This is a genomic window from Ochrobactrum sp. C6C9 (genome assembly GCF_022627935.1).
Classification (GTDB): domain Bacteria; phylum Pseudomonadota; class Alphaproteobacteria; order Rhizobiales; family Rhizobiaceae; genus Brucella; species Brucella teleogrylli.
Genome location: NZ_JABXGB010000029.1, coordinates 1 through 53,321, shown reverse-complemented (window position 1 = coordinate 53,321; position 53,321 = coordinate 1). Strand labels below are relative to the sequence as shown.

Genomic DNA, 53,321 nt, shown 5'->3' with positions numbered 1-53,321 from the left:
GGTTAGAGATGGCTTTCAATGTGGTCGTCTTGCCCGCACCGTTGGCGCCGAGAATGGCGAGAATTTCCCCCCGACCTATCGAAAGATCGACCCCATGCAGCGCCGTGATAGAATGATTATAGGTCGCGTGGAGGCCCTCAACGGACAGAAGCCCGTTTTCTCCCGAGTTTGCTTTGAGCCTGTGGGTTTCCAATGTCATGCCAAACTCCTCTGGCGGGCCAACCCCGCATAGCCGTAACTGGGCGGGCGACATCGTTGCCGCCCGCTCCACCCATGGCCTCAGTTGGTCGCAACATCCGCATCGGCAGCAGTGCGAAGCTTGATGCCTTTTTCTTTCGCATAGGCTTCCGAAGACTTCTCGATGATCGGGCGTAGCAAGGCCCAGTCAGGCGCGATCCAATTAGAAACGACATTCCACTTCTTACCGTCCCACTGCTGGAAGGTCACGTAGCCGTTGCCCTCGTGGTTATCCCAAGTGACATTGATGGAGTGGAACAGGTCTTTAGCACCCAAAGCTTCGACGCGCGCTGGATCGAGTTGCAGATGTTCGAAACCCCAGCGTACTTCATCGCCCGTCAAGGTTCTCTTTCCGAATTTCTCCTGCGCAATGCGTATAGCTTCGACGTTCAGGATGCCATTGACAATGCCAAGATTGTGGTAGACGGAACCGATACGGCTCTTGTCTTCCAGATTACCCTTACCCGCATCATAGACGGTCTTGACGATTTCCTTGACCACTGGGTAGTCGGCGCCCGATGCCTGTGTGGTGATGGCGGTATAACCCTTGGCCGCATCGCCTGCAGGAATGACGTCTTCTTCCGAGTTGGACCACACATTGCCGATGATGCGATCGACCGGAAAACCTGTTTTCGCTGCTGTTTTCAGAGCCACGGGATTCATCACACCCCAGCCGCGCAGCACGACATAATCCGGCTTGGCGCGGCGGATCGTAAGCCATTGTGATTGCTGCTCGTTACCCGGATGAGGAACCTCGATCTGCTGCAACTCGAAACCATATTTCTCGGCAAGCAGTTCATAGATCGGGATGGTTTCCTTGCCATAAGGCGAGCCGTGATAAAGTACCACGATCTTTTTACCCTTGAGACTATCAAGACCGCCTTCCTTGGAGGCGATGTAGTTCACGATGCCGGAGGTTTCGGAATAGGGATTGAGCAATAGCGGAAAGACATAAGGGAACACACGTCCATCGGTGGAATCCGTGCGCCCGTGATTAATTGTGATCAATGGCACCTTGTCCTGCGTGATACGGTCGATCATCGCATAGGCGATACCCACGGAAAGCGGGTTCCACGCGGCAATGCCAGGATTGCTTTTCAGACGCTCATAGGCTTCCACACCACGTTCAACCTCATACTGCGTTTCAGCTTCCGACCACGTCAGCTTGACCCCATTAACTCCACCATCGCGCGTGTTGATCAGATTGAGGTAATCGATGAACCCACCAAAGAAGCCAGTACCACCGGCAGCGTAAGGGCCGACGCGATAGCTTTGAAGCGGGAAATACTGCTCGTCTGCCTGCGCCGGAAACGCAAAAGAGGCAAGGCCGATACCAGCGGCGAGAGCCGCCATTTTGATTTTCGTGTATAGGGTCATTTCTGGACGTACTCCATCTATCGGGTGGGATAATCGCCACCCGGTTTCGTTCAGGATTTATGGACTTTGTTGGAAGCCTTCTGAGGCGCTTCCGGATATCACGACCGTCGGATAACTGCCGTAAAGCTCGCTTTCAGCCGATCCCAGAGCGACACAAGCCCGTCGGGCTCAAGGACCAGAAACAGGATGATGAAGACGCCGACGACAATGCGCTGCGTCATATCCAGCACGCCGGAATCGAACACGTCTCCGAGCAACAGTGCCCCAACCCTCGACAAGATCAGCGGGAAAACGACGATCAGTGCTGCGCCAAAGAAGGCGCCCCGTATCGATGCGAGGCCACCAATGATGATGATGAACAATATCTGGAACGAGCGGTCGAGATTGAAACCCGCCGTTTCCACCGTGCGCAGATAGGCAAAGGCCCATAGCACACCCGCCACCCCGATGATGAAAGAGGAAGTCGCAAAGGCGAGCAGCTTGGTCCGCAACACCGGCACACCGATGATCCGCGCTGCCGTTTCATTGTCGCGCACGGCAATGAAATTCCGTCCGGTCTGCGACGACACCAGGCGATAGGCGAGGAACGTGACCGCTACCACAATTGTCAGTGCGAAGAGATAGCGTCCGACTGGCCCCTCAAAGGCAATCCCCCCGATGGACAACGCCGGAGCATCAATGACGCCGGAGGCGGAATTGTTGGAAAACCATTCGAACTTGGTCAGCGCCCATTGTACGAAGAACTGGGCTGCGAGTGTAGAAACGGCAAGGTAGAAACCGCGCAAGCGCAGGCTCGGTAAGCCGAAGACAACGCCAATCGCCGCCGCCGCCAGTCCGGCAAAAACGATAGAAACCAGCAGCGGCAATCCATCCATGCGCAGATTGAAATTATAGGCCGCGAAAGCGCCCACTGCCATGAATGCCGCCGAGCCAAGTGAAACCTGCCCCGCATAGCCGGTCAGGAGGTTGAGCCCAACACCGGCGAGGCTCAAGGCCAGAAACGGCAGGAGAATGGCCTCAAAGAGATAGCTCGTGCCGATAAACGGTATGATGAGATAGGCCACTGCCAGCACCGCAAGCGGAGCGGCGTAACGCGGCAATGCAACTGGACTGGAGGAACTGGCTGCTATAATGGCCATGGTCAGACCCTTTCCACAAGCTTCTGGCCAAACAGACCTGAAGGGCGAATGAGAAGGAAGGCAAGTGCCACCACATAGGCAAACCAGCTCTCAATGCCGCCACCGAAATATTCCCCGATATAAACCTCCGCTAGCTTCTCTGACGCTCCCACCAGCAATCCGCCGACAATCGCACCAAGAATGGAATCGAAGCCGCCGAGTACCAGAACCGGTAAAGCCTTCAGCACGACCAGCGACAGCGAGAATTGCACGCCAAGGCGCGCGCCCCACAACAGGCCTGCGACCAGTGCGACCAGACCGGCAGCGGCCCAGACGCTGGCCCATATCCACGGCAGTTTGAGTCCAATGGCCAAGGCTGCGAACTGGTCGTCGGCAACGGCGCGAAAGCCAAGACCGATGCGCGTATAGCGGAAGAATGCTGATAGTAGCGCCACCATGCCAGCCGCAACAACTGCGGCAAAAATATCGAACTGGCTGATGAAAATGCCTCCAACATCGAAGGGCACATCTTGGATTCCGAGGTCAAGAGCGTGAACCTGTGTGCCCCATAGGAGCTGGGCTGCACCCTCAATGATATAGGACAGGCCGAGTGTAGCCATAAAGAGCGTGATCGGCGGCTTGTTGGTCAATGGCCGCAGTACACTGCGTTCAATGGCGATACCGATGATAACCATGGCGGCAAATGTAACGACAAAGGCTGCCCAGAACGGCACGCCCCGCTCCGTGAGGCTGACGAAAGTCAGCGCCGCGAAAAGCAGCAGCGCCCCTTGCGAGAAATTCAGCACACCGGACGTTTTATAAATCAACACAAACCCGATGGCGACAAGGGAATACATGACGCCGGACAACAGCCCGCCAATCAGCACTTCCGTGAAGAACATCCAATCAAAATCAGCCATCAGATGCCCTCCCCATCTTCATTTTCCGGCGCCACACCAAGATATGCATCAATGACATGCTGATCGGATGCGATCTCCTGCGGCGTGCCATCGGCAATCTTGCGCCCGTAATTGAGTACTGCAATGCGGTCTGAGAGGCCCATCACAACGCCGATGTCATGCTCGATCAGCACGACGGTAATGTCATATTCGTCCCTCGCCAGGCGGATATAATCGGCAAGCTCGTTCTTTTCGGTGGCGGTCATACCGGCCATCGGCTCATCAAGAAGCAGGATACGCGGCGCGGCGGTCAATGCACGGGCAAGTTCAACACGCTTTTGCAGACCATAGGGCAAAGTGCCTGCCAGCCGGTCGGCATAGGACGACAGATGCAGAAATTCGATGACGCGACTTGCCCGTTCGCGGGCATCCGCCTGCGCGCGGCGAGCCTGGGGCAATCCCACGATCTGGCTCAAAAAATTCGAGCGATTGGCAAAGGCGCGTCCGGACGCGACATTGTCGAGAACACTCAGACCCTTGAACAAAGCGAGGTTTTGAAAGGTACGCGCAACGCCAAGATGCGCAAGCTTTTGGGTCGGCACCGGATCATAGATCCTACCACCAATGGCGACCTGACCACGACTGGGCCGGTATACGCCCGAAATGACATTGATGAGCGAACTTTTTCCGGCACCGTTCGGTCCGATGATCGCGCGAATTTCTCCCTGCCGGACACTGAGATCAACATCCTGCAAGGCAACAACGCCCCCGAATGATAGGCCTATGCCGCGCAGTTCCAGCGCAAGTTCGCGCCGCGGCGAGGTGGCCGTAGCTTCAGCCGCCACCCGCGCTTCTGCGCTCGCTTCCGCATCAGTATCTGCAATCAGGAAATGCAATGCCGACATTGTTCGTTCCGTGTTTTACTCGAATTCAATCAGGGCATTTCGGCGGACAAACGGACATAACCGTCCGTCCGCGAACACGATTGCGTCCGCGTTAAGCGGGAGCGACGGCAATAACCGTCGCTCCATAATTCGTTTTGATCTATTCGGCGGCGAGGGCCGCGTTGTCTTCCGCTTCTTCCAGCGCGCGCACCAGCGGAATGACGTGCTTGCCGAAATATTCGACTTCTTCCTGGAAGTGAAGGAAACCGAGCAGGATAAGATCGGCACCGGCGCGTTTCAGCTTGACCACGCGTTCAGCCACCTGCTGCGGCGTGCCGATCAGGTTGGAGCGGAAACCGTCATTATACTGGACAAGATCATCAAAGCTGGACTTTGCCCAATTGCCTTCGCCTTCGGGCGAGGACTTGCCAGCATTCTTGACCTCGTGACCGAAAGCATTGACCGCTTCGGGATTGGCCTTTTCAATGATCTCGGCGAGAACGGCCTTTGCCTCTTCTTCCGTGTCACGAACGATGGCAAAGGCATTGACGCCGACGCGAACCGAATGGTTGTTTTCCGCCGCCTTGGTTTGAATGTCATCGACCTGCTTGGCGATTTCCTCCGGCGTATTGCCATTGGTAAAATACCAGTCGGAAACCCGTGATGCCATATCGCGCGCAGCACGCGACGAGCCGCCCTGAAAGATCTCAGGTTGTGGATCAATGGGCTTTGGCTTCAGCGAATAGTTGTTGAAGCGATAGAAATCACCATGGAATGAATAGCTGTCTTCGGTCCAGATGCCGCGCAGCGCTCGAATGAATTCCTCCGAGCGGCGGTAACGCTCATCGTGGTCATACCATGGCTCGCCAATGGCGTGGAACTCGCCACGGAACCAACCGCTGACGACATTCACCGCAACGCGACCATTGGTGAGGTGGTTGATCGTCGCGATCTGCTTGGCAGCAAGCGCCGGATTCCATGGTCCGGGCAGAATGGCTGCAATCACCTTCAGCGTTTTGGTGGATTCAAGAAGTGCGTGGCTGAATGATACGGATTCATGCTGGAATTCCGCACCATAGCCCGCCGTGAAGCGAATCTGGCTCAACGCATATTCGAAGCCATTTTCCTCGGCGACCTGCGCCAGCTTGCGGTTATAATCAATCGTCCAGCTGGTGCGCTGTTCAATATTCGAAATGACAAGGCCGCCAGAGACATTCGGCACCCAATAGGCAAATTTCACGGGATTTCTGCTGCGTTCTGTCATGGTTTAACTCCTTAGGTGATCATCAATTCGCAATGGCTTCGCCCGGCACGACGCGAAGCGTCCGGTCGCCCGTTTCCGACGACGCAACGGTGCGGGGTATGGCAGGTGAAAGATCGAATAGTTCCGAAACAGCCCGCTCAATGCGCGCTTCAACGGCTGGATTGGAAAGAATATATTCAGTGAAATCCGCTTCGACGGCATAGACCGTTGTTGGAATGGTGACGGCACCGAAAAACCCAAACAACGGGCGAAACTGATGTTCCAACATCAGCCCGTGCAGCGGTGAGCCGCCCGTCGCGGCAAGAACAACGCGCCGTCCCTGCAAGGCACGAAAATCAACAAGATCAAAGAGATGCTTCAGCGCACCGGTATAGGATGCGCGATAGACGGGCGAGCCGACCACAAGCACATCCGCAGCCTCGACAGCGTCGATGATAGCACGGCCAGCAGCATCCAGCTGATCGGCGCGCAATGCACGGAACAGAACCGGCGCGGCGTCGACCAGATCAATTCTGTCTATCTCGACACTCGCGCCGCGGGCGATGCCCGCGAGAATATCGTCAACCAGTCGTGCCGTCCGCGACGGTCGCTTGACGCTGCCATAGATGCCTAAAACCTTCATACAATCACTCCTTGGAGAGCCTATTGTCTATGGATTTAGTAAAGTATCAAAGGCAGCTATTCCAAAGTCACGGGCGTCCGTGGAATGGAATCCCTCTATATGTGAGAAGATGAACAACGGAAATGGCCCGCGGCCAACCTCATCTATACTGATGCGTTCATGATGTTTCGGGCTCTGCGGCTCTAAATGCCACCGCAAATACGCGGTGGCGCACGAACGTCTTCCGCAACAGACCTCGCAACCGGATTAGCTTTCATACGCGTCTTATAACGGCCGAGACCACGGCAAGTAAAAAATCATGGCCAGCGTATGATAGGTGACCACGGAACCGCCTAGGCTCCGGCGGTCTATCGTGGCGAGCCAATCGCCTTTATTAGATCGGCATTGAATCGCTCGGGATCCTGCATCTGCGGGCTGTGACCATAATCAGGATAGGTGATCAGTTGCGAATTGGGAATGCGCGCCTGAGCCTCCTCTGCCAATACCGGATAATTGCCAAGCGTTGCCGCAAGTTCGGGATCCGCACGGTTCTTGCCCATCGCCGTATTGTCTTTCAGGCCGATCATCAGCACTGTCGGCACACGCAGCTTGTCGAATTCATGGACAACAGGCTGGTTGAACACCATGTCAGCAGTTAAAGCCTGATGCCAGGCTACGATATTTCCGCCCGGCCCTTCATACATGGACGCCAGCATATCGACGGGCCGGTCGAATTCGGGTTTCCACGTGCCAGCATAATAAGTCGATTGCTGATAGGCCTTGATGCTTGCCCGCGTCACCTTCAGTTCAGTGGCGTATAGTTGATCGATGGTCGCATTCGGAACGCCCTTGGCACGCCAATCTTCCATCCCCAACGGATTGACCACGACCAGCTTCTGGAGTTCATCCGGATATTGCAGCGCGTAGCGTATGGCCAGCATACCGCCCATCGAATGCCCGACCAGAACTGGCTTTTCGATGTTAAGTGCAGTCAGAAGCTGGTGCGTGTTGTCAGCAAGCGCATGCAGACCATATTGATAACGCGCTGGCTTCGTTGATTTACAGAACCCGATCTGGTCGGGAGCAATCACTCTGTACCCCTCACCGTTGAGGGCTTTGATGGTTGTTTCCCATGTGCCGCCGCAGAAGTTCTTGCCATGCAGAAGAACGGCCGTCTGGCCGTTGGCATTTTCCGGGCGGGCGTCGATATAGGCCATCGTCATGGCCTCGTTCTGACTGAGAATGGTTTGGTGCTGGACCGGCCAACCATAATCGAAATCACCAAGCAAAGGGTCCGCCATGGCAGGTGTTGCAATTCCCAATGCGATTGCCATCATCATCGGGATTGTGAGTGATACAGTCATTTGGGTCTCCAATTGCTCGTTTCAACAGCCAAAGTCACGATATTCGCCATTTGCAATACCAACATGGTTTCGTGACCGCTGCATGGGCTGCCGCAATCACGAAACCGTTGGTGAGGATTACCTTGGCTTACTGGTCGATAAAGTCGGCAAGCAGCGCGTTGACTTCAGTTGCCGATTCTTCAAGCAGCCAATGGCCGGTGTCTGGGAGAATGGTCGAACCAAGCTTGCTGGGGTCCTTTACGAAGCGGGCTGCCAGTTGCTTCGGCAGAACGTCGTTTACGCCCTTGGCACCGCTGATCGAATAGACCGGGATGGTCAGTTGTTTGCCGGCGGCAAGCAGCGCTTCGTTTTGGCGGGCGCTGTCCGAATGTGACTGATAATAGCCAAAGGCGGCGCGCAGATTGGCGCGGGTCGAATAGGGTTCGATCAGCTCATCCAGTAGTTCCGGTGTGAAGACGTCCCTCTTGCCCGCATATTCCTTGATGAAGTAGCTCATGAACAGCACCGGATCTGTGGAGACCATTTTCTCGGCAATATCGCCGAAGGAGAAATAGCCGAAATGCCAGCCGAGGCCCGGACCATTTGGCGTCAAACCTGGATAGGTCCACATCGCCTTGTCAGGGATCGGCGAATCCATGAACACGACCTTCTTGATGATATCCTGATTGTTAGCGACCATCGGATAGGATGCCGAGTTGCACAGGTCGTGGCAGACATAGGTGAAAGGTTGATTGTCGGTCAGGCTTTTGATCGCGCCCAGAAGATAGGCGCTCATCTGCTCTGCGTCATATCGCTTGGCCGATGGCTCCGACTGACCTAAACCCGGCAGGTCGATTGCGATGACCTGATGGTTGGCAGAGAATTTCTCCAGAGCCGGTTGCCACATTTTCCAGGTAGAGCCGAAGCCGTGCACGAAGATGATCGGATCGCCCTTACCTTCGCCGCCGCGCACATAGTGGAGGCGGATGCCGTCGGTTTCGACCATGCCGCTTTCGAACCCCTCAGGAACGGCATATTGACCGCGCTTTTCGGCTTTGACTTTGGCCAGGTTCGCCTTGGAAACTTCCGGCGGCGTGTTGATGGAAGGCAATACGTTTTCTTGCGCCAGAACTGGCGATGAAAATAGCATCGTGGCGCTCAGCAAAGCACCAGCAGACAGGATTTTGGAAAACACGGTTTCGTCCTTTCTTGAAAAAGCCCGACACGAATGATCTCGGGCAGAATGACCCGGTGCGCCTACAGTTGCTTCATGAGTGCGACGCCGAAGCCAAAGGGAGGGAACCTGAAGATCAGGCGACCAGCGAACGTCCAGCATAGGGCGGATAATCGACATAGCCCGCGCGTCCGCCACCGTAATATGTTGCGCGATCAGGCTCTGCCAGAGGCCAGTTGTTGCGCAGCCGCTCGACCAGATCAGGATTGGCGATGAATGGCTGGCCGAACGCCGCAAGGTCAATCAATCCGGCATCAAGCAGACGCTGAGCACGCGCCTGATCCAGACCGCCAGCTAGGATGAGCGCCGTATTCGGCAACAACGGACGCCATTGTTCCATCAAGCCATGAATGGCATCACTGACAGGGCGTTCGCCATAAGGCAGCTTGACCTGCCCAGATTGATCCATGACATGAACATAGGCCACGCCGCGCTGGCCCAGTTCCGCTGCCAGAGCGACATAAGTCTCTTCGAGGTCCGGGAACAGTGGATTGTCGTGAATGGTGCCATAAGGCGACAGACGAATGGCAACGCGGCTGGCGCCAATGGCTTCCGATACCGCATCGACGGTTTCGAGCACAAAGCGCAGGCGCCCTTCGATGGTTTTGGCGGAATAGATATCGTCGCGGTCATTGACCAGAGGGTTAATGAACTGTTCCAGCAGGTAGCCATTGGCACCATGCAGTTCCACGCCGTCGAAGCCCGCATCGATTGCATTGCGTGCTGCCTGCACAAAGTCACCGATCACCCGTTTCACTTCTTCAGTCGTAAGGGCACGCGGCTCCGAGACCGGCACGAAGTCGGGCTCACCATTCGCATTACGAACAAAAGACATAGCGCCTGACGCCACTCGGCCTGTTGAACTGACGGGTGCCTTGCCGTCTTCCTGAATGGACCGGTTGGAAATGCGGCCAACATGCCAGAGCTGCGCGAAAATACGACCGCCTGCGCTGTGAACAGACTGGGTAACCAGACGCCAGCCCTTGATTTGTTCTTCGCTGAAAATACCGGGATTGAAAAGATAGCCCTGCCCTTCACGCGAAATCGGCGTACCTTCGGTGACGATCAGCCCCGCTGTCGCGCGCTGGCTGTAATAGAGCGCAACCAACTCGTCAGCCGCGCCACTAAAACTCCGCGAACGAGTCATCGGCGCCATGACAATGCGATTGGGCAGCGCAAGGCCCGAAAGGTTAAACGGCTTGAAAAGGCTGCTCATGTTCTGGTTCTCCTGAACTGGCGTTCGTCAATTTTCTGACAGCCTTTATATCGGCGTTGACGAGATAGCTTAATGGCGCTTGAATTCGGATCATTGTGGAAGGATTTTCCGGAATGAAATTGAAATTGGATAATATCGGCGCACTCCAGACATTCGTACATGCCGCCGAAAAGAGAAGTTTTCGTGAGGCTGGCCAGATTGTAGGCCTGTCGGCTTCTGCTGTTGGTAAATCGGTGCAAAAGCTTGAAGAGCAGCTCGGCGTGCGACTGTTTCATCGCTCGACGCGCTCAATCGCACTTACCACCGAAGGAAAACTGTTTCTTGAACGGTGCCGCCGCGTTCTGGGCGAACTGGAAGTGGCGCAGGCAGAGTTGTCTCAGTCATCTCAGGGCACCCACGGACGCCTGAAAATCGGCTTGCCCATTTCATCCACGCTGCTGGTGTCAGCCGTCAGCGCTTTTATGAAGGCCTATCCGGAAGTTGATCTCGAGTTGGATATCAGCGACCGCTTTGCCGATGTCATTGACGAAGGGTTCGACGTGGTGATCCGCACCGGAAAACCGAAGGATAGTCGCCTGCTTTACAAGAAGGTCGGGGAGTTTTCGTGGTGTCTCGTCGCCTCACCGGACTATATCGCCCGATGCGGCGCGCCTAAGTCCATTGCCGATCTCCAGAACCATCGCTGCCTCCGGCACCGTTATTCGGAAACCGGTAAGATTGCTCCCTGGGAACTGGCCGGTCAGGACGACGAGAACTCGAGGGCGCCGGAAACATTCACTGTAACCACCGTCGATTCCATTATACAATTGGTTTTGGATGGAAACGGCATCGCCATGCTGCCAAGCTTTTCCGCTAAAAGCAGAATACGGGATGGTTCATTGGTCGATGTTCTGCCGGGCGCGGCCAACAATACCGGGATATTTTATCTTCTTTGGCCTGCAAGCCGCTATCCACTGGCGCGAGTACGGGCTTTTTTGGATTTCGTTTCAAAATATCTTACAGAGCAACTCGCCTGACAGCCGATTTCCGGCACCGACGCTCATTAGGGACAAGAGCGAGCGCCTCATCGGCGCGAGCCGACGCGCGCTGCACAAAGCCATTGAACGGGACAAATCCGACATTACATCCAGGCGCGCTCATTCCTTCCTGAGCGCGCTCAAATATCCGCCCACCATCGTTTACGCTCTGCTCGGTATCTCCTGCGAATATTTGGCCCTGCCCATCACAAGAGTGTAGACCACAGGCACCACGAAGAGGGTCAACAAGGTGCCGAAGGACATACCACCAACAATCACCCAGCCGATGGCCTGACGGCTTTGCGCACCGGCCCCGGTCGCGATGGCAAGCGGGATAGCGCCAAGCACCATTGCCCCTGTGGTCATGAGGATCGGGCGCAGACGCATCACCGCCGCCTCCACCACAGCTTCGGCAGCGTCCCGCCCCTGGTCACGCATATGATTGGCGAACTCAACAATCAGAATACCATGTTTGGTAATCAGCCCGACGAGTGTGACCAGACCAATTTGGCTATAGACATTCATGCTCGCGCCCGCGAACCACAGCGCCAGCAAGGCCCCCGCGATTGAAAGCGGAACCGTCAGCAGAATGATGAATGGGCTGACAAAGCTTTCAAACTGCGCTGCCAGAACCAGATAAATAAACAGGATAGCCAGGCCGAACACGAACAGAATACTCGAATTGGAGCTGGTGAAATCGCGCGACTCCCCTTCCAGATCATACTGCGCATAGGTCGGGAATGTTTCATTCGCCGTGTTTTGCAGATAGGTCAGCGCCTCGCCCAGTGAATAATCGGGAGCCAGACCCGCACTGATCGTTGCAGAGCGCAGCCGGTTGAAACGATAGAGATTGGCCGGTTCCACACTTTCAGTGACGGTCACCAGATTGGACAGCGGAATGAGTTGGCCCGACGAGCCGCGCATATTGACGACATTGATGGAATCCGGCGTTGCGCGGTCGCTGGCGTCAAGCTGGACAAGAACATCCGATTGTTCACCGTCCCGGTCGATACGCGTGACCTGACGACTACCAAACATCGTTTCCAGTGTGCGCCCGACATCGGAAACCTGCAGACCCGCCTCACGGATTTTCTCGCGGTTCATGTTGATTTCCATGCGAGGCTTGTTGAGATCGAGGTTCGATTCAACATTGATCAATCCCGGGTTCTCTTTGATGCGTTCAACGAAATCGGTCGCCAGCTGGTTCAGATCTTCATAGCTCGACGAAGACTGGATCACGAACTGAACCGGATTGTTGGCACCTGCGCCGCTGCCACGCGATGTCGTCAGCGACGGCATGTTGAAGGCAAATGCACGCAAGCCCGGAATCGCACTTGCCTGAGCATTGGCCTCTCTGACGATTTCCTGCTGGCTGCGTTCGCGATCCCCCCAATCTTCTAGCAAACCGAATACGCTCATGCCCGTCACCTGCGGAAAACCATAGACCGAAAAATAGGTACTGATTTCCGGTATTTTCGCTATGATTGCTTCGGCTTCCTTGCCGTAACGCTGCGTGAATTGCAGCGTCGAACCTTCCGGTGCAGTTCCCGCAATACGGACCACACCGCGATCTTCAATCGGCGCAAGTTCGCTTGGTAGGCTTATATAGAGGAACTCCGCCAGGGCCGCTGTCGATGCAGCGCCGATCAGCACGATCAGCTTGTGACGCATGGCGAGCCCAAGCGCGCGTCGGTAATTCTCATTGAGACGGTCGAGAAATCCTTCCAGGGCGCGTGAAATCCGGCCCTGATTTTCATTGTGACGCAACAGCTTGCCGCACATCATCGGCGTCAGCGTCAGAGCCACGAAGCCGGAAACCAGCACTGCACCAGCGAGCGTCAGGGCGAACTCGATGAACAATTGCCCAGTCCGGCCTTCGGTGAAAGCAATCGGCACATAGACAGCAGCCAGTGTAAGCGTCATCGCGATGACGGCGAAGGCGATTTCTCCCGTACCGGCAATGGCTGCCTGTACCGGGGTTTCGCCTTCTTCGATGCGCCTGTGCACGTTTTCCAGAACGACGATTGCATCATCCACCACCAGACCAATAGCCAGCACCATGGCGAGCAAGGTCAGTGTGTTGATACTGAAGCCGAAGGCAAACATGATTGCCAGCGTTGTGATGAGCGAAACCGGTATCGTTACGATTGGGATAAGACTCGCCCGCACCGAACGCAGGAAGAAGAAGATCACCATGATGACGAGGACAATCGCCTCCCCGATCGTGGTGAACACCGCCTCAATGGATCGATCGATGAAGATCGACGTGTCATAAGTGACGTCCGCCCTCATTCCGGTCGGCAGACTTTCTTGAATGGTCGGCAACACTGCGCGCACGGCATTGGCAACGTCAAGCGGGTTGGCTGTCGCCTGTTTCACCACGCCAATGGATACGGCGGTTTCACCTTCCTTGAAGGTCGCCTGCCGTTCATCGGCAGCCCCAAGTTCTGCCCTTCCAATATCACGCAAGCGCACGGGATAACCATTCACGACATTGATGATGATATTTGCAAATTCTTCAGGCGTCGTCAGAGCCGTATTGGCGAGAAGCGTGAACTCCCGGTCCTTGCTTTCGATACGCCCCGCAGGCACTTCGACATTCTGGTTTTCAAGCGCCGTTTCGACGTCCTGAACCGTCAGGCCATAACCTGCCAGCTTGCGCGCATCGATCCAGACGCGCATCGCATATTCACGTGCACCGAGAATGCGGGCTTCCGAAACGCCGGGCAAATTCTGGATTCGGTCAACAACTGTTCGATTGAGAACGTCGGTGATTTCAAGTCCTGAATGGCGATCACTTGTAAAAGCCACATACATGATGGGCTGCGCATCCGCTTCGACCTTGGCTACAATAGGCTCATCGATCTCGTCTGGAAGATTGCGCCTTGCGCGGGACACGCGGTCGCGGACTTCTGCAGCCGCGACTTCGGGGTCGGTCCCCAGGGTAAAGCGCACCGTGATAGCGCTGGTTTCGGCGCGACTTGTCGATGACACCACGTCGATACCGGCAATGCCGGAAAGCTGCGTTTCCAGAACCTGCGTCACCTGACTTTCCACGATTTCGGCATTGGCGCCGGAATAGGTCGTGGAAACCGAAACCGTCGGTTCTTCAACATCGGGGTATTCGCGGGTGCTCAACCGCTCATAGGATACGATGCCGAGCAGCACGAGAACAAGGCTCAGAACAGTCGCGAAGACTGGCCGGCGGACACACATTTCCCATATGGACATTAGACCGAGCCCTCCGCGCCTGCTCCCTGAACGCTGACCTTGCTGCCGTTCTGCAATTTCTGCTGACCAGCGGTCACAACACGCGCATCCTTGTCGAGCCCAGAGACAATCTCGACCATACCGTCAAGCCGCTGCCCCAGTATCACCGTAACGACTTCGACCGTATCGTCCGCATTGATGCGATAGACGGTCTGTGTTTCGCCGCTTGGCACAATGGCGCTTTCCGGCACCAGCATAGCATCAGCCTTGGTGCCAGTCGTGACATTGACGCGCACGAAAAGGCCCGGTCGCAACTTCAGATCAGGATTGGCGATAAGCGCGCGCATACGAATGGAACGACCGGTTTCGTCGATGGACGGTTCGATGGCATAGACCTGACCTTGAAACCGCTGGTCTGGCAGCGCGTCCGCAACCACCGAAACCTGCTGCTGGGGCGTAATATCCGCCAGCGCCACTTCCGGTAAGGTGAACTCAGCCACAAGCGGATCGATCTGATCAAGCTTGGCAAGGTTGGTGGATCCAGCCGTAACATAAGCGCCAACGCTGACGGAGCGCAGACCGACCACGCCATCGAAGGGCGCCTTGATCGAAGTCTGCGCTAGCTGCGCTTCGGCCAGTGCCAGAGCAGCTTCGGTGTTGCGCAGATTTGCCTGCGCTTCCTCCAGAGCCTGCGTCGCGCTGATACCGCGCTTCGATAGGGCTTCCGTCCTGTCAAAGGTGGATTTGGCAAGCACATTTGCCGCCCGGGCTGACTGTACGGAAGCGCTCAGGATCGACGTATCTAGCTGGAAGAGGACGCTGCCCGCTTGAACACGCTGGCCTTCTTCGAACAGAATCTTGTCCACGCGCCCGCCGATTTCCGATGCCAGCGTAACGGATTCTTTGGCGCGAAGGCTGCCGACTGCCGAGATGATGCTGTCCAGATCCCGTGTTTCCACGGTTGCAGCTTCGACAGCTGTCGCTCTTGCTGGAGTTGGTGCAGCCGCTGCCGTCGTCGCCTCAGCTGAGGTCTTTTGCATGCCCTGCCATGCGAAATAAGCTCCGACGAGGAACAGCCCCAATATAAATAGCAGTAAACCGCGTTTCCCAGATTTCATATGTCGGTGCCTTTTCATCCGTCGAGGCCGTAAGATCCGACCCCGACTTGATAGGGGACGATAGCCAAATATACGCTTCCAACATATTTTACTTTACTGTAAAGTAAAATTAATCTTCCGTAATGTCCGCTCGTTTCCGGTCAGCGACCTTGAGACAAACCTCTCCTCCAGCCCGACGCGCCGCGCTTTTGAATGGCTAATTGGCAACGTTGTGGAAAATCTTTGATCACGCGTAGTTGAACAACGATCCGGGATGCTTATTTCTGTGCGACCGAGTTTTTCGCAAAGGGTCGTCTACATGGAATTGCTTACTGAGCATCTGGCGTTTCTATCCAGCCCGGGCGGCTGGGCTGCACTGATAACGCTGGTGACGATGGAAATCGTCCTCGGCATCGACAATCTGATATTCATTTCGATCCTTACGAACAAACTCCCCGCTCATTTACAATCAAAAGCAAGACGGATCGGCATTGGTGCCGCGCTTATATTGCGTCTGGCGCTACTTTTCACGATCTCGATCATCGTGCAGCTCAAAGAACCGATCTTCGAAGCGTTTGGCCACGGCTTTTCGTGGCGCGACATCATCCTCATTGCGGGTGGTCTTTTCCTTGTCTGGAAGGCGACCAAGGAAATCCATCACACGGTCGATCCGAATGACGGCAAGGAAAATATCGGTGGTAAAGTCGCGGAACTGACGATGGGCGCTGCCGTCGTGCAGATACTCATTCTCGATCTGGTTTTCTCAGTCGACTCGATTATTACCGCCGTTGGCATGACCGACGAAATCGCCATCATGGTCATCGCCGTTCTCTCCGCTGTGGCGGTAATGCTGCTGGCTGCCGATCCGCTATCGCGCTTCATCGCCGCCAATCCGACCATTGTAATGTTGGCGCTGAGCTTCCTGCTGATGATCGGCATGACGCTGATCGCCGACGGTTTTGGCTTCCATGTGCCGAAAGGCTACATCTATGCCGCCATGGGTTTCTCGGCGCTCGTCGAGGCACTCAACATGCTCGCACGGCGAAAGCGATTAGATAAATAACGCATAATCAATCGAAAAGGCCGCCGTTGAATGAAGGCGGCGGCCTTACAGTGCTTATCACCGTCGCGGGATCAGACGCACCAGATTGCCACCCACTTTATACAGAAGCGGATTTCAATCCCGCATTGATGCCAGCACCCTGTCGAAATGTGCGATCTCTTCCACCGTATTGTAGTGCACCAGGGTTGCCCGGAGCGCACCGCTATCCATACTGAGCCCCAGCCGTGCCATCAGCCGCGGCGCAAACAGGTGACCGTCGCGGATCATGATACCCGCATCCGCCATGGCCTGAGCAATATCGGCTGGCTGCTTGCCCGGAAGGTTGAAGCAGAAAGTGGGTACACGTTCGGCAATGCGCGCTTCGTCCGCAATGCCGTAGACGATGGCGTCATGTGATTTCAGAACCTTGAGGAAAGAAAGCGACAGCGTCGTTTCATAGGCCCTGATAGCCGCCATGCCAGCCACCAGATTGGCGCGGCGCGATTTTTCAGACGACGCCTCGAAGTTGCGGCCAAGCGATTCCAGATAATCAACTGCAGCGCCCATGCCGACAGCATTTTCATAGGTGAAGGTGCCGACTTCGATCTTGTGTGGAGGCACGTCGGGGATGAAGTCTTCCTTGAATGTCGGTAAGGCCCTGAGAAGCTCGAACCGGCCCCAGAGGAAGCCCATATGCGGTGAGAAATTCTTGTATCCCGAGCAGACCAGATAGTCGCAATCCCAAGCCTGAACGTCGATCAGACCATGCGGCCCATAATGGACGGCATCCAGAAAAACTTCCGCTCCCGCAGCATGCGCCAGTTCCGCGACGCTACGCACATCGACAAGCGAGCCGATGGAATGTGAGGCGACCGTGACGGCCACCAAACGTGTACGCCTGTTGAGCAGCGGCTTCAGATCATCGACATGCAGGTTACCGTCCTCGCGCATCCGCCACCAGACGCATTTCACCCCCTGGCTTTCGAGCGCCAGCCAGGTCGAGATATTAGCGTCATGATCCATGTCGGTAACGACAATCTCGTTGCGTTCATCGATCATCCTGGCGATGCCGAGGCTGACGAGCCGGATAAAGGAGGTCGCATTCATGCCGAAGGAAATTTCAGCCGGATCATAGGCATTGACGAGAATGGCAACACTTTGGCGCGCCTCGGCTATCGCCTGATCCACCGCCCGGCTCGATGCATATCGCCCTCCGCGCTGCACCATGCGGTGCAGCATGTGGTTGCTAACAGCGTCGATAACGCCCTGAGGCACCTGCGCACCAGCACCATTGTCGAAGAAAACCGGATTGCCCGGCAGGGATAAAGCCGGAAAATGGGCGCGCACGCGGTCGACCGGAAACGCTCCGGCGCTTTCAAAAGCTGTGGGCATCGAGATACTCCCAAACGAATGTCTGTACCGCTTTCGCGTTTAGTGCATGATCTGTCGAAGGAAGGCGGCGGCCCGCTCGCTCTTCGGCGCGGTGAAGAAATCTTGCGGCTTGGCTTCCTCGCAAATCGCGCCGTGATCCATGAAGATCACCCGGTCGGCAACCCGACGGGCAAAGCCCATTTCATGGGTCACGACCAGCATTGTCATGCCGTCTTCGGCCAGCGAGATCATCGTATCGAGCACTTCGCCCACAGTTTCGGGGTCGAGCGCCGAGGTCGGCTCGTCGAACAGCATCACCTTAGGCTGCATGCAAAGCGACCGCGAAATTGCTGCGCGCTGCTGTTGTCCTCCCGAAAGCTGCGAAGGATAGCGATCCGCCAGATGGCCAATGCGTACGCGCTCAAGATACTTGCGGGCGAGGTCTTCGGCTTCCTTTTGTTGAATCTTCTTCACCGTCATCGGGGCGATGGTGCAGTTCTCAAGGATCGTCAGATGCGGAAATAGGTTGAAATGCTGGAACACCATGCCGACCTCGCGGCGGATGGCATCCAGCTGCGGACCCTTGCCGTTAAGCTCTATGCCGTCGACGACGATCGAGCCGCTTTCATGCTTTTCCAGTTGATTGATGCAGCGGATGGTTGTCGATTTTCCCGAGCCCGATGGCCCGCAGATCACGATGCGCTCGCCTTTCGCAACGGAGAGGGTGACATCGCGTAGCGCGTGATAATTACCGTACCACTTGTTGATGCCACGCATAATGATGGCCGGGCGGTCGGACGTGTTTACGGAGATACTATCGGTCATCGGGGGAAACCAGTTCTGGCGAGGTCAGCGGGCGGTCTTTGCGGTGGCGCTGCGCTTTTCGAGATAGCCTACCAGACGAACCATCGGCCAGAGGAACGCGAAATAGATGATTGCGGCGCCAATCAAAGGCGTGGGATTGGCCATCAGCGCTTGCGTGTCGTTGGCCTGCTTGAGCAGATCTGGCATGGCAACTACCGAGGCGAGCGCTGTATCCTTGAACGTCGAGATACAATTGGAGGTCAGTGGGGGCACCATGACCTTGAGTGCCTGCGGCAGAATGATCTTGCGCATTGCTTGCCAGAAAGGCAGGCCCAGCGAGACCGCTGCTTCGAACTGCCCCTTAGGCACATTCTCGATGCCCGCGCGGCAAACTTCAGCCGTAAAAGCGGCGAGCACCATGGAAAGTGCCAGCGTCGCCGAGGTGAAAGAGGAAAACGAAATGCCGACGAAAGGCAGTGCGTAATAGATCAGGATCAACACCACCAGAACCGGCAACGCCCGAAAGATATCGATATAGCCGATGGCGATATACTGAAACGGTTTGGGCGCATAGAGGCGCACAAAGCAAAGAAGTAGACCGAAAAGACTGCCGAAGAAAATGGCGGTCACGCCCAGAAGCAGGGTATTCCCGAGCCCGAGCAGCAGAATTGGAAAGGACCGGACGAGAATGTCCCAATTGAAAAACGTTTCGATCAGACCCATGGCATCAATCCGGAAATCCTGAGATGGTTTGAGAGGCGGCTGCGTCAGACACTCCGACGCAGCCGTTCGCGTTTACTGCGCGGATGGAACCGGCATCGGTTTGACGGTCGAAGTACCGGCATCCGGTTCAACACCGAACCACTTCTTGTGGATGGCGGCGAGAGTGCCATCTTCCTTCATCTTGGAAATCGCATCATTGACCTTCGGCAGGATTTCGAGGTCCTTCTTGGCCATCATGGCAAAGCGTTCACCAGTCGGGATACGAACGAGAACCTTCAAGGCCGGCATTTTCTGGATCGCGTACTGGAAGCCGGCCAGTTCACCGGCGCCACCGACAATTCGACCCGTCTGCACGTCGAGCAGCAGATCCTGTTGAGCCGCATAGCTCTTGACCTCGGCAACGCCAAGCTTCTCGGCGTTTTCCTTCGCCCAGCTCTCGCCCGTGGTGCCAGCGACGACGCCGATCACCTTGCCCTTGAGGTCTTCCAGCGCCTTGACTGGTGCATCGGCCTTGCCGACGATTGTGCCGTCGCTGTCGTAATAAGGCTGCGTGAAAGACTGCGTCTTCAGGCGTTCGTTCGTGACCGAAATGGACGAAATGGCGAAATCGATACGGCCCGAACTGGTGGCGGCAAACAGCGCCTGGAAACCGAGAGGCTGGAATTCAACGTCCATGCCGAGCCGCTTTGCGGCTTCGGTCGCGACATCGACTTCAAAGCCCTCGAAGACACCCTTCTCGTTCTTGAATTCCCATGGCGGGTTGGCCGCATAGGAGCCGACAACAATCTTGCCGTCCGCAAAGGCGGACGAAACCATAAACGACAACGCCGCAGCTGTCAGAATAGCGACTTTTTTAAACATGGTTCCTCTCTGGACTTCGTGTCTCTGATTATGATCGATAGTTTATCGTGCCTGTAATCTGCATCAGGAATTTCGTTTCGGCACAATGCGTTCAAGCGCGGTGAATAGGTGGTCGACCGCATCGGTGGACGTGACGTATCCTGGCGATAGCCGCATCGTGCTGCCGCGCGCATCGCAATAGATTTTCTGCTCGCGCAGCGCCGATACAACCGCTGCCGGAACGACATCGGATGGCAGGGTCAGCATCACGCTGCCGCCGCGCCGTGCATCATCGACCGGGGAAACAAGTTTCCAACCCAGATTCTGTGCGCGCGCAATGATTGCATGGGCGCTAGCGAGATTGTTCGCGCGGATATTGTCGACACCCTGCTCCATCGCCCATTGGATACCTGGCAGAGACGCGACCGAAGCCAGAATCGCTGGCGTACCATGATCCATGCGCCGCGCATCACCTGCAAAGGAAAACCCGTCGAGATCCCAGGAAAAGGGGTTTTCCTGACTGAACCAACCCCGAAGCTCGGGCCGCAAATCGGCCAACAACGATGGTGTGACCTGTATGATCCCGGCGCCTGAAGCGCCGCACAGCCATTTCAGCGAGGTGGAAACGACGAAATCAGCCCCGGTCGCCTTGACAGAGAACGGCAGAACGCCGACGCCCTGCGTGATATCGACACCGACGAGTGTTCCCATCGCTCGGCCATGGGCGCAAAGGGCTTCAACATCCACCTTATGCGAGGTGGTGGATGAAACGAATGTCAGCAGTGCAACGCCCACATCGTCCTGCCAGCGCGCGATGAAATCCTCATCACGCACCCATGCCTCGCCGGGACGCATTGGCACAGTGTCCAGCGTAAAACCAAAGCGCTGCGCGATGCCTGCCAGCATGAAATGCAGGCTCGGGAAACAATCGGCGGCCACAAGCAGCCGCTTACCGCGCAGACGCTCTGCTGGCAGGCCGCCGATGATGCTGTAAAGCGCGGTTGTAACATTCTCGGCTGTCGTCAGCGAACCCGCTGGCGCATCGATCACATTCCGCCAGGCATCAATGAAAGTCTGACGTGCAGCCAGCGCGGCTGGCCATTGACCATCATCCTCAGCAGACCAAACGGCTGAGAAAGCGGACAAAGCTTCCGCCATCTTTTCCGCCTTACCGGGGAAAGTGCCGATCGAATGATAGAGGAAATAGTCAGACATTTCAGACCTCGAATATTTTGATCAAAAGATCACAGTATTCGGATAACGTCAATCCGGTGACCGGGCAGACCGCACAATTGTATGCAGCTCAGCACTGAAAGCCAATCAAGCCATTGATTTAAATTGAATTTTTTTAGACGCAGAATGGAGATAACGCACATGCGGAAGCAGCGGGTGGTTACTATTCCACGATCAGCGTACGCAAAAGATCCTGCGTATCGCGTATATCGGACACCATGGCCTCGCGGGCACGGCCAGCGTCACGCGACTTCATCGCCGCGACGATGCGGCGGTGATTCCGCGTATAAGCCTTGTCGCCTTCCGCCTTCATGCGCGGCTGCACATAGGCCGATAACATTCGCATATATGGACCATACCGCAACCACAGCGTGTCTATCAGCTGCATAAGAACTTCGGAATGGGAAGCTTTATAGATCAGATAGTGAAATTCGCGATTGCGATCGAGCATGGCGTAAACCTGCTCCTCGCCAGCGCAAGCTTCATGCAGCACGATATTGGCTTCAAGTGCGTCGATTTCATCCGCAGTAATGGCCTGCGCCGCCAATTCGGTTGCAAGGCCCTCCACTGTGGCCCTTGCCTGACACAAATCATCCAGCCGCGCGACACTGACGGGCGGCACTCGCGCCGAACCGTTGCGCGCCACCTCCAGCGCGTTCTCCGCCGCAAGCCGCCGCAACGCCTCGCGCACGGGCATATGGCTGGTATCGAATGTCTGCGACAAAGACGCGATGGTCAGCACCTGACCGGGATCGAAACGGCCAATCAGCAATGCCTCTCGCAACTGCAGGTAGACTGCATCCTGTACGGTCACTCGGCCGGAAACGGGACCAAATCCTTCATCGAGTGACAACAATCAGACTCCTTGCTTGGTTGGCGAACAATACTCCACTCAACTTTTGCATTTCGCAGGACCGAAAACAAGCCGATATATCATTTGATCAAACGCTCAAAGTTGAGTAATGAATCTGCATCACGGCCCTGAAACGATAATCCGGGCTTATAGAGACCAGCACAGGAATGATCAGATGGCACGTTTTGCGCGGCGGATTACGCAAACCTCTCCCAAGAGCTTCGGCATGTTCCAGAAGGCCGCAGCACTGGCTTCCTCCGGCGTTGACCTCATTCATCTCGAACTCGGTCGGCCCTTCCACGACACGCCAGCGCATATTAAGGACGCCGCGATCAAGGCCTTGCGTGACGGTCACGTGCATTACAGCGACATGCGCGGCGAAGCGGAACTGCGCCAAGCCCTGAAGACAAAACTCGCCGACTACAACAAGATCGACGTGAGCGCCGACGAAATTCTCATGGTCAATGGCCTGACCCAGGCATCATTTGTCGCTTTCATGGCTCTCCTTGATGAGGGCGACGAGGCGATCCTGCTGGAACCCTATTATCCGCAGCATATCAACAAGATCGAGATGACCGGCGCTCGCGTAGTATTGGCGCCGCTCGATCACAAGACGAATTTCAGCATCAGCCGCGAGTTGATCGAACCGTTGATTACCACGCGGACACGCATGATCGTGCTGGTCAATCCCTCCAACCCGACTGGCCGTGTCTATAGCCGCGCCGAACTTGAAATTCTGGCGGACCTGGCCATCAAACACGATCTCGTCATCGTCTCCGACGAGGTCTATGAGCAAATTTTGTTCGATGGCGCGGAACATATCTCTATCGCCGCATTGCCGGGCATGAAGGAACGCACGATTTCGATGTTCGCCTTCACCAAAGCCTATGCGATGGATGGATGGCGGCTTGGCTACGTCGTCGCCGATGCGTCCATGATGCCTGCTTTCCTCAAGCTCACGGCAAACGAGATCACCCACGTCAACACTTTCATTCAGTACGGCGCCCTGGCTGCTGTGACCGGCCCGGCTGCTATTCTTGATGAGATGGTCGCCGACGACCGCCGCAAGCGTGACCTCGTTGTCAGCCGCCTCAACCAAATGCCGGGCGTGACCTGCGAGAGTCCGCAGGGCACGATCTACGCTTTTCCAGACATCAGTGGCACTGGCCTTACCTCCCAAAAGGCGGCGGACATGATCCTTGAACAAGTCGGCGTCGTTATGGAAGCTGGTGGCTTCTACGGCAAATCGGGTGACAACCACCTGCGGGTGTGCTTCGGCTCTGAAAGCTACGAAAGGCTCGAACAGGCGATGGACCGGCTCAGCACATTCTTCAACGGACTCTGAGTGAACTGATCTTCCGGCTTGTCGTTCCTTTGCCGGTTGATGGCCGAAGTACTTATTGCCAGTCAAGATTCTCGTGCTTGCCTGACCAGCAGCAGGGCCCTCATCCCAAGCGAGCATAGTGCTGGGCGAATAAGTATTTTGGCATAAGCCCGTCTATTAAATTAGACGGGCTTTGATCTTAATGGGCACAAAAACACCCCGAGAACTTGAATGATCAGCGCCATCGAAGCCAACAAAAGGCGCTTGCAAGGATTCTGCCTGAAGCGTAAGCAATTGCGGACATTATAGGCAATGCGGGTGCTTTTGACGGAATTTCTGTATCCGTCAAGCAGACTTCCAAATCGGGCGGACGTCCAAAATTATGAATAACAAAATCGCCGTTGCCGTGAGCGGCAATGCAATCCTTGCCGGCATTCTTCTGATGTTGCTCGGCGACTTCATGTTTGCCATGAACGACGCCATGGGAAAATGGCTGGTAGAGAGCTTTTCTGTCGGCCAGGTTCTGTTCATCCGCTCGGTTGGCGCGTTTCTCGTTCTCGGCCCCATGCTTTCCCGGCGGCCAAAAACATCGCTTTTTCAGGTGGAAAAGCCAAGCCTGCAACTGGCTCGCGTCATTTTGGCAACTGCCGACACCGGGCTTTTCTATGCCGCTGTTGCTTATCTGCCGCTCGCCGATGTTATGACCTTTTATATGGCAGGCCCGATCTATATTGCGGCCCTTTCGCATTTCCTGCTCGGTGAGAAGATCGGCTGGCGTCGCTGGCTCGCGGTTCTTATCGGGTTCGCCGGTGTCGTCATCGCCTTGCGCCCATCTTCAGCAATGTTGTCGTGGCCTTCAATCTTCGGCCTGTTGGGTAGTATAGCGTTCGCACTCACGCTGGTTCTGGGTCGCGTGCTTCGTTCCACGCCCGACGCGACACTGGTAACCTGGCAGACAGTAGGCTGTCTCGTAATCGGCATGGTTCTCAGCATCGGCAACTGGAATCCTATGGACACCAATCAATTGCTTGCACTGCTACTATTGGGTGTTGTCTCATGCACAGCGCATCTTCTGATCACGCGCGCACTGAAACTCGCTCCGGCATCCGTGCTGGCACCGTTGCAATATACTCTGCTGCTCTGGGCAATTGTTCTCGGATGGTTATTCTTTAACGATCTTCCCGATGCGATGATGCTGGTTGGCGCTTCAGTCATTGTTTTGGCGGGATTGTTCATTTTCCATCGAGGCAAAGTCCGGAACAATTCAGAACCGGTTGTGCCAAACGATTCCAGCCACGGATAGTCAAGGCGCGAAAACCATTGCATATCCGTTGAAGACTGCAAGCACCGTTCGCGGTAGTTGCAGTCTTCAACCAAACGCCACCCAATCAGACCAGCAGTGACATCGGATCTTCGATGGCCATCTTGAATGCTGCAAGCAATTGCGCACCCAAGGCACCGTCCACCGCACGATGATCGACGGAAAGTGTCAGGCTCATCATCGTTGCGAATGCAAGTTGACCCTCGCGTTCAACCGGGCGACGTTCACCCGCGCCGACCGCCAAAATGGCACTTTGTGGTGGGTTGATGATGGCTGAGAACGATTTGACGCCATACATGCCAAGATTGGAGATCGAGAAACCGCCCCCCTGAAACTCCTCCGGTTTCAATCGGTTGTCTCTGGCCCGGGCTACCAGAGATTTCATCTCCGCAGAGAGCGCGCCAATGCTGATTTGGTCAGCATTGCGGATGATAGGCGTGATGAGGCCGCCATCCGTCGCAACAGCCACGGCAATATCCACACTTTTGAGCTTCAGCAATGCGTCGTCCGTCCAAATGACATTGGCATCGGGCACCCGGCGCAGGGCGACGGCCGCAGCCTTAATAACGAAGTCATTGACGGAAATTCGTGACGCACTATCGCGCTTCTCGTTAATCTGGCCGCGCAGCGTTAGAAGTGCATCGATATCGCAATCAGCATTGAGATAGAAATGCGGTACCGTTGTTTTCGCCTCAAGCAGCCGACGCGCAATGGTACGACGCATCGATGTGTGCGGAATGGTTTCATATTCACCGATACCTGCCGGGAGACCCTTCGGTGATAACGATGCAACTGTTGCGACCGGTTGAGGTGTGGGGGCAATCGTTCGGGACGTAACGAGGCGCTCTATGTCGATGCGCACAATGCGGCCTTTAGGGCCACTGCCGAGAACGCCATCGAGTGAGATGCCGTGCTCCATTGCCAGACGTCGTGCAAGAGGTGAGGCCTTATGGCGAGTGCCATTCGAAAGCTGTGCGAGGGACGCCACTGCAGCATTGTCGGAAGACAAACGAATACTATGAGCTGCCACTTCCACCGGGACTGTGACAACCTGTTCAGTGACAAGAGGGTCAGCAATCGCGGATTGGTCTTCTCCAGTTGTCAACAGGACGGCAATGACCTGATTGACGTTTGCCCGTTCGCCGTTCTGGACGAATAGCTTGCCGATACGCCCATCAGTTTTAGCTTCGAGTTCCATCGTCGCCTTGTCGGTTTCGACTTCGGCAATCAGATCGCCCTTACTGACCGTGTCACCTTCCGCCCTGAGCCAACGCGCAATGACAGCATCTTCCATTCCTGCCGAAAGGGCAGGCAATACAACTTCAATCGGCATTGTCTGTTTCCTTCCTTCAGCCTTCGATCGGCAGACCCTGGGCTGCCATGACCGCACGCAGACCTGCATCGATATCCTGCGGTCGCGCCGCAGCGGCGGCTTCCAGAACCTTCGAGATGGATGGTGACGCCTCGGCACCATGAACACGGGCTATCGGTTGATCCAGCCAGTCGAAGCAACGGCGCTGTAATTCATCCGCTAGCCAGCCGCCATAGGATGTGCCCGACGCGCCCTGCTCCACAATCAGGACATTCCCCGTTTTGCGGATCGAGGCTTCGATAGTCTCCCAGTCAAGCCCTGCCCGGTCGAGTGAACGCAGATCGATGATTTCAGCGTCAATACCCAACGCATCGACCACCGCTTGCGTCTTGGCTACCATGGCCAGATAAGTCAGGACCGTAACCTTCGAACCGGAACGCACCACCTTCGCCTTACCCAGCGGAATGAAGTAATCGAGATCGTCTGCCGGTGCAGCGCCCTTCGAGGCGTAAAGATCGACATGTTCGAGAACCAGAACCGGGTCGCGACAAAGCAACGCCGAATTCATCAGGCCGACATAGTCGAATGGCGTCGAGGGGGCAACAATGCGCCAGCCGGGCGCGGTCGCGAAAATGCCCGCCGGGTCCATAGAGTGCTGCGAGCCATATCCTGTGCCCATCGCAACTTTCGTGCGCAACACCACTGGCATATCGCTATCACCACCAAACATGTGGCGAGCCTTGCCGATCTGGTTGAATACCTGATCGGCGGCAACCCACATGAAGTCGGGATACATGAATTCGATCACCGGAAGCACCCGGCCATCGGCGGCCATACCGCCTGCAACGCCGGTGAAGGCGTTTTCGGAAATCGGCGTTCCCAGCACACGATCTGGAAACTCTGCCGACAGCCCGCGCGTTGCGCCATTGGTTCCGCCTTTGAGACGGTGCACGTCTTCGCCCAGAACAACGATGCGCTCGTCGGTCTGCATGCGGCGTGTCATGACATCGGCAACAGCATCGATGAAACGCGCATCGTCGGTCAGCTTGCCGGAGAATTGCTCCTGCTCTTCAAAGCGCACACCGCTGAATTCCGACAGGTCTCCACGCAGTCCGAAATCGCGGAAGCTTTCTTCAGGCCAAAGCGCAGGAATGATACGACGCTTGCCCTCATGCATTTCGATCAGTTCGCCTGCGACATCATTCATGAGAGACACGCAACGCTCACGCAATGCCTTGATTGCGTCATCGCCCAAAGCCTGACGTTTGAGCAGCGTTTCAGCCAATGCGTCGAGTGGATCGCGACCGCGCCATTCCGCTTCTTCTTCCTTGGAACGATAGCCGAAGGCGCTTCCCGGCAGCGGACCATTCTGGTGGAAATAACGATAGACGTCGGCTTCGATAATCGTCGGACCATCGCCTGCCCGCATGATTGCGTTGGCTTGCTCCGAGGCCAGCCAGACGGCGATAGGGTCCATGCCGTCAACCTTGAAGGATGGAATATTGAATGCGAGACCACGCGAGGAAAGCCGCGTTTCGGCGGTCACTTCGTCCACATGCGTGGAGACCGCATAGCGATTATTTTCGATAAAGAAGCAAATCGGCAGTTTCCAGGCGGCAGCGAGGTTCATGGTTTCCAGAACCGAACCGATATTGGTCGCTCCATCGCCGAAATAGGTGTAGACGACATCACCGGAACCGGCCCGCTTATGCGCCCATGCCGCGCCAGCTGCCATCGGCACACCACCGCCGACAATGGCATTGGTGCCAAGATTGCCGGATTCGGCCCAACGCAAATGCATCGAACCGCCGCGACCACGACAAAAGCCCTGCGACAAGCCCAAAATTTCCGCGAGTGTGCGTTGTGCGAGTTCGCGAACATCCTGATTGAACGCGCTCTTGGGATCGATGCCGCTCTGGGCGACATAACCAAGCGCCTTGGCAAGAAACTGATGGTGGGCGCGGTGGGAGCCATTTATCTGATCGCTGGCTCTCAACGATACTGCAGAACCTACGGCACCGCCTTCCTGTCCAATTGCCGAATGCGCTGGACCGTGCACGAGACCCTGACCCGCAAGTTCCAGGACTTTTTCTTCAAAGGCCCGGATCAAATGCATTTGGGAAAGCATTGTCCCGCCAAGCGTGAGATCGAAGGCGGCACGATCGGCATCCGTTGGGATGACTTCCCGCCAGAAGCTGTGCGGAACAAGATCTTTATATTCGGGCATCAAAAATCTCCGGAGCTATGCTCTGTATTGACAATCAGGCAGCCAGGAAGCCACCATCGACCGGCAAGATCGTGCCGGTGATGTAGCTCGCCATGGCGGAGGCCAGGAAAACGACAGGATCGACGACTTCGTTGGTTTCACCGATGCGCTTCAACAAAACGCGGTTCATGAACCAATCCGCACCGCCGGGGCGATTGAGCTGGGCGACTGCCATCTCGCTCATCATGATCCCGGGCGCGACCGCATTGACGCGGATGCCAAAAGGGGCGAGATCACGTGCCATGACTTGTGTCAGTGAGCGGATCGCGCCTTTGGAAACGACGTAACCGGCTGTCGACCCACCGGCCACGAAGCCTGCCACGGAACAAAGGTGAACCACATTGCCCTTCGCGGCTTTCAACGCAGGCACAAAGGCATGCGAAACATTGAACGCACCTTCAAGATTGACCCCGATGACGCGATCCCACACTTCGGTAGCTTCCGGCTGATCGAAGGCTGCACGACCAGCAACACCGGCATTGTTGACCAGCACGTCAAGGCCGCCCAGTCGCTCCAGAATATCGGCGGCAAGGTTTTTGACGGCGATACGGTCGGTGACGTCCAGTGGGTAACCTTCGGCGGCATAACCTTGCGCTACCAGATGTGCGGCCTGCGCCTTTGCTGCCTCGCCATCGATATCTACCAGAATAAGCCGTGCACCCTGCGCCGCCATGCCAGCGGCAATTGCCGCGCCAAGACCGCGCCCCGCCCCTGTGACGAGTACAAGCTTGTCCTTCAAGAGTTCCATTTTGCGTCCATTCCCTTACGCAAGGCGCTTACGCCATATAAATTCCGCCATTCACCTGAATGGTTTCGCCAGTGATAAAGCTGGCTGCCGGTGAACAGAGGAAAGCGACAACTGACGCGATTTCGGATGGCTTGCCGAGACGTTTGAGCGGTGTCTGCGACATGGTCTCATCCATACGTGTCTTGAGCAGATCGATGATCATCGGCGTTTCTATGATGCCCGGGGCCACACCATTGACCCGCGTTTTGGGCGCAAGCTCGCGCGACAGGGCGCGGGTCATGGAAACCATCGCGCCCTTGGTGGCACCATAATGGGCGTTCACAAATGCGCCGCGATAGGCGGCCAGTGACGCCAATGTTACTATGGACGAGCCTTCGTTCAGAGCGGGAAGCGCACGTTTGCAGAGGTAGAAAACGCCGTCGAGATTGATTGAGATCGTGCGGTGCCAATCAACATCGCTCATCTCAGCAAACGGCTTGGCCTGATAGATACCGGCAGATGGCACAAGAAAATCGATCCCGCCAAATCGCTCGCCCGCCAGCGCTATCGTCTTTTCGGCATCCTCCGCACTTGCAGCATCCGCCTGTAGGGTCGCAATACGCTCGTCGTTACCCAATGAAGCTGCAAAACTGTCCAATGCGCTCTTGTCAATGTCCGTCAGAACCAGATTAGCGCCCGAGGCATAAAACAGCGCGGCAATAGAACGACCGATCCCGCCATTCGCGCCGGACAGTACAAGGGTCCGGTTGTTAAAATCAAACATCATTGTCGGGTCCTTTAAGCCAGATCGGCGCGGTAAACGGAAACATCGTCATACTGAACGATTTCCACGATATGCCCCTCGGGATCGCTCAGAAAAGCGAGCCATACTCCGGGACGCACCTCAACCGGCTCGCTGCCGGTCAACAGTTCAGCACCATGTCTGATGAGATCACCGACAAGCGCCTTCAAATCGTCAACGATGAATGTCAGATAGCTGGCACCCGCACGCTCCAGAATAAAGCCTTGGCCGGGTGCGTCACCCGCCGCTGGCAGACGGTCGGGCTGAAGCAACTTGATACGTTCACCCTTTTGCGACTGCAGACGAACCACGGTGTAGCCGTCGGGACTCAAGGCAGCCCGCGCTGCCTTCGCACTGCCGACATATATTTCGGAAACAAAACTCAGACCCAAAGCGCCTTCATAGAAAGCGCGCATCCGCGTCATGTCTCTGACGGCAAGCCCGACTTCAAGCGGCGCTGTCATAGTCATCATAGTCATCCTCCCGATCTCTCCCCGATCGGCATCTGACAGTCACAAGAACTGCCACCCCATCTTTCAGTTTCAGATTCGTAACTCAAACTGGTAAGACCAGTCAATAGACAAGTAAGGCCAGTCGATACAAAAAATATCATACTGTTTTTGTTGTTATTTTTTAACTTACCGTCTTCAAAATTTGTCATTTCACGTCGTTGCCGCCGGGCACTTCAGGGAGGGCCGTTGACTTGTTAGACCAGTTACGGCATTTTGATATCTGTGCGTGAAGCCTGATGATTCAGAAACGAAACAGAATTGTGCGAGGGGTGCGATGAAAGAAACGACCGGCAATGCGCCGCCCCCACGCTTATCCGGCCATTTACCCCATGAGCTCGCCCGACAAATCGAGAAGCGCATCGGCAATGGTGAATTTCCTGTCGGCACGAAACTGCCAAGCGAACGCGAGCTATCAGCCGAATACGCGGTCAGCCGACCGGTTGTTCGCGAAGCATTGTCGCAATTGAAACTGGATGGACTGGTCGAAGCCCGCGCAGGCAGCGGGGTCTTTGTCATCGACAAAAGCAGCGAAAAAGCATTCCGGATCCAACCACTCGCCATTGAGGAAACGCAGTCTTTAGAGCAGCTGATGGAGCTTCTGGTTGCCGTCGAAGTTGCGGCCACCCGAATTGCGGCGGTCAAACGCACGGACGAAGACCTCAAACGGATCAAGCGGGCGCTTATCGGTCTGGAATATGCGATCATCAGCGATCAATTGGGTGATGAAGAAGACTATGCTTTCCATGACGCCATCGTGATGGCCACCCATAACCAGCACTTTATTGCGTTGTGCAAGCATCTTGAATATGGGGCCCGCCACGTTATCCGTCAGGCCCGCACCAATACGCGTGCCAATCTGACCGGCATGCTGGATGCAGTGCAGGATGAACACAAGGCCATCTATCAGGCAATCGAAAAAGGTCTGGCAGACGACGCCGGAATTGCGGCAGAGCTACATTTGAGAAATGCCGCGAAGCGCATGACAACGTATCTGTCGGGTAAGAACGACCTCTGACATCTTTGCTGTCTGGCACAACATCTCTTGAAAAGCCCCACCCATGGCAGGGCTTTTCGTGCTCGGGGCTTACGATTTCAGACCATCATCGTCGTGACGGTCATCGTCGTCAGATAGGCTTCAATACCTTCCAGACCACCTTCAGAACCGAAGCCGGAATCGCGGACACCACCGAAAGGTGTTTCAGGCAAGGCGAGCGCGAAATGATTGACGCCAAGCATGCCGCTCTTCAGCCTGTTTTGCACCTTGTGTGCCGTCGTCATGCTAGAGGTGAAAAGATAGGCACCCAGACCAACCGGGAGCCGATTGCCCTCGGCGATGGCCTCATCGAGCGAACTCACGCGCATGACGAGGGCGAGCGGGCCGAAGGGCTCTTCGTTCATTGCCAGCATATCGGATTTCATGCCTGACAGGATTGTTGGCGCATAGAAATTCCCGCTTTCGCCAATCCGTTCACCGCCGGTCTCAACCTTGGCTCCCTTGGTAACGGCATCAGCGACCATATCGACAACCGTTTCAAGCTGGCTCGCCGACGTCAGCGGCCCCATCTGCGTGTCTGCCTCAACACCCTTGCCCACCTTCAGTTCCTGCGCCTTTTCAGCGAAACGGCGTACGAATTCATCGTGGATGGAAGCATCGACGATGAAGCGCGTTGGCGAAACGCAAACCTGTCCGCAATTGCGGAACTTCCATTGCACGGCGAGCGGAATCAGGTGATCGAGATCAGCATCCGCCGCCACAATGACCGGACCGTGCCCACCAAGTTCCATTGTAACTTTCTTGAGCTGTTCACCCGCTTGTGCGGCAACGATACGCCCCACACGCGTTGAACCGGTCAGCGAGACCTTCCGAATTTCAGGTGCCTTGATAAGCGTATCGGAAAGCTCGGACGTCGCCCCCCAGATGACGGAAATAGCCTTGGGCGGCAATCCAGCCGCGAGCAGGCATTTGCCGATCAGCCATGCGGTGCCAGGCGTATCCGACGCTGGCTTGATGACGACCGGACAGCCTGCGCCCAATGCGGGGGCCACCTTTTGCATCGTATTCCATGCCGGAAAATTCCAGGGCGTGAAGGCCGCCACGGGTCCGACCGGATGCTTCAGCACCTGTATCTGAATGTTTGGCGCACGCGAAGGCACGATACGACCGTAAACACGCCGACCTTCTTCGGCAAACCAGTCAAGAAGATCAGCTGAACCCAGCCACTCGCCCCGCGCCTCGACCAGAGGCTTGCCCTGTTCCATCGACATGACAAGGGCGGCCTCATCTGCACGCTCGCGCATGATGTCGGCTGCCCGGCGCATGATCTTGGACCGCTCCAGTGCCGAAAGCGCAGCCCACTGGGCACCACCCTGCGCGGCAGAACTGGCAGCTTCTTCTGCCTCCGCACGACCCGCACGCGGAGCAACTGTCAGTTCGCGTCCGTCCGAAGGGTCTGTCAGACGCAGCGTTCCAGCGGAACCTTCGTTACGCTCTTCGCCACCTACGATCAGGGTCAGTTTAGGATACATCGATATCTCCTGCATAATTCAATTGCGCCGCAAGCGGTGCGCCCGACAGCGACTTAATGTTTATTGCCCAAAACGAGATCGGCCCCTTTGGCCGCCAGCATCATAACGGCCGCCTGCGTATTGCCGGACACCATTTCCGGCATGACCGAGGCGTCGATTACCCTTAGTCCCGATATCCCGTGGACACGCAGCGAAGGGTCAACCACCGCACCGGAATCTTCACCCATCCTGCAGGTTCCCGCCGCATGATAGATCGTCTGACCATTGGCCCGTGCAAAGGCCAGCCAATCCTCGTCGCGTGCGCAATTTTCACCCGGGCTGAGTTCTGCCACGCGAAAGGCGTCCATTGGCTTCTGGTCGATGATCCGACGCGCGAGCTTCATACCGTCCACCATCGCGCGGCGGTCTTCTTCGTGGTCCAGGAAGTTCGGCACGATAGCGGGCTGCACATTGATATCCGCCGACACGGCATGGATCGAACCGCGAGACCGGGGCCTCAACTGCGTTACCCCCAGCGTCATGCCGGGAAAATGGTGGAGCTTGCGCTCGGCAGCATTGGCGTAACTTGCATGCATAAAGAAAAACTGTACGTCTGGCCGATCAAGCTCTGGGCGCGACCGCAGAAACGCATGGTTCAAACCCGTGCCATAGGTTAGCACGCCACGCCGTTTCAGCGCATATTTCAAAACCTCACCCACAAGGCGCGGTCCGCGTGTATATTCGTTCAACGTTACGGGTTGCGAAACACGCCAGTTCATTCTTGTGCAGAAATGATCGAGGTAGTTTTCCCCCACACCCGGCAATGCGTGAACCGGTTCTATGCCGATCGATTTCAGCCGATCCGGATCGCCAATGCCTGATAGCTCCAGAAGCTGGGGGGTCTGGATTGCGCCTGCCGTCATGATGACTTCGTTCGCCAACACGTTGCAGCTTTCTCCACCATCGGTCAAAGCCACGCCAACAGCTTTCTTGCCCTCAAGGAGAATACGCGTCACGCGGGTGTTGGTCAGGACGGTCAGGTTCGAGCGTTTGCGCGCCTGCGCAAGCCAGGCACGATCCGCCGAATAACGTTCACCGCCCGATTGATTGACCTGATACCAGCCCACACCTTCCTGGGATGCACCATTATAATCAGGATTGAATTTCTGGCCTTGCGCTTGCGCGGCAGCAATGAATGCCTCGCCAATGGCATTTTTTTCGACCACTTCATTTACGGGTAACGGTCCGGAAAGACCGCGCAAACCGTCTGGATCTGGAAGCTGCCAGCGCTCAATGGCCTTGAAATATGGTAGGACACCTTGCCAGTCCCAACCAGCGGCGCCCCGCTCTTGCCAGTGTTCATAATCCTGCGGCTGACCGCGGACATAAATCATGCCATTGATGAGTGTTGAACCACCGAGACCCTTTCCGCGTGGGATGGCGATGCGACGAAAATCCGTCGCTGCCTCTTCCGTGCTCCAAAAACCCCAGTTGTAACGCTTATTGACCAGAAGCTTGTAGAAACCAGCCGGGATGCGAATCCAGGGTGACCTTGCTTCGCCACCGGCCTCGCAAAGCAGAACCTTGTTTCGGCCCGAGCGGGTGAGCGCCTCGGCGAGAATGCAGCCAGCAGTACCACCGCCTACGATAATGAAATCGAAGCGCGCGTTTTGCGGAAGAGCCTGTGCCATCTAAATTTGACTCCGTGGCATTTTAAGCTGCCGCTGCCTTGACGCCCATATGCTGCGCCATGAGGCGAATTTGCTGTCGCAGCATCGGACGACCAAAATGGATACGTGCACCCTTTTCTTGGGCGGCAGCCAGCAATGGTGTAATTTCGGGTTCCATGATCACTTCAGCCACAATCTGACCGTCATGGAAGGAAAGATCGTCGAGCGGCAAGCCGTCACCGGGACGCAAGCCGAGGGACGTAGCATTTACGACAAGATCGCGTTTGGAAGTTTCTGGTGCCCCAGCCATAACCTTGACGGAAGGGTAGCGGCGGCTCACGCGCGCTGCCAGATCGCGTGACTTTTCTTCAGAACGATTGACAATGGTCAGCTTCGCGACACCAGCTTCGGCAAGTGCGAAAGCAATCGCCGCTCCAGCACCGCCCGCACCGAGAAGGCAGGCATCCATGCCCGCCACATCGATACCGTTGAATTCAAGACCGTTTACGAACCCTTTTCCGTCCAGCATCGCGCCAACCAGACTACCATCGGCCTCGCGACGAATGGTATTGACAGCACCGATCAGCGCGGCATCGCCGACAACCCGGTCGCACATCTCCAGAACGGACGTCTTGTGCGGAACTGTAACAATCAGACCGCCAAAGTTCTCGATCCCGCGCAGATTGTCGATGAAACGCCCGAGATTTTCAGGCACGACATGGAATGGCACCAAAACGCCGTCATAGCCCAACGCTTCGAAGTGATTGTTCATCTCTTCGGGTGTTTTGACGTGAGCGATTGGGTTGGCGACGATGCCGTAAAGCTTGGTATGTCCGGTTATCACTTCTGACACCTCACGTCATATAGAGCCCACCAGCCACATCGATTGTCTGGCCGGTAACGAAGCTGGATTCAGTTGAAGTGAGCCAAAGAGCGACATCCGCCACTTCTGCCGGTTCGCCAAGACGCGCCATCGGCGTCAGCTTGACCTGTTCGGCATTGACCTCCGGAGCCACGCCCGCGACCATCGGCGTTGCGATGCGCCCGGGAGCAAGTGCGTTCACGCGGATTGAAAATGGCCCGAGTTCGGCGGCCAGATGTTTGGTAAAGCCAATAATAGCCGACTTCGTCGCGGCATAATGGCAGGCTACAATCGGCGAATAGGTCTTCCCCGCTACCGACGACGTGTTCACGATCCAACCACGGCGGGCTTCCACCATCGCTGGGGTCAGGGCGCGAATAGTGTTGAAGGTTCCCGTCAGATTGACATCGACAACCCGCCGCCACTCGTCGGGCGCCATCTGCCAGACCTTGTGCGCAACGCCATCGTGCTTGGGAGAAATACCGGCATTGTTGATCACGGTATCGAAAGCCAATCCCGTCGCGTCGATTGCTGCGACGAGCGCATCATAGTCCGACACATCGCAGGCGACCGCAACCGCACGTCCCAAACCGAGTGCATTCAGTTCATCGCAGGCGCGAGCAACATCTTGCGGATTGAGATCGCAGATACCGACCGTCGCATGACGCTCGACAAAGGCCTGGGCGATTGCGCGACCAATGCCGCGCGCGGCTCCCGTCACCAAGACGTTGCGACCTTCATGCGATGGACGGCGGCGGATCGTTTCGGGCGTAATTTCAGTGAGTTGCATTTTTAGATTCCAAGATAAGCGCGACGAACGTGATCGTTATTCAGAAGTGCTTCCGAACTATCGGCCAGAACCACCTGTCCGTTTTCGAGCACGTAACCGCGATTGGCGACTTTCAGCGTCGTGAAGACGTTTTGTTCGACAATCAGCACGGTGGTTCCTGTCGCCGCGATCTGGCGCACCACATCGAAAACCTGCGACACGACAATCGGCGCCAGTCCGAGCGATGGTTCGTCGAACATCAGGATGCGCGGATTTGCCATCATGCCGCGCGCAATAGCCACCATTTGCTGCTCGCCGCCGGAAAGCGACGACGCGGTCTGCTCCAGACGCTCCTTAACACGGGGAAAAAGTTCCAGAACTTCTTCCAGACGGCTTTGCTGCGAGGCGCGGGCAGCCTTGCGATAGGTTCCCATCTGGAGATTTTCGCGCACCGTCATATCAGGAAAAAGCTGACGCCCTTCCGGCACCAGAATGATGCCACGATCCACAACTTCATGCGCCGGTAGCCGTGTTATATCCTCGCCCATGAAAGTGATCTTGCCAGCGCGGGGCTGGATCTGGCCGACGATTGTGCGCAGCGTCGTCGTCTTGCCGGCGCCATTCGCGCCGACAATCGTTACAATCTCCCCTTCCTTCACATCAAGGCTGACATCTTGCAGGATGGTGGTCGGGCCGTAACCGGCATCAACATGTTCAAGCGTGAGCATGTGCAAACTCCTTGCCCAGATAGGCTTCCACAACTTGAGGATCGCGCACGACATCCTGCGGACGTCCCTGTGCAATGACCTCGCCCGAGGCAAGAACGATCACCCGATCCGACAACGACATGACAGCCTGCATCACGTGTTCGATTGCGATGATCGAAACGCCGGAGTCGCGGATGGACAACATCAGATCAATGGCGCGACGCACGTCGGTCTGATTGATGCCAGCCATCACTTCGTCCAGCAGAAGAACGCGCGGTTCCATTGCCATGACGCGGGCGACTTCCAGTCGTTTCAAACCACCGATCGTGAGGCCACGCGCTTCTGCGTTAAGCAACGGGCCAAGTCCCATACGCCAAGCAGTCTGGCGGGCCGCTTCGCGGGCGTCTTTTTCTTCATGATGACGATAGAACGCGCCGACCATGATGTTTTCCTCAACGGTCATAGCCGCAAAGGGCTGGACGATCTGGAACGTGCGGCCAAGACCAAGCGCTGCAAAATCGGCGGGATTGTTGGGCGTATGGAACTCGCCATCGGGACCCCGCATACTCACCTTGCCCTCATCCGGGCTCATGAAGCCGGAAATCATATTGAAGAGCGTGGTTTTGCCTGCACCATTCGGGCCGATCAGACCAAGAACCTCGCCTTCACGCAATGAGAAGCTGACATTGCGGGTAACATGAAGGCCACCGAAATGCTTGTTGAGGTTTTCGACGCGCAGAATGTCCTGTCCGATGCCGGAACGGTCGGGAGACGGCGCTGCAGTTGCGGTTGCGGGCGCAATGATGGGTCCCGTTTCGGTCGCAGGCGCTGCATCCTTGCTGTCAGTCGCTGTCGGTTTGCGGGTGAAACGCTTGAGCGCGCCCATGATGCCATTCGGCATGAAGAGAACGACGAGGATCAACACCAGACCATAGACGAAGCCGTGCAGCCCGAGCGCAGAAGCACCGAGCGACGCACGTGCCCATTCAGTGATTGGCACCAGAAGCGCTGCGCCAAGCAGCGGACCCGCGACAGTGCCAAGACCGCCGATAAGGGCGAACATGGCAATCTGGATCGAGAAGGCGAGCGAGAACATGGCCGCCGGTTCGATGAAGGTCAGATACATTGCATGGAATGTACCGAGCATTGCGCAAAGGGCCGACGAGATCGCAACTGCAATCAGGCGTACACGAACGGTACGAACACCTGCCGCACGCGCGGCAGATTCACGTTCACGGGTTGCGACAAGGTAAAAGCCCAGACGCGAACGGCGCACGGCCCAGGTAACGAGCAGCGTTACCAGAAGCATGCCGAAGACGATCAGCAGTGACGGCCAGCGTTCGCGGAACACCATCCACGTCCAGCCGAGACGCAATTCGATCATCAGACCTGTTGCACCGCCCGTAAGCGAACCGAAATGCAGTGAAAGCACGCGGAACACTTCAAGAAACGCGATAGAGGCCAGAGAATAGAACGGACCCTTGAGACGGAAACACGGATAGGAAATCAGCATGCCGACCAGCGCTGCAATCAGCGCGCCCACAAACATGCTGAACCAGGGGCTGATCCCCAGATTGAACAGGATTACGCCCGTATAGCCGCCGATACCATAGAAGACGGCATGGCCGAGCGACATCTGACCGGCGAAGCCGCCGACGAGATTCCACGCGGTGGACAGCGCGGCAAACAGGCAGATCGTGATGAAGATATGCGAGACGAAGGCGTTGTTGATCGCCAGCGGCAGAAGCAGCAGCAGGGCCAGAACGCCGAAGAAGGCGATTGGGCCCCAGCCCAATCTGGTTTTTTTCGTGCCAGTCCCGCTTAGAGTTTCACTGATGCTCATGAATTTTCCTCAGGACAGGTGCGAAAGGGTGAGCCGCTTGCCGAACAGACCGGATGGCTTGAGAATGAGGATCAGCAGGAATATGCCGAATACGACGGCCTCCCGCAGATCGGAACCGATGTAGTAACCCGACATCGCATCGATAACGCCGATAATCAGCGCGCCGAAAAACGCACCCGGAATTGAACCAAGACCGCCGAGCACGACAACCACAAAGGCCGTCAGCACGAAATAGGTGCCGATGTTGGATGAGGTCGGATAAAGGGGCGCAATCAACACAGCAGCGAAGCCGACACAGGCTGCCCCCAGGCCGAAACTGAGAATGTAGATGCGTGATACATTGACGCCCATCAACTCAGCAGCGACGCGATGCTGGGCGACGGCGCGAATGGCGCGACCGGTCTGACTTTTCTTGAGAAACAGTTGCAGAACGATCACCAGCGCTATGGCCGCCAGGAAAATGTAAACCTGCCCCGTCAAAATGCGTAAGGAACCGATCTCGATTGGTGCACGCAGGCCGAAATTGGGTGTGTTGGCGATGTCCGCGCCGAAAATCAGCAGCGCGAGATTGATCATTGCCGTGGAGAGACCGACGGTGGCGAAAATCTGGACATGGTCGTCCTCGGCCGACATCAGCGGCTGTATCAGCAGCCTCTGGGTCAACGCACCCAATAGAAACATCATGGGTACAACAATGATCACTGCGGCATAGGGATGGAGTCCCAGCCTCGTTGTGATCATCCATGTCACGAACATGCCTGCCATGAGGAATTCCCCATGGGCAAAGTTCACGACTTTGACGATGCCGAAAATCAGCGTCAGGCCGATGGCGACAATTGCGAACAGTCCACCAAGCAAGAGGCCGTTCAATAGGATTTGTAGAAAGGTCGTCATAGCATGCTCCACGAGCGGGGGCGATCACAGGTTCAGCACCTGTGGTCGCCCTTGCACGATCATTTGTTAAAGCGCATCTTCGCGACGGCGGCATTTTCCGGATAGACAGTGACGAGCTTGCCGTCCTGCCACTGCATGCCCATCATGCTGGCACGCTCGTTCTGGTTATTCTTGCCGAACTTCACGCCGTAGCCAGCAGCTGTCTGACCATCGGGAATATCCAGTGCCTTGGCCGCACTGACGATCTGGTCCGGTTCAAGACCTTCGCCCGCATTGAGCGCCTGGAAGACTGCCTTCGCACCGACATAGTTGTTGAGCGAATGGCCCGAACGCGGTTCCGAACCATACTTGGCCTTGTAAGCCTCAACAAACTTGGTCAGGCCCGGCGTCGCCTCGGTATTGACCGCATATTGCGTGAAGTCGACGTCGTAAACGCCCTCAATCACGTCATGCCCCACTGCATCGGCAGTCGGCTGCATGGAATAACCGCCACCGCCACCGATAACGGCCAGCGGTTTGTAGCCCGTCTCATTGGCCTGCTGAAGAAACAGAACAGAGTCGTTCTGATAGGAGGTCTGCATGACAACATCGACGCCCTTTTCACGCAGTTCCAGAACCAGAGAGGACATGTCGACGGTATTGGACGGGTAACCCGACTTCAGCACGACATTCAGACCGGCAGCCTTAGAGTTTGCTTCCTGATGGCCCGCAACCGAGGTGCCGTAAGACGAATCTTCGTAGATGATGCCGATCTTCAGATCCTTCGCATCCTTGCCGAGACCCGGCGCGATGCTCTTGACCAGCATATCGACCGAATCCTTACCCATGTTTTCAGCGGTCGGATTGGTGCGGAACAGATATTGCAGGCCACGTCCCGTCACTTCATCGGCAACGGCGCCGAGTTCGAAATAAGGAACGCCTGCAAGTTCGCTGACCTGCGAAGCGGCAATAACGCGAGCCGACGAATAGGTGCCGAAGATAGCCTTGACGCCTGAAAGCGAAATCAGGCGGCGCGCTTCGCCAGTGGCCTGGTTGTTATCAACAGCATCACCGCGCTCCAGCACAATCTTTTCGCCCTTGATGCCACCAGCTGCGTTGACTTCCTCAACGGCAAGCTCAAGACCACGCGCGCTTTCTTCGCCCAGAAGAGCGAGAGGGCCGCTGATCGGATAGAGTGAACCGATCTTCACATCGGCGAAAGCCGCAGACAGCGCGGTCGAGGAAAGTGCGATGCCGAGCGACGCACTCATAAGCAGTTTGGATAGTTTCATTCTCTCTCTCCCTGAAGAATTAATAGTCGAGTGCTTGTTTTCCGGTGAAACTGGTGACAGGCGGGTAAGCGCGTTCGTCGGTGACGACGTCAATGACAGTCAGAACATTGGAACGAAGAGCCGTCTCAAGTGCAGCGGCAAGTTGATCAGCGCGCTCTACCCGGATGCCATTGACACCGCAGGCTTGCGCAATTGCCGCATGGTCGACCGGCTGGAAATGCACGACATCGGTATATGCACCAAAGAGGCTGAGTTCCGCATGTTTCTGGTAACCCAGAATCTGATTGTTGAGCACAACAACCACGACTGGCAGGTTCATCCGCTTGGAGGTTTCGATCTCGGCCCAGACATGCGCGAAACCACCGTCGCCCGTCAGGCAAATAACCGGCGACTGCGGGCGAGCTGCCTTTGCGCCCAGCGCAAACGGTAGTCCCCAGCCCAAACCGGCCAGGCCCCGTGGCGTGATGACCCGTTGTCCGCCGGAGCGGATGGTCACACCATCGGCAACCCAGATCGAGGAATAGGACGCGTCCGCCACGACAATGGAATCGGGCGTAAACAGACGGTCGATTTCCGCGACAATCCGTTCGGGCCGCAGTGGTGTCGCATCCGAACCCGCCTTGGTCTCGCGCAGTTTTGCGCCGTCCTTCAAGCCATCGCGAATGCGTGTCTCAGTGGCCGAGCGCTGCGCCTCGCGAACAGACAGGTCCTGCAGCTTCAGGGCTGCAACAAGGGCTTCGAGCCCAAGACGCGCATCGCCGACAAGGCGTAGCGCCTCGTAGTTGCGGCCAACCTCTGTGCCATCAATATCGATCTGGATATAGCGCGCGTCTTTGGGATAAAGCTGCCAGCTGTCGGTGCCGTTCTGATTGGTGCGATTGCCGACCAGCAATATGACATCTGCGTCCTGCACCATCGGCGCGAGCTGACCCGCACGCGCGCCAGGCCCCATGAAATATCCCACCACGCCAAGCGAAAGCGGATTGGTTTCGTCGATTGCACCCTTGCCCATCACCGTGGTCGCGACAGGGAAACCGAGAGCCTGCAGCGCAGACAGAGCTTCATAGCCGCGCGCACTGTGCACGCCGCCGCCAGCAATAACCAAAGGGTGACGTGCGGACGCAAGCAGCGCCGCAGCTTCGCTGACACGTGCCGGATCTGGCGCAACCGGATCAAGAGGGTAATGGCCAAGAGAAGCCTGACGTGCAGTCTTTAATGCACCGTCGTCCAGTTCATCGAGAACATCGAGCGGAACCAGAAGAACAGCCGGGCCTGCACGACCGGTCGTCGCAGCCGTAAAGGCCATATCGACATAGTCTTCGATACGCGAAATCTCGCTGACGCGACGAACCCATTTGGCTGCTCCGTCAAAGAGCGCCAGATGATCCAGCTCCTGAAAAGCGTTCTTGTCGGTAAACTGGCGATGGACATCCTGAACAATTGCCACAACCGGAATAGAAGCCTTGAGTGCTTCGGCGAGGCCCGGAACCAGCAAGGTTGCTGCCGGACCGTTCTGAGCGGTTACGACCGCAACTTGCCCAGAGACGCGGGCATAAGCATCGGCCATGGCCGCACCCGCATTTTCCGTACGGTAGCCGACCTGCGTAATGCCGAAATCAGGCGCGGCAAGAAAGAACGCTGAAGGGATCGACTGTCCGAAGACACGGGTAACACCATGGCGCTGCAACGCGCCTGCCAAGATATGAGCGCCGGTACGATTGGAACGTCGTTGAACATCTAGCATCTGCGCTTACTCCTCGCCGCAGGCAGTCGTTTTAAGAACAATCTTGCCGGTATGCGCTGAGGCTTCGAGATGGGCATGGGCTTCACGCACATCGGCAAGGTTGAATACGGAATCGATGACGGGACGAGCCCCCTTGTCGAGGATCAACGGCAAGACCTCGGTCTCCACCGCGCGGGTCAATGCCGCCTTCATCGCCAGCGGGCGCGCGCGGAGCGTCGAACCGCTCAGCGTGAGGCGCTTGAAGAGCAAAGGTCCCATGTCCATCTGGGCCTGCGATCCTTGCTGGAAGGCGATTTGCGCAATGCGTCCATCCTCGGCCACCAATTGCAGATTGCGCTGCATGTAGCTGCCGCCGACCATATCGACGATCACTTCTGGTCCACGCCCCTCAGTCAATGCCCGGCCGGCCTCAACGAAATCGGTTGTGCGATAATTGATTGAGGCCACCGCGCCCAGAGCTTCGGATGCACGGCACTTGTCGTCCGAACCGCATGTGGTGATCATGCGTGCGCCGATGGCCTTGGCCAGCAATGTCGCGGTCACGCCGATACCGGACGTGCCGCCATGCAGGAGCACCGTTTCGCCGGGCTGAAGGCGAGCACGCTGGAAAAGGTTGCTCCAAACCGTGAAGTAGGTTTCGGGAATACCTGCCGCCTCAATCATCGACAGACCGGCTGGCACCGGTATGCAGACATCCGCCTGCACCACGGCTTCTTCAGCATAAGCGCCACCGGCCACCAGCGCCATGATGCGGTCACCCACGCGGAAACGCGTGACGTCATTCGCCGTCTCAAGGACCACGCCCGACAGTTCCAGCCCCAAAACGTCAGTCACACCGGGCGGTGGTGGATAGTTACCGGCACGCTGCATGGCATCGGGCCGATTGACGCCTGCCGCATGCACTTGTACGCGCATCTCGCCGGGCTTCAGGGCGGGCAACTCACGCGCAACAAGTTCGAGAACTTCAGGGCCACCCGGACGGGCAGCTACAACGGAAAGCGTCGTCATATCAGACATTGGGATTTCCTTCGGGAAACAGCATCACTTTGAGCGCGGCCCGCTTTCGGGCGAGCGCAAATCCTTCTTCGGCGTCAGCCAAAGACAAACGATGGGTGATCATGCGGGTATAAAGCTCAGGCTCCGCAGCGAGACGCTCAACGGCTTCAGCGAAGGCTTCCGGTGTGGCGTCGTGGCTGCCGCGCAATTGCTTTTTGCCGCGCACCAGCACATTGAGATCAAGAGTGAGTGGTTCGGCATGGATACCGACAACCACCAGAACACCGCCAGAACGAAGCTGGGTCAATCCGGAAGCCACACTTTCAGCGCGCCCGGTTGCTTCGAAAACGATATCGAGCCCGCCCTCGAAGTGGCTCGTCACAGCATCCGCCAAATTCACATGCTTCAGGTCCACACAAGCTTCGATGCCCATGGCACGCGCCAGCTCGAGGCGTGCATCATCATCATAACCAGCAAGCATCACCTTCGCGCCGCGCGCTTTGGCGACAATCGCGACGCCCATTCCGATCGGACCGGGTCCCAATACCAGCACCCGATCTCCAGGCAAGACTTCGCTGACATTGACGGCATTGATCGATACCGCCAGTGGTTCTGTAAGTGCGGCCACGTCCAGCGGCATTGCATTGGGCAGCAACAGCGCATTTTTAGCGGGGATACGCACCTCTTCCGCGAAGCCACCATCCCGATGGAGACCAATCACGCGGCGCGATTCACAACTGCCGGGGCGACTGCTGCGGCAGGATTTGCATTTTCCGCAAGCAACGGTTGGACAGCACACAACGGCATCGCCGATGGCAAGCTGACTCACGCTAGCGCCGAGGCCAGTCACGATCCCCGTAAATTCATGTCCGAGGGTAAGCGGCAGAAAGGATTCCATGAAGCCGTAAGCTGGCTCCCATGCATGCGCATGGAGATCGCTGCCGCAGATGCCCGCAGCATGAACTTTAACGGCAATCTCTCCCGTGGAGAGGGCCTCAATTCGATCGCATTCTACCAACTCCGCACCCGGAGCGGGTAGACGCTTGCGCAAGGCTAGCATTAAATCCTCCTCCGGCGCACCGGCTCCTCAACCGTATCGCGCCATGTCTATATATGTTATAAGCCACATGTTATAACACTGAGTCAATTGAGAACCGCAAGATTGCCGATCAAAGGGGTGATGAATGGTAGAAGCTACAGCGACCGAATGGATAAAACCCATTCAAAGACAAAACCTTAGCGAGCTTGCCTATACCAATCTGCGTGAGGCGCTTATGGAGGGCCGACTCAAGCCGGGCGAAGACCTGCCGTTGCGTCCGATCTCCAGAAGCTTCGGAATCAGCGCCACGCCGATGCGCGAAGCGCTGTTTCGGCTTGTCGCCGAGCATGCGCTTGAGATCGATGGACGTGGCCGTATTTCCGTGCCTCACCTCACCCGTGCGACGCTGATTGAAGTTCGTAAAGTGCGCGGTTTTCTCGAAGGAAACGCTGCGCGTGAAGCCGCGCTCAATGCCAGCCCAGAGGCAGTCGATGCGCTTGAGGCTATTCATAATAAGCTGAGTGCAGCCCAGGATGCCGATGACTTTCCTACCGCCATCGGGCTGAACACCAAATTTCACCTGAAACTTTGTGAGATTGCGGGCCTGCCGGTCACGCATGAAATGGTATCCAATCTTTGGGTCCGCTGCGGGCCCCTGCTCTCTCATCTCTATGATGGCGGCGTACCGCTGAACTGGGATCCGCATCCGCATGTGCGCATTGTGAAAGCCATCCGCGCCAGAGATCCCGACGCCGCCTATGAAGCGCTGAACATGGATATTGAAGGCGGTGGCGCCGGACTGTTGGCACATGTGAAAGACTGATACTCTCGCCACGTCCTGTGCGGCTTTATGGGGAGCAGGCATGTCCATTGCTCTCTCAGGCTGCCGTATAACGGGACTCGACCCACCGTATTGACGCCTCAAGCCCATCCGCATCCAACGGACGCGGCAGATGGCCGATGTGCGGCGCAGTCATCGTTCTGCTGACGATTTCTCCGATCTCGTCGTCAGCCGCAGCGCGTCCACCGAGTTCGATCAAGGTGGCTGGCAGGCCGACACGACGGGAAAAGGCAACAAAGGCATCGATCTCAGGCGTCTGCGCCCCTTGGGCGTGCATCTGAACGACATTTGCATAGGCAACCTGAAGGCCATGCATTTTTTCCGCGAAAGGCGATACTGCGGTCAGCCCACGCGTCATCGAATGCGCGACGGACAAGCCCCCGCTTTCAAAAGCAAGGCCACTCATCAGGATTGTCGCTTCCACGACGCGCTCCAGCGCGGGCGTCGGTGTTTTCCTGTCTAATGCGGCGAGTGCGGCCTCGGCATGTTCCAGCAATATTGCGTGGCACGCTTCGGCCAGAACCACAGCTGTCCAGGCGGAACTGCCACCGAAGATGTTCTTGCCCTGCGCATTGGCGCAGCATCTTACTTCATGGATTTTCCCGATCGCGTCGCCTATTCCAGCCAGGAAAAATTGCTTCGGAGCTTTCGCGATAACCGCCGTATCGGCCAGAACAAGCTCGGGATTACGCGGGAGTTTGCTGACGCCCACCATGCGATGGGCATCGTCATACATGACATAATTGTGCGAGGTCGGCGCATCCGTCGATGCGATGCTTGGCACTGTTACGACTTTGGCGTTCAAGCGATGCGCCAAGGCTTTGCCCGCATCGATGCATTTGCCGCCGCCAGCTGCCGCAACGACAGAAGGCACGCCGGCGAGCGCATCATGTAACCTGGTGATTTCGGCCTCGGTGCAATCACCGCCAAACATCAACACCGCGACTGTGATCTGCTGGTTGCGAAACGATTGCTCGATCATGTCTCCGTACTGTTCCCACAGCACGGGGTCAGCGACCAGAACTGCATCTCCGCCCAGTCGAACAAGTTCGGGACCAAGCTCTTTCAGAGCTCCAGCACCCTGCACATAGCGCGATGGTGATCCAAAAATTATCATTTGCGTTCCTCCCGCCCCGCCGAATTTTCGCGATTACATATCATATATGATGCTTGATGTATCCTCAAAGAGTCAATATACATATTTTCGTCTGGTCGGAAGGAGCCGCCTTGACGCAAACATGACGCCCGCTTTCAGGATTGGCCCTTGCGGCGCATATGCCACCCATGGAGAAGAATATGACCCTGCCATCGCCCGTCGGAATGTCATCCGCTGGAGCATCGCCCGGCGCGAACAGCTATATGCCCGATGAGAAAACGGTTTCATTTCTGCGCGAGCGCGCGCAGTTCATTCGACTGGAAACCATCCGACTGATCGATATTGCAAAGACCGGTCACTACACCTCTGTCTTCTCGGCGGCAGAAGCCTTCGCAGCGCTTTATTACGACGTGATGAACCTGCGTCATGGCGAGCCGCATTGGGACGAACGCGACCGGTTCACGATTGGCAAGGGCCACGCAGCCGTTGGCCTGTTTCCGATTTATGCGGATCTCGGCTTTTTCCCCAAAGAATGGCTCGATGATTACACGCGGCTCGGCAGTCCGCTCGGCGATCACCCGGACATGCGCAAGGTTCCAGGCGTGGACTTTTCGTCCGGCTCTATCGGTCACGCGCTATCGAATGCTATCGGCATCGCCCTCGCGCAGCGCTGGACCGGCAAATCCTACAAGGTCTTCTGCATGATGGGCGATGGCGAAATGCAGGAAGGTCAGGTCTGGGAGGCGGCACTCTTTGCAGCCCAGAACCGGATGAGCAATCTTATCGCCATTGTCGATCGCAACGGCTACCAGCTCGACGGCAAAGTGGACGACGTGATGAACATCGAGCCGCTTGACCAGAAATGGTCGGCTTTTGGCTGGGAAGTCCATGAAGTCGACGGTCATGACGTGACCGCTGTCACGGAATTGTTGCGCCGCTTGCGCGCAGACGACACCCGCGAGCGCCCCGTCGTGGTGATTTCCAAAACAGTGAAAGGCAAAGGCGTTTCCTACATGGAAACCGAACCGGGCTGGCATTTGGGCTGGCTGGACACCGAGGACGCAGACGCAGCCGTAGCCGAAATCAAATCGAAGGTAATCTGATATGAGCAGCCCTAAATCCCCTAATTCCTGGCAGTATCGCGGCCTGAATATGGTCAATCCCGGCCTCGACCACCTTTCAAATGGCCTGATGCAACTCGTCGAAGCGGGGCATAATGTAGTCGCCGGCTCCGCCGACCTTCAATATTCCAATGGTTTGAACCGTTTTGCCGCCGCCCATCCCGACCGATATATTTCATTCGGCATCTCCGAGCAGAACATGGTTTCTGTCGCAGCAGGGATCGCCACCTGCGGCGTTACGCCCTTTGTGGCGACTTTCGCATCCTTTCTCGGACTTCTGACCTGCGAACAAATCCGCATGGATGTCGCCTATTCCGCGCAGCCGGTGCGGCTGGTCGGCCATCATACGGGTATTTCGCTGGGCTTCTACGGCACCTCGCATCATGCGACGGAAGATATCGGAACGATGCGTTCCATCGCCGATCTGGCCGTGGTTTCGCCGTCCGATGGGGCACAGTTGGAAGCCGCAATCCGAGCTTCAGCCGATTGGGATCAGCCGATCTATTTCCGTATCGGGCGCGGTCGCGATCCGGTGGTTTATAGTGACGGCGCGAATTTCCAGTTCGGCAAGGCGCATGTTCACTCTCTCGGGGACGAGCTGACAATTATCGCCTGCGGCATTACCGTTCATGCTGCGCTGGAAGCAGCAGTCGCACTCAACGCTGCTGGTCATTCGGTCGGTGTCATCGACATGGCTTCGATCAAGCCGATGGACCGCGATGCCGTTCTTGAAGCCGCAGAACGATCCCGCTGCATCATGACGGTGGAAGAACACAATGTGCTCGGGGGCCTCGGCTCGGCTGTGGCAGAAGTGATTGCCGACGAGGGCAAGGGCGTGCGCCTGAAGCGCCATGGCATTTATGACGAATACGCGTTGATCGCTCCGCCGACGCATCTTTACGCACATTATAAGCTTGATGGGGCCGGTATTCACGAAGTCGCGGAATCCTTCATTCGCAAAGGTCAAATGGCATGAAAACGGCAGTCATCACAGGCGGCGGCACTGGTATCGGCCTGGCCACAAGCAGATTTCTGCTGTCGCAGGGCTGGCGGGTGATCGCTGGCGGCATGGACAAGGAAGAGCCCCTGCCCGAGGGGCTTGAGTTCATCCAAACGGATGTGACCAATACCGATGATCTTGACCGGTTGATGAACAGTGCCGAACGAATTGATGCGCTCATCAATTGCGCTGGTATCATTCGGCAGGCGCGCGAATGGCAGGCAGCTGAATTCCATAAGGTGCTTGAGGTCAATCTCACCGCCTCTCTGGCAGCAGCGACCGCAGCGCGGGAAAAGTTGCTGGCCGCAAAAGGCAGCATCGTCAACATCGCATCCATGTGGAGCTGGTTCGGTTCGGCCAACGCGCCCGCTTATGCCGCATCCAAGGGCGGCATCGTTGCACTGACGCGTTCCCTTGCCGTCGCGTGGGGACGTGAGGGAATACGCTGCAACGCCATTGCTCCGGGGTGGGTAAACACGCGGATGGGAGCAGGCGCTAAAAACGATCCATCGCGCGGGCCAGCTATCACAGCACGTATTCCGCTTGGACGCTGGGCGGAGCCGGAGGAAATCGCGGAGGTGATCGGCTTTCTCATCTCACCTGCCGCGCGTTATATCAATGGAGCGCTACTCCCGGTGGACGGCGGCTATTCCATCGCATGATAAAGGCCGTGCCTCGTTAATCGCGAGGCGCGGCACAACAGCACTCAGCGAGCGTTCTCGCTGTTCTTTTCTTCTATCCGGGCGACGAGTTCATTCGCCCATTGAATATCAGCCTGCATTGCATTGCGCGCGGCGTCAGGATCGTTGCGACGCAAAGCCTCGATGAAGCGGAAATGCTGATGATCTTCGCCGGACAATTGCCTGACTGGCATTTCCTCGTGAAATGTACGCAGGAACGGCCCCATCAGTGTCCACATGTTTTCGCAAATCGTTTCGACATAGGGCAGCTCGGCGCGGCGCAAAATCAGAAAGTGAAACTCACGATTTGTCTGAGCGGCCTCGCGTGGGTCCTGTGCCGCCGCTGCGGTGAAACTCGCATTGAGCTTCTCGAATTCTTCTACAATCTCACCTGTAGCAGTTTGGCCGACGCGGTAGGCCGCCATACCTTCCAGATTGTTGCGAATAGCCACAATCTCGCGCAGATCGCGCGGCGTCAAAACAGGCACCGCGACCGAGGTGGCGGCAACAAAATTCAGGGCCTGCTCCGAGGCCAAACGCATGATAGCTTCGCGCACCGGCGTAATCGATGTACCGTAAAGTTCGGCCACACCGCTAATCGTGAGACGCTCCCCCGGACGATATTCACCCTCCATGAGAGAGAGGCGCAGATTGCGATAAATCTGTTCCGACAGGTTCGCTTTAATGACTTGCTTCTGGACCATCCAAATCGCCTTTCATTTGGATATATCGCAGCAAAATCAAGCGATGGCCAGCCATAAAGTGGCATTACAACGCGGCAACCCATCGCGGACCACTGAGCGCAAACAAAGCACATTCGTTGAGTCTAAGTGCTCCAGTTTGGTTGAGCGCAATGCCTCTCTCTTATCATCAGTCTATAAACCACAACCTCTAACTTCCGCCGCGTCCACGACATGCCTGCACTAAAAATGATGGCTGACGAGAGCCGCACCCAGCCCCACCAGTATCGTGCCACACGCCTTTGGCACCATCCAACCCATCTTGTTACTGTGGAAGTGTCCGAAGGCGAGAGATGCAATAGCGACAGCTGCAACGTCGGCAGTTGAGAAAATCAAGTTTACGACGATGCCCAACACAAGGAACTGAAGCCAGAGCGGAATTTCGGTCGCCGGCTGCACGAATTGCGGCAGAAAAGTTAGGAAGAACAGCGCTGTCTTCGGGTTGAGAACTTCAACCACGATACTGTCGCGAAACGTTTTTGATACCGGACTTCCGGATTGATCGCCTTCTCTATTCCAATTAAAGAATAGGGCGAACCCCGACCAGATCAGATATCCGGCACCGGCAAACCTTATAATTGCGTAGATGATCGGTGCGTGTTCCATCAACGATGCAAGGCCTATCGTGGCAGCAACGATATGCACGTAACATCCCAGATGAACACCAAGAGCCGCCATCAGGCCAGCATTGCGACCGTGCGCAAGGGTTTGCGCGGTCATGTAAAGTATTGCTGGCCCTGGCACGCAAGCAAATGTCAACGTCGCAACAGCAAACGGTATCCATAAGTCCAGCGACGACATAATGGCTCCTCCCCATGGTCCAATGGCAGGAGTATTAGGCTTCGCTGAAACGCAATGATATACGGCAGGTGTCGTATTTAGACGGCAGGAATGCACGGATAATCTACTTTTGGTTAAAGCTTTTTAACGCGTGTCAATGCACATAAATGTCCCGATCACACCACTAACTTTGTTACCGCGACCACTTACGAACCGGTCAATGGGATGACATTAAAATCGTGGGCTCGATTTTAGCAATTCCCTGATATGGATTTGCATGAATCGCCAGTATCCACAGACATAAAGTTGCGCTGACCGTGTATATAAGCAGAGCCACAACTCCGGCACGAACTCTGTCTGAATGTGTCGAAGAAATCGCAATTACTGTCATGATAGTGAGAGAAATAACCAAATACCATCTGTAGGTATCAACAGACGTCGTTCCGATAGAAAGCCTCATGCTTCTGGCATCTTGCAGAATATCAAGATCGCTTAATAAATACGAAATTACGGGACCTGGAATATTTTCTTTGCTCATTTTCAATATCACGTCGCGGATGTCCTGCAGGGACTTTTCGACCGAGCCAGCCGGCTGCAGGTTTATGTTCTTCACCCATTCATCGTCTACGACAGCGTTCCTGTAGCGGATCAATACCTCTCGCAGAGGAGGTGCATCGATTTCTGGAGAATCGGCAATTCCAATCAATCGAATGATCGCGGAGCGTTCATCGCGTGTGGCTTGATTTGCTTTTGCGGTAATGGCCCATATGTCAGCCGCGACAAATCCGAGTGCAAGCGCCCAAGCCGTCGCCACTGTAGCGACAAATGCTCCGACTGGTATCGATAGAGGGTCACGTTCGGCATATTTTGCAAATATATGCAGCATCAGGCGCCCAAACAGAAAAAACGCTCCCCCTAATGCAGCAAACGCAAGGAGAGACATTTGGACGGAGAGCGCAAATATCGTAACCATCTTAAAGGTGCCCCGTTTCTTTTTGACTTCCAATATTATTGTTACGGTATAGAATACTAATCGCCAATAAATATTACGATGCTATTAAGTTTGCGACCATAGTGGTATGGGCATTTCTTGGGAGAATAGCCATGCAAAAAAAGATTTCAGCCGCAGCAACCAGTGTGGTGTTACTTATCAGCCTGGTGAATTCCGCGTCAGGCGCGTCGATAGGCGGAGGTAATCCCCACCCTGTTAGCGATTACGTGTGCAAAGACGGCACTCATCTGGCTGTTCGTCTCCTCGGAGAGAGCGCTTCGGTATCTATCAACGGCAAACCCGCCATCGACCTGCCCTCCCAAGGGACCGATGGAACGACCTATTCCGACGGCCAGCAGACACTGGCGATAGTAGATGGTCGACTCTCATGGACCATAGGCCTGGCTGAGCCGATCGCTTGCACCGGCGGCTGAGCACCTCCGCGGCCAACGGAGAGCACCGTAAGTTGAGAAGACAAATTTTATTTATAATTTATAAGATGATTAATGTGTCAGTCGAGTTGACAGCTGGCTTCAATTTAAACGCGAACTTATAAGTTTATCTCGGAGCGCCCGATTGCCGCAAACAATCTCACCCATACAAGCAAGCAGCAAGATGCGTTGATAGACTCAACGTTTTAAAGCACCCACAAGTCAGAACTTCCGTATCCGCGCTTAAGTCTGGCAACAAACGCTCAAGACGCCCCTAGCTTCTTCCCGGCTATCTCGCAGCGTTGAATCACGTCCACCGGTGCTTCAAAATCAAAGTCGGCAACGGTCTCGTTCTCCGCAATTGCCTGCCCCAACACCTTGAACTCCTTGCCGCTCGCTCCTGGCTTTAAGCTGAACGCATGGGCTTTGAGATGAACTACTTTTCCGCGTACGAGGCTCTCCCCTTCCCCGCCTTTCGTCCTTATATCCCCATCAACCGTGATGGTACCAAACGGCTTTGACAGCTGGACCCCGATTGCGCCATCACCAAAGGTTGTGATGCTCTGGAATTCGGCATGGTTCAGCGTACCGTCATAAAGGTTGAATCCCCGCGCACCCAGACCATGCGTCTCGATAGGAGAGAGCTGGCTCGGGAAATCTGCACAGCTAGGATAAGTGGAATTTCCGCCTGACTTCAGCTTAAATGCTGGGAACA

The 53,321-nt window shown here is 56.2% G+C and carries 49 protein-coding genes; 10 read left to right on the top strand and 39 right to left on the bottom strand.

Features of this window, described 5'->3' with window-relative positions:
* From HWD97_RS20060 to HWD97_RS20015, 10 genes are all read right to left on the bottom strand, one after another.
* Positions 1 to 199 (bottom strand): ATP-binding cassette domain-containing protein (locus HWD97_RS20060; protein WP_371835475.1); only part of this gene is annotated, 199 nt, incomplete at its 3' end.
* An 80-nt stretch (positions 200 to 279) separates the two neighbouring features.
* The gene (locus tag HWD97_RS20055) at positions 280 to 1,614 is read right to left on the bottom strand and encodes an ABC transporter substrate-binding protein (protein ID WP_371835474.1); all 1,335 of its coding nucleotides are present in this window, start codon (positions 1,612 to 1,614) and stop codon (positions 280 to 282) included.
* A 98-nt stretch (positions 1,615 to 1,712) separates the two neighbouring features.
* Positions 1,713 to 2,753 carry a branched-chain amino acid ABC transporter permease gene (locus tag HWD97_RS20050; RefSeq protein WP_109366182.1) on the bottom strand — a complete coding sequence of 347 codons (1,041 nt, stop codon included), beginning with the start codon at positions 2,751 to 2,753 and terminating at the stop codon, positions 1,713 to 1,715.
* Between the two features lie 2 nt (positions 2,754 to 2,755).
* Positions 2,756 to 3,652 carry a branched-chain amino acid ABC transporter permease gene (locus tag HWD97_RS20045; RefSeq protein WP_319080301.1) on the bottom strand — a complete coding sequence of 299 codons (897 nt, stop codon included), beginning with the start codon at positions 3,650 to 3,652 and terminating at the stop codon, positions 2,756 to 2,758.
* Entirely contained in the window at positions 3,652 to 4,536 is an 885-nt protein-coding gene (locus tag HWD97_RS20040; protein ID WP_109366184.1) for an ABC transporter ATP-binding protein, read from the bottom strand. Before HWD97_RS20040 ends, HWD97_RS20045 begins: the two co-directional genes overlap by 1 nt.
* A gap of 139 nt (positions 4,537 to 4,675) precedes the next feature.
* A complete protein-coding gene (sfnG, locus tag HWD97_RS20035; RefSeq protein ID WP_109366185.1) occupies positions 4,676 to 5,779 on the bottom strand; it encodes a dimethylsulfone monooxygenase SfnG in 1,104 nt (367 codons plus the stop codon).
* Positions 5,780 to 5,801: 22 nt separating this feature from the next.
* Positions 5,802 to 6,401, bottom strand: coding sequence for an FMN reductase (gene msuE / locus HWD97_RS20030; protein ID WP_109366186.1), 600 nt, complete (start codon positions 6,399 to 6,401; stop codon positions 5,802 to 5,804).
* A gap of 347 nt (positions 6,402 to 6,748) precedes the next feature.
* On the bottom strand, positions 6,749 to 7,744 hold the full coding sequence (locus HWD97_RS20025; RefSeq protein ID WP_210205541.1) for an alpha/beta fold hydrolase: 996 nt from the start codon (positions 7,742 to 7,744) through the stop codon (positions 6,749 to 6,751).
* Positions 7,745 to 7,871: 127 nt separating this feature from the next.
* Positions 7,872 to 8,918: an alpha/beta fold hydrolase gene (locus HWD97_RS20020; RefSeq protein ID WP_209445973.1), complete on the bottom strand. Its 1,047-nt coding sequence runs from the start codon at positions 8,916 to 8,918 to the stop codon at positions 7,872 to 7,874.
* A 115-nt stretch (positions 8,919 to 9,033) separates the two neighbouring features.
* Positions 9,034 to 10,173 (bottom strand): alkene reductase, encoded by a 1,140-nt coding sequence (locus HWD97_RS20015; RefSeq protein WP_109366188.1) that lies wholly within the window; start codon positions 10,171 to 10,173, stop codon positions 9,034 to 9,036.
* Between the two features lie 95 nt (positions 10,174 to 10,268).
* Between HWD97_RS20015 and HWD97_RS20010 the strand changes: the two genes are divergently transcribed.
* Positions 10,269 to 11,189: a LysR family transcriptional regulator gene (locus tag HWD97_RS20010; protein WP_244597050.1), complete on the top strand. Its 921-nt coding sequence runs from the start codon at positions 10,269 to 10,271 to the stop codon at positions 11,187 to 11,189.
* Positions 11,190 to 11,351: 162 nt separating this feature from the next.
* Here HWD97_RS20010 and HWD97_RS20005 read toward each other — a convergent pair whose 3' ends face one another.
* Both HWD97_RS20005 and HWD97_RS20000 read right to left on the bottom strand, forming a co-directional pair.
* Positions 11,352 to 14,420, bottom strand: a complete 3,069-nt coding sequence (locus HWD97_RS20005; RefSeq protein ID WP_371835473.1) for an efflux RND transporter permease subunit — start codon at positions 14,418 to 14,420, stop codon at positions 11,352 to 11,354.
* On the bottom strand, positions 14,420 to 15,439 hold the full coding sequence (locus tag HWD97_RS20000; protein WP_181375979.1) for an efflux RND transporter periplasmic adaptor subunit: 1,020 nt from the start codon (positions 15,437 to 15,439) through the stop codon (positions 14,420 to 14,422). Before HWD97_RS20000 ends, HWD97_RS20005 begins: the two co-directional genes overlap by 1 nt.
* A gap of 376 nt (positions 15,440 to 15,815) precedes the next feature.
* Between HWD97_RS20000 and HWD97_RS19995 the strand changes: the two genes are divergently transcribed.
* The gene (locus HWD97_RS19995) at positions 15,816 to 16,559 is read left to right on the top strand and encodes a TerC family protein (protein ID WP_109366446.1); all 744 of its coding nucleotides are present in this window, start codon (positions 15,816 to 15,818) and stop codon (positions 16,557 to 16,559) included.
* A gap of 114 nt (positions 16,560 to 16,673) precedes the next feature.
* On the opposite strand, the gene HWD97_RS19990 is transcribed toward HWD97_RS19995, so the two are convergent.
* The 6 genes from HWD97_RS19990 to HWD97_RS19965 form a co-directional block, all read right to left on the bottom strand.
* On the bottom strand, positions 16,674 to 17,930 hold the full coding sequence (locus HWD97_RS19990) for a cysteine desulfurase-like protein (RefSeq protein ID WP_109366191.1): 1,257 nt from the start codon (positions 17,928 to 17,930) through the stop codon (positions 16,674 to 16,676).
* Positions 17,931 to 17,969: 39 nt separating this feature from the next.
* Positions 17,970 to 18,734 carry an amino acid ABC transporter ATP-binding protein gene (locus tag HWD97_RS19985; RefSeq protein ID WP_109366192.1) on the bottom strand — a complete coding sequence of 255 codons (765 nt, stop codon included), beginning with the start codon at positions 18,732 to 18,734 and terminating at the stop codon, positions 17,970 to 17,972.
* A 24-nt stretch (positions 18,735 to 18,758) separates the two neighbouring features.
* Positions 18,759 to 19,436, bottom strand: coding sequence for an amino acid ABC transporter permease (locus HWD97_RS19980; protein ID WP_109366193.1), 678 nt, complete (start codon positions 19,434 to 19,436; stop codon positions 18,759 to 18,761).
* A gap of 72 nt (positions 19,437 to 19,508) precedes the next feature.
* Positions 19,509 to 20,297 (bottom strand): ABC transporter substrate-binding protein, encoded by a 789-nt coding sequence (locus HWD97_RS19975; protein ID WP_109366194.1) that lies wholly within the window; start codon positions 20,295 to 20,297, stop codon positions 19,509 to 19,511.
* A 63-nt stretch (positions 20,298 to 20,360) separates the two neighbouring features.
* On the bottom strand, positions 20,361 to 21,491 hold the full coding sequence (locus HWD97_RS19970) for an aminotransferase class V-fold PLP-dependent enzyme (protein ID WP_109366195.1): 1,131 nt from the start codon (positions 21,489 to 21,491) through the stop codon (positions 20,361 to 20,363).
* Between the two features lie 181 nt (positions 21,492 to 21,672).
* Entirely contained in the window at positions 21,673 to 22,362 is a 690-nt protein-coding gene (locus HWD97_RS19965; protein ID WP_121537611.1) for a GntR family transcriptional regulator, read from the bottom strand.
* 175 nt (positions 22,363 to 22,537) lie between these two features.
* Between HWD97_RS19965 and HWD97_RS19960 the strand changes: the two genes are divergently transcribed.
* Positions 22,538 to 23,707, top strand: coding sequence for a pyridoxal phosphate-dependent aminotransferase (locus tag HWD97_RS19960; RefSeq protein WP_371835472.1), 1,170 nt, complete (start codon positions 22,538 to 22,540; stop codon positions 23,705 to 23,707).
* Positions 23,708 to 24,068: 361 nt separating this feature from the next.
* Positions 24,069 to 24,989, top strand: coding sequence for a DMT family transporter (locus tag HWD97_RS19955; protein ID WP_109366198.1), 921 nt, complete (start codon positions 24,069 to 24,071; stop codon positions 24,987 to 24,989).
* Positions 24,990 to 25,074: 85 nt separating this feature from the next.
* Here HWD97_RS19955 and HWD97_RS19950 read toward each other — a convergent pair whose 3' ends face one another.
* From HWD97_RS19950 to HWD97_RS19930, 5 genes are read right to left on the bottom strand one after another with little or no spacing between them, the layout of a single operon-like run.
* The gene (locus HWD97_RS19950) at positions 25,075 to 26,340 is read right to left on the bottom strand and encodes a pyruvate dehydrogenase complex dihydrolipoamide acetyltransferase (RefSeq protein ID WP_109366199.1); all 1,266 of its coding nucleotides are present in this window, start codon (positions 26,338 to 26,340) and stop codon (positions 25,075 to 25,077) included.
* Between the two features lie 16 nt (positions 26,341 to 26,356).
* The gene (locus tag HWD97_RS19945) at positions 26,357 to 28,546 is read right to left on the bottom strand and encodes a thiamine pyrophosphate-dependent enzyme (protein WP_109366200.1); all 2,190 of its coding nucleotides are present in this window, start codon (positions 28,544 to 28,546) and stop codon (positions 26,357 to 26,359) included.
* Positions 28,547 to 28,580: 34 nt separating this feature from the next.
* Positions 28,581 to 29,333 carry an SDR family NAD(P)-dependent oxidoreductase gene (locus tag HWD97_RS19940; RefSeq protein WP_109366201.1) on the bottom strand — a complete coding sequence of 251 codons (753 nt, stop codon included), beginning with the start codon at positions 29,331 to 29,333 and terminating at the stop codon, positions 28,581 to 28,583.
* Positions 29,334 to 29,361: 28 nt separating this feature from the next.
* Positions 29,362 to 30,099 (bottom strand): SDR family NAD(P)-dependent oxidoreductase, encoded by a 738-nt coding sequence (locus tag HWD97_RS19935; RefSeq protein WP_109366202.1) that lies wholly within the window; start codon positions 30,097 to 30,099, stop codon positions 29,362 to 29,364.
* Positions 30,100 to 30,110: 11 nt separating this feature from the next.
* Positions 30,111 to 30,587: a VOC family protein gene (locus tag HWD97_RS19930; RefSeq protein WP_109366203.1), complete on the bottom strand. Its 477-nt coding sequence runs from the start codon at positions 30,585 to 30,587 to the stop codon at positions 30,111 to 30,113.
* Between the two features lie 313 nt (positions 30,588 to 30,900).
* Here HWD97_RS19930 and HWD97_RS19925 point away from each other — a divergent pair, with 313 nt between their 5' ends.
* A complete protein-coding gene (locus HWD97_RS19925) occupies positions 30,901 to 31,641 on the top strand; it encodes a FadR/GntR family transcriptional regulator (RefSeq protein WP_109366204.1) in 741 nt (246 codons plus the stop codon).
* A 77-nt stretch (positions 31,642 to 31,718) separates the two neighbouring features.
* Here the strand turns inward: HWD97_RS19925 and HWD97_RS19920 are convergent, their stop codons facing one another.
* Genes HWD97_RS19920 through HWD97_RS19870 form a run of 11 tightly spaced genes read right to left on the bottom strand, consistent with a single transcriptional unit; the run spans position 31,719 to position 44,947 of the window.
* Positions 31,719 to 33,152: an NAD-dependent succinate-semialdehyde dehydrogenase gene (locus HWD97_RS19920; RefSeq protein WP_109366205.1), complete on the bottom strand. Its 1,434-nt coding sequence runs from the start codon at positions 33,150 to 33,152 to the stop codon at positions 31,719 to 31,721.
* Between the two features lie 53 nt (positions 33,153 to 33,205).
* Complete coding sequence (locus HWD97_RS19915) at positions 33,206 to 34,822, bottom strand: GMC family oxidoreductase (RefSeq protein WP_109366206.1); 1,617 nt, start codon at positions 34,820 to 34,822, stop codon at positions 33,206 to 33,208.
* A gap of 22 nt (positions 34,823 to 34,844) precedes the next feature.
* The gene (locus HWD97_RS19910) at positions 34,845 to 35,645 is read right to left on the bottom strand and encodes a shikimate dehydrogenase (RefSeq protein ID WP_109366207.1); all 801 of its coding nucleotides are present in this window, start codon (positions 35,643 to 35,645) and stop codon (positions 34,845 to 34,847) included.
* Between the two features lie 10 nt (positions 35,646 to 35,655).
* A complete protein-coding gene (gene fabG / locus HWD97_RS19905; protein WP_109366208.1) occupies positions 35,656 to 36,453 on the bottom strand; it encodes a 3-oxoacyl-ACP reductase FabG in 798 nt (265 codons plus the stop codon).
* A 2-nt stretch (positions 36,454 to 36,455) separates the two neighbouring features.
* Positions 36,456 to 37,160: an ABC transporter ATP-binding protein gene (locus tag HWD97_RS19900; RefSeq protein ID WP_109366209.1), complete on the bottom strand. Its 705-nt coding sequence runs from the start codon at positions 37,158 to 37,160 to the stop codon at positions 36,456 to 36,458.
* Positions 37,147 to 38,982 carry an ATP-binding cassette domain-containing protein gene (locus HWD97_RS19895; protein WP_124915354.1) on the bottom strand — a complete coding sequence of 612 codons (1,836 nt, stop codon included), beginning with the start codon at positions 38,980 to 38,982 and terminating at the stop codon, positions 37,147 to 37,149. The genes HWD97_RS19900 and HWD97_RS19895 overlap by 14 nt, the downstream gene beginning before the upstream one ends.
* Before the next feature lie 9 nt (positions 38,983 to 38,991).
* Positions 38,992 to 39,876 carry a branched-chain amino acid ABC transporter permease gene (locus HWD97_RS19890; RefSeq protein ID WP_371835471.1) on the bottom strand — a complete coding sequence of 295 codons (885 nt, stop codon included), beginning with the start codon at positions 39,874 to 39,876 and terminating at the stop codon, positions 38,992 to 38,994.
* A 59-nt stretch (positions 39,877 to 39,935) separates the two neighbouring features.
* Positions 39,936 to 41,147 (bottom strand): ABC transporter substrate-binding protein, encoded by a 1,212-nt coding sequence (locus HWD97_RS19885; protein ID WP_109366210.1) that lies wholly within the window; start codon positions 41,145 to 41,147, stop codon positions 39,936 to 39,938.
* Positions 41,148 to 41,166: 19 nt separating this feature from the next.
* On the bottom strand, positions 41,167 to 42,891 hold the full coding sequence (locus tag HWD97_RS19880) for an acetolactate synthase catalytic subunit (protein ID WP_109366211.1): 1,725 nt from the start codon (positions 42,889 to 42,891) through the stop codon (positions 41,167 to 41,169).
* 6 nt (positions 42,892 to 42,897) lie between these two features.
* A complete protein-coding gene (locus HWD97_RS19875; protein ID WP_124915352.1) occupies positions 42,898 to 43,908 on the bottom strand; it encodes an NAD(P)H-quinone oxidoreductase in 1,011 nt (336 codons plus the stop codon).
* A complete protein-coding gene (locus tag HWD97_RS19870; protein WP_124915351.1) occupies positions 43,901 to 44,947 on the bottom strand; it encodes a zinc-binding dehydrogenase in 1,047 nt (348 codons plus the stop codon). Before HWD97_RS19870 ends, HWD97_RS19875 begins: the two co-directional genes overlap by 8 nt.
* A gap of 124 nt (positions 44,948 to 45,071) precedes the next feature.
* On the opposite strand from HWD97_RS19870, the gene HWD97_RS19865 reads away from it, so the two are divergent.
* Positions 45,072 to 45,749 (top strand): GntR family transcriptional regulator, encoded by a 678-nt coding sequence (locus HWD97_RS19865; protein WP_109366214.1) that lies wholly within the window; start codon positions 45,072 to 45,074, stop codon positions 45,747 to 45,749.
* Positions 45,750 to 45,804: 55 nt separating this feature from the next.
* Here the strand turns inward: HWD97_RS19865 and HWD97_RS19860 are convergent, their stop codons facing one another.
* Positions 45,805 to 46,884 carry a glycerol dehydrogenase gene (locus HWD97_RS19860; protein ID WP_109366215.1) on the bottom strand — a complete coding sequence of 360 codons (1,080 nt, stop codon included), beginning with the start codon at positions 46,882 to 46,884 and terminating at the stop codon, positions 45,805 to 45,807.
* Positions 46,885 to 47,063: 179 nt separating this feature from the next.
* On the opposite strand from HWD97_RS19860, the gene HWD97_RS19855 reads away from it, so the two are divergent.
* Genes HWD97_RS19855 through HWD97_RS19845 form a run of 3 tightly spaced genes read left to right on the top strand, consistent with a single transcriptional unit; the run spans position 47,064 to position 49,646 of the window.
* Complete coding sequence (locus tag HWD97_RS19855) at positions 47,064 to 47,966, top strand: transketolase (RefSeq protein WP_319080296.1); 903 nt, start codon at positions 47,064 to 47,066, stop codon at positions 47,964 to 47,966.
* A gap of 1 nt (position 47,967) precedes the next feature.
* The gene (locus HWD97_RS19850; RefSeq protein ID WP_109366216.1) at positions 47,968 to 48,960 is read left to right on the top strand and encodes a transketolase family protein; all 993 of its coding nucleotides are present in this window, start codon (positions 47,968 to 47,970) and stop codon (positions 48,958 to 48,960) included.
* The gene (locus tag HWD97_RS19845) at positions 48,957 to 49,646 is read left to right on the top strand and encodes an SDR family NAD(P)-dependent oxidoreductase (protein ID WP_109366217.1); all 690 of its coding nucleotides are present in this window, start codon (positions 48,957 to 48,959) and stop codon (positions 49,644 to 49,646) included. The genes HWD97_RS19850 and HWD97_RS19845 overlap by 4 nt, the downstream gene beginning before the upstream one ends.
* A 44-nt stretch (positions 49,647 to 49,690) precedes the next feature.
* On the opposite strand, the gene HWD97_RS19840 is transcribed toward HWD97_RS19845, so the two are convergent.
* The 3 genes from HWD97_RS19840 to HWD97_RS19830 all read right to left on the bottom strand — a co-directional run bounded on the left by HWD97_RS19840 (position 49,691) and on the right by HWD97_RS19830 (position 52,157).
* Positions 49,691 to 50,368, bottom strand: a complete 678-nt coding sequence (locus HWD97_RS19840) for a GntR family transcriptional regulator (protein WP_109366218.1) — start codon at positions 50,366 to 50,368, stop codon at positions 49,691 to 49,693.
* 219 nt (positions 50,369 to 50,587) lie between these two features.
* On the bottom strand, positions 50,588 to 51,205 hold the full coding sequence (locus tag HWD97_RS19835) for a LysE family translocator (RefSeq protein WP_109366219.1): 618 nt from the start codon (positions 51,203 to 51,205) through the stop codon (positions 50,588 to 50,590).
* A 196-nt stretch (positions 51,206 to 51,401) separates the two neighbouring features.
* Entirely contained in the window at positions 51,402 to 52,157 is a 756-nt protein-coding gene (locus HWD97_RS19830; protein WP_109366220.1) for a DUF4239 domain-containing protein, read from the bottom strand.
* Between the two features lie 131 nt (positions 52,158 to 52,288).
* Between HWD97_RS19830 and HWD97_RS19825 the strand changes: the two genes are divergently transcribed.
* Positions 52,289 to 52,609, top strand: a complete 321-nt coding sequence (locus tag HWD97_RS19825) for a hypothetical protein (RefSeq protein ID WP_109366221.1) — start codon at positions 52,289 to 52,291, stop codon at positions 52,607 to 52,609.
* 260 nt (positions 52,610 to 52,869) lie between these two features.
* Here HWD97_RS19825 and HWD97_RS19820 read toward each other — a convergent pair.
* Positions 52,870 to 53,321, bottom strand: a 452-nt coding sequence (locus HWD97_RS19820; RefSeq protein ID WP_371835470.1) for a hypothetical protein, incomplete at its 5' end; no start/stop codon positions are given.

Bases quoted from the DNA above. Each gene is read 5' to 3' on its own strand.
- HWD97_RS20055 (WP_371835474.1), bottom strand. From the start codon at position 1,614: ATGACCCTATACACGAAAATCAAAATGGCGGCTCTCGCCGCTGGTATC.
- HWD97_RS20050 (WP_109366182.1), bottom strand. From the start codon at position 2,753: ATGGCCATTATAGCAGCCAGTTCCTCCAGTCCAGTTGCATTGCCGCGT.
- HWD97_RS20045 (WP_319080301.1), bottom strand. From the start codon at position 3,652: ATGGCTGATTTTGATTGGATGTTCTTCACGGAAGTGCTGATTGGCGGG.
- HWD97_RS20040 (WP_109366184.1), bottom strand. From the start codon at position 4,536: ATGTCGGCATTGCATTTCCTGATTGCAGATACTGATGCGGAAGCGAGC.
- sfnG (WP_109366185.1), bottom strand. From the start codon at position 5,779: ATGACAGAACGCAGCAGAAATCCCGTGAAATTTGCCTATTGGGTGCCG.
- msuE (WP_109366186.1), bottom strand. From the start codon at position 6,401: ATGAAGGTTTTAGGCATCTATGGCAGCGTCAAGCGACCGTCGCGGACG.
- HWD97_RS20025 (WP_210205541.1), bottom strand. From the start codon at position 7,744: ATGACTGTATCACTCACAATCCCGATGATGATGGCAATCGCATTGGGA.
- HWD97_RS20015 (WP_109366188.1), bottom strand. From the start codon at position 10,173: ATGAGCAGCCTTTTCAAGCCGTTTAACCTTTCGGGCCTTGCGCTGCCC.
- HWD97_RS20005 (WP_371835473.1), bottom strand. From the start codon at position 14,420: ATGTCCATATGGGAAATGTGTGTCCGCCGGCCAGTCTTCGCGACTGTT.
- HWD97_RS20000 (WP_181375979.1), bottom strand. From the start codon at position 15,439: ATGCAAAAGACCTCAGCTGAGGCGACGACGGCAGCGGCTGCACCAACT.
- HWD97_RS19995 (WP_109366446.1), top strand. From the start codon at position 15,816: ATGGAATTGCTTACTGAGCATCTGGCGTTTCTATCCAGCCCGGGCGGC.
- HWD97_RS19990 (WP_109366191.1), bottom strand. From the start codon at position 17,930: ATGCCCACAGCTTTTGAAAGCGCCGGAGCGTTTCCGGTCGACCGCGTG.
- HWD97_RS19985 (WP_109366192.1), bottom strand. From the start codon at position 18,734: ATGACCGATAGTATCTCCGTAAACACGTCCGACCGCCCGGCCATCATT.
- HWD97_RS19980 (WP_109366193.1), bottom strand. From the start codon at position 19,436: ATGGGTCTGATCGAAACGTTTTTCAATTGGGACATTCTCGTCCGGTCC.
- HWD97_RS19975 (WP_109366194.1), bottom strand. From the start codon at position 20,297: ATGTTTAAAAAAGTCGCTATTCTGACAGCTGCGGCGTTGTCGTTTATG.
- HWD97_RS19970 (WP_109366195.1), bottom strand. From the start codon at position 21,491: ATGTCTGACTATTTCCTCTATCATTCGATCGGCACTTTCCCCGGTAAG.
- HWD97_RS19960 (WP_371835472.1), top strand. From the start codon at position 22,538: ATGGCACGTTTTGCGCGGCGGATTACGCAAACCTCTCCCAAGAGCTTC.
- HWD97_RS19955 (WP_109366198.1), top strand. From the start codon at position 24,069: ATGAATAACAAAATCGCCGTTGCCGTGAGCGGCAATGCAATCCTTGCC.
- HWD97_RS19950 (WP_109366199.1), bottom strand. From the start codon at position 26,340: ATGCCGATTGAAGTTGTATTGCCTGCCCTTTCGGCAGGAATGGAAGAT.
- HWD97_RS19945 (WP_109366200.1), bottom strand. From the start codon at position 28,546: ATGCCCGAATATAAAGATCTTGTTCCGCACAGCTTCTGGCGGGAAGTC.
- HWD97_RS19940 (WP_109366201.1), bottom strand. From the start codon at position 29,333: ATGGAACTCTTGAAGGACAAGCTTGTACTCGTCACAGGGGCGGGGCGC.
- HWD97_RS19935 (WP_109366202.1), bottom strand. From the start codon at position 30,099: ATGATGTTTGATTTTAACAACCGGACCCTTGTACTGTCCGGCGCGAAT.
- HWD97_RS19930 (WP_109366203.1), bottom strand. From the start codon at position 30,587: ATGATGACTATGACAGCGCCGCTTGAAGTCGGGCTTGCCGTCAGAGAC.
- HWD97_RS19925 (WP_109366204.1), top strand. From the start codon at position 30,901: ATGAAAGAAACGACCGGCAATGCGCCGCCCCCACGCTTATCCGGCCAT.
- HWD97_RS19920 (WP_109366205.1), bottom strand. From the start codon at position 33,152: ATGTATCCTAAACTGACCCTGATCGTAGGTGGCGAAGAGCGTAACGAA.
- HWD97_RS19915 (WP_109366206.1), bottom strand. From the start codon at position 34,822: ATGGCACAGGCTCTTCCGCAAAACGCGCGCTTCGATTTCATTATCGTA.
- fabG (WP_109366208.1), bottom strand. From the start codon at position 36,453: ATGCAACTCACTGAAATTACGCCCGAAACGATCCGCCGCCGTCCATCG.
- HWD97_RS19900 (WP_109366209.1), bottom strand. From the start codon at position 37,160: ATGCTCACGCTTGAACATGTTGATGCCGGTTACGGCCCGACCACCATC.
- HWD97_RS19895 (WP_124915354.1), bottom strand. From the start codon at position 38,982: ATGAGCATCAGTGAAACTCTAAGCGGGACTGGCACGAAAAAAACCAGA.
- HWD97_RS19890 (WP_371835471.1), bottom strand. From the start codon at position 39,876: ATGACGACCTTTCTACAAATCCTATTGAACGGCCTCTTGCTTGGTGGA.
- HWD97_RS19885 (WP_109366210.1), bottom strand. From the start codon at position 41,147: ATGAAACTATCCAAACTGCTTATGAGTGCGTCGCTCGGCATCGCACTT.
- HWD97_RS19880 (WP_109366211.1), bottom strand. From the start codon at position 42,891: ATGCTAGATGTTCAACGACGTTCCAATCGTACCGGCGCTCATATCTTG.
- HWD97_RS19875 (WP_124915352.1), bottom strand. From the start codon at position 43,908: ATGTCTGATATGACGACGCTTTCCGTTGTAGCTGCCCGTCCGGGTGGC.
- HWD97_RS19870 (WP_124915351.1), bottom strand. From the start codon at position 44,947: ATGCTAGCCTTGCGCAAGCGTCTACCCGCTCCGGGTGCGGAGTTGGTA.
- HWD97_RS19865 (WP_109366214.1), top strand. From the start codon at position 45,072: ATGGTAGAAGCTACAGCGACCGAATGGATAAAACCCATTCAAAGACAA.
- HWD97_RS19860 (WP_109366215.1), bottom strand. From the start codon at position 46,884: ATGATAATTTTTGGATCACCATCGCGCTATGTGCAGGGTGCTGGAGCT.
- HWD97_RS19855 (WP_319080296.1), top strand. From the start codon at position 47,064: ATGACCCTGCCATCGCCCGTCGGAATGTCATCCGCTGGAGCATCGCCC.
- HWD97_RS19850 (WP_109366216.1), top strand. From the start codon at position 47,968: ATGAGCAGCCCTAAATCCCCTAATTCCTGGCAGTATCGCGGCCTGAAT.
- HWD97_RS19845 (WP_109366217.1), top strand. From the start codon at position 48,957: ATGAAAACGGCAGTCATCACAGGCGGCGGCACTGGTATCGGCCTGGCC.
- HWD97_RS19840 (WP_109366218.1), bottom strand. From the start codon at position 50,368: ATGGTCCAGAAGCAAGTCATTAAAGCGAACCTGTCGGAACAGATTTAT.
- HWD97_RS19835 (WP_109366219.1), bottom strand. From the start codon at position 51,205: ATGTCGTCGCTGGACTTATGGATACCGTTTGCTGTTGCGACGTTGACA.
- HWD97_RS19830 (WP_109366220.1), bottom strand. From the start codon at position 52,157: ATGGTTACGATATTTGCGCTCTCCGTCCAAATGTCTCTCCTTGCGTTT.
- HWD97_RS19825 (WP_109366221.1), top strand. From the start codon at position 52,289: ATGCAAAAAAAGATTTCAGCCGCAGCAACCAGTGTGGTGTTACTTATC.